Origin of the sequence: Micromonospora sp. DT68 (genome assembly GCF_049847245.1) — a bacterium.
GTDB lineage: Bacteria > Actinomycetota > Actinomycetes > Mycobacteriales > Micromonosporaceae > Micromonospora > Micromonospora profundi.
Genome location: NZ_JBNCNZ010000010.1, coordinates 170,893 through 226,828 on the forward strand (window position 1 = coordinate 170,893; position 55,936 = coordinate 226,828).

53 protein-coding genes (1 of these 53 cut by a window edge) are annotated in these 55,936 nt (G+C 72.0%); 29 read left to right on the plus strand and 24 right to left on the minus strand.

Annotated features, from left to right (window positions below; translation table 11 throughout):
* Positions 1-361: the beginning of a DUF7059 domain-containing protein gene (locus tag ACPXB1_RS19835; RefSeq protein ID WP_425735631.1), read on the minus strand. Its footprint begins 1,124 nt before the window's first position; 361 of the gene's 1,485 nt are visible here — the first part of the coding sequence; the start codon lies at positions 359-361; the stop codon falls past the left edge of the window.
* Between the two features lie 104 nt (positions 362-465).
* Between ACPXB1_RS19835 and ACPXB1_RS19840 the strand changes: the two genes are divergently transcribed.
* The gene (locus ACPXB1_RS19840; RefSeq protein ID WP_053657451.1) at positions 466-1,047 is read left to right on the plus strand and encodes an HhH-GPD-type base excision DNA repair protein; all 582 of its coding nucleotides are present in this window, start codon (positions 466-468) and stop codon (positions 1,045-1,047) included.
* Positions 1,048-1,056: 9 nt separating this feature from the next.
* Here ACPXB1_RS19840 and ACPXB1_RS19845 read toward each other — a convergent pair whose 3' ends face one another.
* Positions 1,057-1,368 carry a hypothetical protein gene (locus ACPXB1_RS19845; protein ID WP_053657524.1) on the minus strand — a complete coding sequence of 104 codons (312 nt, stop codon included), beginning with the start codon at positions 1,366-1,368 and terminating at the stop codon, positions 1,057-1,059.
* Between the two features lie 14 nt (positions 1,369-1,382).
* A complete protein-coding gene (locus ACPXB1_RS19850; protein ID WP_197281581.1) occupies positions 1,383-1,670 on the minus strand; it encodes a hypothetical protein in 288 nt (95 codons plus the stop codon).
* Between the two features lie 106 nt (positions 1,671-1,776).
* Between ACPXB1_RS19850 and ACPXB1_RS19855 the strand changes: the two genes are divergently transcribed.
* Positions 1,777-2,133, plus strand: coding sequence for a DUF3099 domain-containing protein (locus ACPXB1_RS19855; protein ID WP_053657449.1), 357 nt, complete (start codon positions 1,777-1,779; stop codon positions 2,131-2,133).
* A gap of 30 nt (positions 2,134-2,163) precedes the next feature.
* Here the strand turns inward: ACPXB1_RS19855 and ACPXB1_RS19860 are convergent, their stop codons facing one another.
* Both ACPXB1_RS19860 and ACPXB1_RS19865 read right to left on the minus strand, forming a co-directional pair.
* The gene (locus ACPXB1_RS19860; RefSeq protein ID WP_053657447.1) at positions 2,164-3,063 is read right to left on the minus strand and encodes a carbohydrate kinase family protein; all 900 of its coding nucleotides are present in this window, start codon (positions 3,061-3,063) and stop codon (positions 2,164-2,166) included.
* A complete protein-coding gene (locus ACPXB1_RS19865; RefSeq protein WP_167945358.1) occupies positions 3,060-3,992 on the minus strand; it encodes a pseudouridine-5'-phosphate glycosidase in 933 nt (310 codons plus the stop codon). Before ACPXB1_RS19865 ends, ACPXB1_RS19860 begins: the two co-directional genes overlap by 4 nt.
* A gap of 88 nt (positions 3,993-4,080) precedes the next feature.
* On the opposite strand from ACPXB1_RS19865, the gene ACPXB1_RS19870 reads away from it, so the two are divergent.
* From ACPXB1_RS19870 to ACPXB1_RS19880, 3 genes are all read left to right on the plus strand, one after another.
* The gene (locus ACPXB1_RS19870; protein ID WP_007456912.1) at positions 4,081-4,299 is read left to right on the plus strand and encodes a DUF3039 domain-containing protein; all 219 of its coding nucleotides are present in this window, start codon (positions 4,081-4,083) and stop codon (positions 4,297-4,299) included.
* A 40-nt stretch (positions 4,300-4,339) separates the two neighbouring features.
* Entirely contained in the window at positions 4,340-5,002 is a 663-nt protein-coding gene (locus ACPXB1_RS19875; RefSeq protein WP_053657445.1) for a trimeric intracellular cation channel family protein, read from the plus strand.
* Positions 5,003-5,179: 177 nt separating this feature from the next.
* The gene (locus ACPXB1_RS19880) at positions 5,180-6,913 is read left to right on the plus strand and encodes a DEAD/DEAH box helicase (protein ID WP_355628442.1); all 1,734 of its coding nucleotides are present in this window, start codon (positions 5,180-5,182) and stop codon (positions 6,911-6,913) included.
* 292 nt (positions 6,914-7,205) lie between these two features.
* Here the strand turns inward: ACPXB1_RS19880 and ACPXB1_RS19885 are convergent, their stop codons facing one another.
* On the minus strand, positions 7,206-7,439 hold the full coding sequence (locus ACPXB1_RS19885) for a DUF7455 domain-containing protein (protein WP_053657441.1): 234 nt from the start codon (positions 7,437-7,439) through the stop codon (positions 7,206-7,208).
* 245 nt (positions 7,440-7,684) lie between these two features.
* Positions 7,685-9,307 carry an RNA polymerase sigma factor gene (locus ACPXB1_RS19890; RefSeq protein WP_355597913.1) on the minus strand — a complete coding sequence of 541 codons (1,623 nt, stop codon included), beginning with the start codon at positions 9,305-9,307 and terminating at the stop codon, positions 7,685-7,687.
* Positions 9,308-9,596: 289 nt separating this feature from the next.
* Between ACPXB1_RS19890 and ACPXB1_RS19895 the strand changes: the two genes are divergently transcribed.
* Complete coding sequence (locus ACPXB1_RS19895; RefSeq protein ID WP_355632337.1) at positions 9,597-10,418, plus strand: inositol monophosphatase family protein; 822 nt, start codon at positions 9,597-9,599, stop codon at positions 10,416-10,418.
* A gap of 14 nt (positions 10,419-10,432) precedes the next feature.
* Here ACPXB1_RS19895 and ACPXB1_RS19900 read toward each other — a convergent pair whose 3' ends face one another.
* Entirely contained in the window at positions 10,433-10,951 is a 519-nt protein-coding gene (locus ACPXB1_RS19900; protein ID WP_355597995.1) for a LytR C-terminal domain-containing protein, read from the minus strand.
* Between the two features lie 433 nt (positions 10,952-11,384).
* Between ACPXB1_RS19900 and ACPXB1_RS19905 the strand changes: the two genes are divergently transcribed.
* Together ACPXB1_RS19905 and ACPXB1_RS19910 are read left to right on the plus strand one after the other, a co-directional pair.
* Positions 11,385-11,681, plus strand: a complete 297-nt coding sequence (locus tag ACPXB1_RS19905) for a DUF4193 domain-containing protein (RefSeq protein WP_007075406.1) — start codon at positions 11,385-11,387, stop codon at positions 11,679-11,681.
* A gap of 120 nt (positions 11,682-11,801) precedes the next feature.
* Complete coding sequence (locus ACPXB1_RS19910; RefSeq protein WP_355597917.1) at positions 11,802-12,596, plus strand: hypothetical protein; 795 nt, start codon at positions 11,802-11,804, stop codon at positions 12,594-12,596.
* Between the two features lie 45 nt (positions 12,597-12,641).
* Here ACPXB1_RS19910 and ACPXB1_RS19915 read toward each other — a convergent pair whose 3' ends face one another.
* Positions 12,642-13,169 carry a DUF3093 domain-containing protein gene (locus tag ACPXB1_RS19915; protein ID WP_355597919.1) on the minus strand — a complete coding sequence of 176 codons (528 nt, stop codon included), beginning with the start codon at positions 13,167-13,169 and terminating at the stop codon, positions 12,642-12,644.
* Positions 13,170-13,258: 89 nt separating this feature from the next.
* Between ACPXB1_RS19915 and dut the strand changes: the two genes are divergently transcribed.
* The 4 genes from dut to ACPXB1_RS19935 all read left to right on the plus strand — a co-directional run bounded on the left by dut (position 13,259) and on the right by ACPXB1_RS19935 (position 15,690).
* Complete coding sequence (gene dut / locus ACPXB1_RS19920) at positions 13,259-13,792, plus strand: dUTP diphosphatase (protein WP_355597921.1); 534 nt, start codon at positions 13,259-13,261, stop codon at positions 13,790-13,792.
* A 25-nt stretch (positions 13,793-13,817) separates the two neighbouring features.
* On the plus strand, positions 13,818-14,480 hold the full coding sequence (locus ACPXB1_RS19925; RefSeq protein WP_355597923.1) for a DUF3710 domain-containing protein: 663 nt from the start codon (positions 13,818-13,820) through the stop codon (positions 14,478-14,480).
* 120 nt (positions 14,481-14,600) lie between these two features.
* Positions 14,601-14,981, plus strand: coding sequence for an OB-fold nucleic acid binding domain-containing protein (locus ACPXB1_RS19930; RefSeq protein WP_355597925.1), 381 nt, complete (start codon positions 14,601-14,603; stop codon positions 14,979-14,981).
* 25 nt (positions 14,982-15,006) lie between these two features.
* Entirely contained in the window at positions 15,007-15,690 is a 684-nt protein-coding gene (locus tag ACPXB1_RS19935) for a DUF3159 domain-containing protein (RefSeq protein ID WP_355597927.1), read from the plus strand.
* Between the two features lie 28 nt (positions 15,691-15,718).
* Here ACPXB1_RS19935 and ACPXB1_RS19940 read toward each other — a convergent pair whose 3' ends face one another.
* Complete coding sequence (locus ACPXB1_RS19940) at positions 15,719-16,408, minus strand: potassium channel family protein (protein WP_355597929.1); 690 nt, start codon at positions 16,406-16,408, stop codon at positions 15,719-15,721.
* 3 nt (positions 16,409-16,411) lie between these two features.
* Positions 16,412-17,077, minus strand: coding sequence for a potassium channel family protein (locus ACPXB1_RS19945; protein ID WP_355597931.1), 666 nt, complete (start codon positions 17,075-17,077; stop codon positions 16,412-16,414).
* 181 nt (positions 17,078-17,258) lie between these two features.
* Here ACPXB1_RS19945 and ACPXB1_RS19950 point away from each other — a divergent pair, with 181 nt between their 5' ends.
* Both ACPXB1_RS19950 and ACPXB1_RS19955 read left to right on the plus strand, forming a co-directional pair.
* Positions 17,259-19,328, plus strand: coding sequence for an APC family permease (locus tag ACPXB1_RS19950; RefSeq protein ID WP_355597933.1), 2,070 nt, complete (start codon positions 17,259-17,261; stop codon positions 19,326-19,328).
* Positions 19,321-20,577 (plus strand): class I SAM-dependent RNA methyltransferase, encoded by a 1,257-nt coding sequence (locus ACPXB1_RS19955; protein WP_425735632.1) that lies wholly within the window; start codon positions 19,321-19,323, stop codon positions 20,575-20,577. Before ACPXB1_RS19950 ends, ACPXB1_RS19955 begins: the two co-directional genes overlap by 8 nt.
* A 40-nt stretch (positions 20,578-20,617) precedes the next feature.
* Here the strand turns inward: ACPXB1_RS19955 and ACPXB1_RS19960 are convergent, their stop codons facing one another.
* Complete coding sequence (locus ACPXB1_RS19960; RefSeq protein ID WP_425735633.1) at positions 20,618-21,367, minus strand: SDR family NAD(P)-dependent oxidoreductase; 750 nt, start codon at positions 21,365-21,367, stop codon at positions 20,618-20,620.
* A gap of 248 nt (positions 21,368-21,615) precedes the next feature.
* Positions 21,616-22,086 carry a MarR family winged helix-turn-helix transcriptional regulator gene (locus ACPXB1_RS19965; RefSeq protein ID WP_355597939.1) on the minus strand — a complete coding sequence of 157 codons (471 nt, stop codon included), beginning with the start codon at positions 22,084-22,086 and terminating at the stop codon, positions 21,616-21,618.
* A gap of 90 nt (positions 22,087-22,176) precedes the next feature.
* Here ACPXB1_RS19965 and ACPXB1_RS19970 point away from each other — a divergent pair, with 90 nt between their 5' ends.
* Positions 22,177-23,337, plus strand: a complete 1,161-nt coding sequence (locus ACPXB1_RS19970; RefSeq protein WP_425735634.1) for an anhydro-N-acetylmuramic acid kinase — start codon at positions 22,177-22,179, stop codon at positions 23,335-23,337.
* An 82-nt stretch (positions 23,338-23,419) separates the two neighbouring features.
* Complete coding sequence (dxs, locus tag ACPXB1_RS19975; RefSeq protein WP_355597943.1) at positions 23,420-25,366, plus strand: 1-deoxy-D-xylulose-5-phosphate synthase; 1,947 nt, start codon at positions 23,420-23,422, stop codon at positions 25,364-25,366.
* 353 nt (positions 25,367-25,719) lie between these two features.
* Here the strand turns inward: dxs and ACPXB1_RS19980 are convergent, their stop codons facing one another.
* On the minus strand, positions 25,720-26,922 hold the full coding sequence (locus ACPXB1_RS19980; RefSeq protein WP_425735635.1) for a hypothetical protein: 1,203 nt from the start codon (positions 26,920-26,922) through the stop codon (positions 25,720-25,722).
* A gap of 160 nt (positions 26,923-27,082) precedes the next feature.
* Here ACPXB1_RS19980 and ACPXB1_RS19985 point away from each other — a divergent pair, with 160 nt between their 5' ends.
* The gene (locus ACPXB1_RS19985) at positions 27,083-29,155 is read left to right on the plus strand and encodes a hypothetical protein (protein ID WP_425735636.1); all 2,073 of its coding nucleotides are present in this window, start codon (positions 27,083-27,085) and stop codon (positions 29,153-29,155) included.
* A complete protein-coding gene (locus ACPXB1_RS19990) occupies positions 29,155-30,960 on the plus strand; it encodes a hypothetical protein (RefSeq protein WP_355631344.1) in 1,806 nt (601 codons plus the stop codon). Before ACPXB1_RS19985 ends, ACPXB1_RS19990 begins: the two co-directional genes overlap by 1 nt.
* Before the next feature lie 15 nt (positions 30,961-30,975).
* Here ACPXB1_RS19990 and ACPXB1_RS19995 read toward each other — a convergent pair whose 3' ends face one another.
* Complete coding sequence (locus tag ACPXB1_RS19995; RefSeq protein ID WP_355631347.1) at positions 30,976-32,865, minus strand: hypothetical protein; 1,890 nt, start codon at positions 32,863-32,865, stop codon at positions 30,976-30,978.
* A 116-nt stretch (positions 32,866-32,981) separates the two neighbouring features.
* Between ACPXB1_RS19995 and ACPXB1_RS20000 the strand changes: the two genes are divergently transcribed.
* The 6 genes from ACPXB1_RS20000 (at position 32,982) to ACPXB1_RS20025 (ending at position 39,597) form a co-directional block, all read left to right on the plus strand.
* On the plus strand, positions 32,982-34,256 hold the full coding sequence (locus ACPXB1_RS20000; RefSeq protein ID WP_355597947.1) for a PQQ-binding-like beta-propeller repeat protein: 1,275 nt from the start codon (positions 32,982-32,984) through the stop codon (positions 34,254-34,256).
* Complete coding sequence (locus ACPXB1_RS20005; protein ID WP_425735637.1) at positions 34,253-35,542, plus strand: PQQ-binding-like beta-propeller repeat protein; 1,290 nt, start codon at positions 34,253-34,255, stop codon at positions 35,540-35,542. Before ACPXB1_RS20000 ends, ACPXB1_RS20005 begins: the two co-directional genes overlap by 4 nt.
* Before the next feature lie 145 nt (positions 35,543-35,687).
* On the plus strand, positions 35,688-36,968 hold the full coding sequence (locus ACPXB1_RS20010) for a PQQ-binding-like beta-propeller repeat protein (RefSeq protein WP_425735638.1): 1,281 nt from the start codon (positions 35,688-35,690) through the stop codon (positions 36,966-36,968).
* Positions 36,969-37,102: 134 nt separating this feature from the next.
* Positions 37,103-37,771 carry a response regulator transcription factor gene (locus ACPXB1_RS20015; RefSeq protein ID WP_355597953.1) on the plus strand — a complete coding sequence of 223 codons (669 nt, stop codon included), beginning with the start codon at positions 37,103-37,105 and terminating at the stop codon, positions 37,769-37,771.
* The gene (locus ACPXB1_RS20020; protein ID WP_355597955.1) at positions 37,768-38,943 is read left to right on the plus strand and encodes a sensor histidine kinase; all 1,176 of its coding nucleotides are present in this window, start codon (positions 37,768-37,770) and stop codon (positions 38,941-38,943) included. The genes ACPXB1_RS20015 and ACPXB1_RS20020 overlap by 4 nt, the downstream gene beginning before the upstream one ends.
* Positions 38,944-39,186: 243 nt before the next feature.
* Positions 39,187-39,597: a VOC family protein gene (locus ACPXB1_RS20025; RefSeq protein ID WP_355597957.1), complete on the plus strand. Its 411-nt coding sequence runs from the start codon at positions 39,187-39,189 to the stop codon at positions 39,595-39,597.
* 161 nt (positions 39,598-39,758) lie between these two features.
* Here the strand turns inward: ACPXB1_RS20025 and ACPXB1_RS20030 are convergent, their stop codons facing one another.
* The 5 genes from ACPXB1_RS20030 to ACPXB1_RS20050 all read right to left on the minus strand — a co-directional run bounded on the left by ACPXB1_RS20030 (position 39,759) and on the right by ACPXB1_RS20050 (position 46,619).
* Complete coding sequence (locus ACPXB1_RS20030; protein ID WP_425735639.1) at positions 39,759-40,532, minus strand: hypothetical protein; 774 nt, start codon at positions 40,530-40,532, stop codon at positions 39,759-39,761.
* 94 nt (positions 40,533-40,626) lie between these two features.
* Entirely contained in the window at positions 40,627-41,703 is a 1,077-nt protein-coding gene (locus ACPXB1_RS20035; RefSeq protein ID WP_425735640.1) for a hypothetical protein, read from the minus strand.
* Between the two features lie 164 nt (positions 41,704-41,867).
* Positions 41,868-43,928, minus strand: coding sequence for a 3-hydroxyacyl-CoA dehydrogenase NAD-binding domain-containing protein (locus tag ACPXB1_RS20040; protein ID WP_425735641.1), 2,061 nt, complete (start codon positions 43,926-43,928; stop codon positions 41,868-41,870).
* Entirely contained in the window at positions 43,925-45,121 is a 1,197-nt protein-coding gene (locus tag ACPXB1_RS20045; protein WP_053657386.1) for a thiolase family protein, read from the minus strand. Before ACPXB1_RS20045 ends, ACPXB1_RS20040 begins: the two co-directional genes overlap by 4 nt.
* Before the next feature lie 178 nt (positions 45,122-45,299).
* On the minus strand, positions 45,300-46,619 hold the full coding sequence (locus ACPXB1_RS20050) for a ribonuclease D (RefSeq protein WP_355597965.1): 1,320 nt from the start codon (positions 46,617-46,619) through the stop codon (positions 45,300-45,302).
* Between the two features lie 210 nt (positions 46,620-46,829).
* On the opposite strand from ACPXB1_RS20050, the gene ACPXB1_RS20055 reads away from it, so the two are divergent.
* The gene (locus ACPXB1_RS20055; RefSeq protein ID WP_425735642.1) at positions 46,830-47,972 is read left to right on the plus strand and encodes a trypsin-like peptidase domain-containing protein; all 1,143 of its coding nucleotides are present in this window, start codon (positions 46,830-46,832) and stop codon (positions 47,970-47,972) included.
* Between the two features lie 142 nt (positions 47,973-48,114).
* On the plus strand, positions 48,115-48,987 hold the full coding sequence (locus tag ACPXB1_RS20060; protein ID WP_355597969.1) for a hypothetical protein: 873 nt from the start codon (positions 48,115-48,117) through the stop codon (positions 48,985-48,987).
* A 47-nt stretch (positions 48,988-49,034) separates the two neighbouring features.
* On the opposite strand, the gene ACPXB1_RS20065 is transcribed toward ACPXB1_RS20060, so the two are convergent.
* A complete protein-coding gene (locus ACPXB1_RS20065) occupies positions 49,035-49,607 on the minus strand; it encodes a DUF3000 domain-containing protein (protein WP_053657378.1) in 573 nt (190 codons plus the stop codon).
* A gap of 218 nt (positions 49,608-49,825) precedes the next feature.
* Here ACPXB1_RS20065 and hemE point away from each other — a divergent pair, with 218 nt between their 5' ends.
* Genes hemE through hemQ form a run of 3 tightly spaced genes read left to right on the plus strand, consistent with a single transcriptional unit; the run spans position 49,826 to position 53,037 of the window.
* Positions 49,826-50,923: a uroporphyrinogen decarboxylase gene (gene hemE / locus ACPXB1_RS20070; protein ID WP_355597971.1), complete on the plus strand. Its 1,098-nt coding sequence runs from the start codon at positions 49,826-49,828 to the stop codon at positions 50,921-50,923.
* A 6-nt stretch (positions 50,924-50,929) separates the two neighbouring features.
* A complete protein-coding gene (gene hemG / locus ACPXB1_RS20075; protein WP_425735643.1) occupies positions 50,930-52,339 on the plus strand; it encodes a protoporphyrinogen oxidase in 1,410 nt (469 codons plus the stop codon).
* Entirely contained in the window at positions 52,336-53,037 is a 702-nt protein-coding gene (hemQ, locus tag ACPXB1_RS20080; RefSeq protein WP_355597975.1) for a hydrogen peroxide-dependent heme synthase, read from the plus strand. Before hemG ends, hemQ begins: the two co-directional genes overlap by 4 nt.
* Positions 53,038-53,088: 51 nt before the next feature.
* On the opposite strand, the gene ACPXB1_RS20085 is transcribed toward hemQ, so the two are convergent.
* The 3 genes from ACPXB1_RS20085 to ACPXB1_RS20095 form a co-directional block, all read right to left on the minus strand.
* The gene (locus tag ACPXB1_RS20085; protein WP_355597977.1) at positions 53,089-54,204 is read right to left on the minus strand and encodes a lytic polysaccharide monooxygenase auxiliary activity family 9 protein; all 1,116 of its coding nucleotides are present in this window, start codon (positions 54,202-54,204) and stop codon (positions 53,089-53,091) included.
* Between the two features lie 122 nt (positions 54,205-54,326).
* Positions 54,327-54,782: a GNAT family N-acetyltransferase gene (locus ACPXB1_RS20090; protein WP_425735644.1), complete on the minus strand. Its 456-nt coding sequence runs from the start codon at positions 54,780-54,782 to the stop codon at positions 54,327-54,329.
* 34 nt (positions 54,783-54,816) lie between these two features.
* Complete coding sequence (locus ACPXB1_RS20095) at positions 54,817-55,776, minus strand: DMT family transporter (protein ID WP_425735645.1); 960 nt, start codon at positions 55,774-55,776, stop codon at positions 54,817-54,819.
* Positions 55,777-55,936 lie beyond the last annotated feature (160 nt).

Below are 55,936 nucleotides of genomic sequence, written 5' to 3' on the forward strand. Positions count from 1 at the left end.
CGGCGAGCACCCACCAGTCCTCGCCGTACGGTTCCAGGTCGACACCGGCGCGCAGGCCGTCACCGTGCCGCTCGACAAGCCCACCGGCGAGCGCCTCGGCCACTGTCAACGGCGCCAGCGCGGCGGCCACCGTCGGCTCCGACTCGGTCTGGTCGCAGATGAACACCCGGATCAGGGTGGCGAGCGGATCGCGGTCCTCGGTGGCGCGCAGGGCGGCCCGGTAGTCGTTGCGCGCGACCGAGCCGGTGGCCTGCGCGCCGAGCCGGCCGGCGATGCCGTCGCTGGTGAACCCGGCGCGGGTCAGCGCGGTGCGCAGCGCGTCGACACCGGCAGGGGAGAGCAGCATGTCGTGTTGGTCCACACCCGCCATCCTGCCTCTCGCCGCGTCCCCGGTCGGCACCACCCGCCGCAACCGATCCGGTGCGTCGGTGTCCGGCGGGTCAGCGGGCGAGGCAGGATGTCCGCATGACGCTCGTGCTTCCCATCGACCCCGAAGCCAACCGGCTGCTGGAGCGCAGCCCGCTGGCCCTGCTCATCGGCATGACCCTGGACCAGCAGGTGCCGATGGAGAAGGCGTTCTCCTCGCCGTACGTGCTGAGCCAGCGGCTCGGTCACGATCTGGACGCGGCGGAGCTGGCCGGGTACGACGGGGACGCGCTGGTGGCGCTCTTCGCCCAGCCGCCCGCGCTGCACCGGTTCCCGAAGGCGATGGCGGCCCGGGTGCAGGAGGTCTGCCGGGTCCTGGTGGAGCGCTACGACGGGGACGCGGCGCTGCTCTGGTCGGACGTCACCGACGGGCCGGAGCTGCTGCGCCGGGTCGGCGAGCTGCCCGGCTTCGGCAAGCAGAAGGCGCAGATCTTCGTGGCCCTGCTCGGCAAGCGGTTCGGGGTGACGCCGCAGGACTGGCGGAAGGCGGCCGGTGGCTACGGCGACCCTGGCGCGTACCGGTCGGTGGCCGACGTCACCGACGCCGACTCGCTGCGCCGGGTGCGGGAGTACAAGCAGCAGATGAAGGCGGCCGCGAAGGCGAAGGCCGCCGACGGCTGAGCGGTGCGCTCAGGCGGCGGTCGGGTGGGCCAGCGAGGCCAGCGCGCGCCGGACGTCGGCGAGCGAGACGGTGGCCGAGTCGTCCAGGTCGGCCAGGCCGGCCTCGATCCACTGCCGCATCAGCGTGGTGACGCCGATGCCCCGGGCGTCGGCGGCGGCGCGGACCCGCTCGTAGGTGTCCAGCGGCAGCCGGACCGATCGGCTCACCATCGGCACGTCGGTGTCGGGGGTGGGCAGGTCCACCGCCGGACTATGGTCGATCAACTCGGCGATCCGGTCGTCGCCGCTGTGGAACTGCTTGGTCGCGTCGTTACGGTGCATCGTCACGGCCCCCCTCATCGGCGATCTCTCCGCACGGCCTCGTCGTAGCGCTTGGACTCGACGTCGCTCAGCTCGCGGGCGGAGAGGATGTCCCAGTCGTTGTCGCTGCCATCGGCTTCGGCGAGCAGCACCGCCAGTCGGCGACCCCGTCGGGCGGCGGCGTAGACCACCATCACGTCGTCGCCCAGGTGGCGGATGACCCGTCGGGCGCTGTGCAGCGCCTCCCAGACTTCCCCGGGTGTGACGTCGTAGACCCTCAGGTTGGCCAACGCCTCGTCGGTGAAGCTGAACCTGCTGCCCACGGGGCGCAGCGTACCACGCGCGTAACACGACGCGGTATGCGGCAAATTTCGCTGATCACGGCTTCGCGGTGACAGGATGAGGCGTAACCCCTCGAGGAGGTCCAAGGTGAAGCGTCAGGCGTACCAGCCGATTCTGATCACCGACGCCTCGCGCAGCCAGAACGATCAGCTCACGAGCCGTCAGCGCCGCTATGTCCTGATGATGGGCATCCGGGTGGCCTGCATCGTCGCTGGCGCGATCCTGGTCGGCGTGAAGGCCCCGCTGCTGTGGCTCTGGCTGCCCCTGTGCGCCCTTGGCATGGTGGTCATCCCGTGGCTGGCGGTGCTGCTGGCCAACGACAGGCCGCCCAAGGAGGAGCACCGGCTGGCCAACCGCTTCCGCCCCCGCCGGACGGACGACTCCCCGCCGATGAGCCTCACCACCGAGGAGCACCCGCACAAGATCATCGACGCCGAACCCTGACCCGCGCCGCGCGGGCCAGGGCCCGACAGATCACGGCCGTGGTCGCGCCCCCACTGTCGAGACGGCGAGCGCGCCCAGTTCGGTGGCGCGATCCAGGGCAGCGGTCGGCGTGGCACCTGCCAGCCACGCGGTGAGCAGCCCGGCCGCGAAGGCGTCCCCGGCCCCCGTGACGTCCACCACCGTCACCCGCCGGGCCGTCGCCACGCTGACGGTGGCCCACCGGTCGACCCAGACCGCCCCCGCCGCGCCGCCCTTGACCACCACCCGCCGGGCCGTCGCCGACAACGCCCGCCCCTGCGCCGCCGGGTCCAACCCGCCGGCCAGCACCGTGGCCTCGTCCGCGTTGACAAGCAGCAGGTCGACCTCGCGTACCCAACTCAGGAAGGCCGCCGCGCCCACCCGCCGCAGCGGCGCCGCGGAGGCCGCGTCGACGCTCGTGGTGAGCCCACGCTCGCGGGCGGCGGCCAACGCCCGCAGCCCCGCGCCGCGCGACGCGTCGTCCAACAGGGTGTACGCGGACAGGTGCAGATGCCCGGCGTCGGGCGTCTGGGCGAGGGCGCGGTCGACGTGCTCGGCGCTGAGCCGCAGGTTCGCGCCCCGCTGGCTGACCATGGTCCGCTCGCCGTCGGTGGCCAGCACGATCACAGTGCCGGTCGGGGCGTCCTCGACCCGCTCGAGCGCGCAGTCGACGCCGGCCCGCTCCAACTCGGCCAGCCGGTCACGCCCCGCGTCGTCGTCACCGACCGCCGCGACGAGCGTGACCGGCACCTTCTGCGCGGCGACCCAGGCGGCGGTGTTGGCCGCCTGCCCGCCACCACCGAGGCTGATCTCGGCCCTGGTGTCCGAACCGGCCGCCAGTGGACCGGACAGCACCGCGAGCACGTCGGTGATCACGTCCCCGACGACGACCATCCGGGCCGGTCGGGTCATGCCGGCGTAGCGGTGCGGGCGGCCGAGGCCACCGCGATCCGGGCGGCAAGATCGGCGTTGCGCAGGATGATCCGGACGTTCACCGTCAGGCTCGCCCCCTCGGTGGCCGAGTGGAAGTGCGCCAGCAGGTACGGCGTGACGGCCTTGCCGGTCACCCCGTCGCGCTCCAGCAGGGCCAGGCCGTCGGCGAGGGTCCGGTCGTGCAGTTCCGGGTCCAACTGCTCGTCGACCGGCAGCGGATTGGCGACGATCAGGCCGCCGGTGTGGACGGCCTGCGCGTCACGGGCGGCCAGAGCCGCGGCGATCTGCTCCGGCGAGTCCAGCGACCAGTCCAGGTCGAAGCCGCCGTCGGTGAGGTAGAACCCGGGGAACCGGTGGGTGCGGTAACCGACGACCGCGACGCCGAGGGTCTCCAACCGCTCCAGCGTGGCGCCCACGTCGAGGATCGACTTGACGCCGGCGCAGACCACGGTGATCGGGGTCCGGGCCAGCGTGATGAGGTCGGCGGACTCGTCGAAGGTGTGCGCCGCCTCCCGGTGCACGCCGCCCAGCCCACCGGTGGCGAACACCTCGATGCCGGCCGCCGCAGCGACCGCGCTGGTCGCGGCCACCGTGGTCGCTCCGTCCGCGCCCGTCGCCGCACCCACCGCCAGGTCACGGACCGAGAGCTTGGCCACACCATCGACGGTCGCGAGCCTTGTGAGCTGCGCGTCATCGAGGCCGACCACAAGCTCGCCACGGATCATGCCGATCGTCGCCGGCACCGCCCCGGCGTCCCGGACCGCAAGCTCGATCTCCCGCGCCACCCGGAGGTTTTCCGGGCGGGGCAGGCCGTGCGAGACGATTGTGCTCTCCAGGGCGACAACGGGCCGCCCGTCGTGCAGGGCTTCGGCCACTTCGGTGCCGTAGCTGATGCGAAAGTCAGTCACATCGGGCACGGTACGGGTCGGTTCCGGACAGACCTCAAGTGGACCCATCCGTTTTGACCTGCCAAACTTGACGGCCGGAGGTGCCAACGTGAGCACAGAGGTTCTCGAGCGTCCGGAACTGAAGGACGCCGACACCGGTCCCGAGATGTTCCACTACGTCCGCAAGGAGAAGATCGCCGAGAGTGCCGTCATGGGCACCTTCGTCGTCGCTCTCTGCGGGGAGACCTTCCCGGTCACCAAGGCGGCAAAGCCGGGCTCGCCGGTCTGCCCCAAGTGCAAGGAGATCTACGACTCGTACCGGGAGTGAACTGAGGCAGGTCTTCGGGCCGGCGACGTAGCCTGCGGCGGTGACCACCTCCACCGGCCTGCTCCTTGCCGACCTGACCGGAGTGGCCGTCTTCGCCGCCTCCGGGGCCTCTGCGGCGGTGGCCAAGCGACTCGACCTGTTCGGTGTCGCGTTCGTCGGGTTCGTGGCCGCCCTCGGCGGCGGAATCTTCCGCGACCTGGTCATCGACGAGGTCCCGCCACTGGCCTTCGCCGACTGGCGGTACGCGGCCACCGCCGCGATCACCGCCCTCGCCGTCTTCTGGCTGCATCCCCAACTCGCCCGACTGCGCACCACAGTGCTGGTGCTGGACGCTGCGGGCCTCGGCCTTTTCACAGTCACCGGCACGCTCAAGGCGCTCGACGCCGGCGTGCCGGCGGTCGGCGCCTGCCTGATCGGCATGCTCACCGCAATCGGCGGTGGGCTCTGCCGGGACCTGCTCACCGCCGAGATCCCTGTGGTGCTGCGCCGGGAGATCTACGCGCTGGCCGCCCTCGCCGGATCGGTGACAGTGGTGCTGCTGTACGTCACCGGGCAGACTGGCCCCGCGCCGCTCACCGCCGCCGTCGTGCTGGTCTTCGGGCTGCGCCTCATCGCGCTGCGCCGACGCTGGTCCGCCCCTGTGGCGACACTGCGACCGCCACGCACCGGCGGGGCTGATCCGCGTACCGACCGGGAGTGGTGACACCGCAGGCCGGAGTGACGGATGTGACCAGCGTGGCGTCGCCTGGGCTGTGCGGCCCGCGCTGGTTATGCTGAGTCGGCCTTCGCGGCAGCTTCTGCGCGGAGGCGTTTTCATGGGCGGCGGTACTCGTGGCCCTCGCCCCGGATCCGCCACCGTGCGGTCGGAGAGGAGCTTCGCGTGGCAGCCCGGACGCCGGTACTCGAGACGTTCCCGGCACTGCGCGCATGGCAGCGCAAAGCCCTCGTGGAGTACCTGCGCCGCCGTACCGAGGACTTCACAGCGGTCGCCACGCCCGGCGCCGGAAAGACCACATTCGCCCTGCGGATCGCCGCCGAACTCCTCGCCGACGGCACCGTCGAGGCCGTCACCGTTGTCGCGCCCACCGAGCACCTGAAGAACCAGTGGGCCGAGGCCGCCGCCCGGGTGGGCATCCAGCTCGACGCCGCGTTCCGCAACGCCGACCTGCACTCCGCGGCCGACTTCCACGGCGCGGTGGTCACCTACGCCCAGGTGGGAATGGCCCCGCAGGTGCACCGGCGGCGCACAATGACCCGGCGCACCCTCGTCATCCTCGACGAGATCCACCACGCCGGCGACTCCCGGTCCTGGGGCGACGGTGTGAAGAACGCCTTCGAACCCGCCGTGCGCCGGCTGATGCTCACCGGGACCCCGTTCCGCTCCGACGACAACCCGATCCCGTTCGTCAGCTACGAGCGGGGCGGAGACGGGCTGCTGCGCTCCCGCGCCGACTCGGTGTACGGCTACTCCGACGCCCTGCGCGACGGCGTCGTCCGGCCGGTGCTCTTCCTGGCGTACTCCGGGGAGACCCGTTGGCGCACCAACGCGGGGGAGGAACTGGCGGCCCGGCTCGGCGAGCCCATGACGCAGGACCTGGTGGCGCAGGCGTGGCGCACCGCGCTGGACCCGGCCGGGGACTGGATGCCGCAGGTGCTGCGCGCCGCCGACGCCCGGCTCACAGTGCTCCGCAACGCGGGAATGCCCGACGCCGGTGGCCTGATCATCGCCACCGACCAGCAGACCGCCCGCTCGTACGCGAAGCTCATCGAGCAGGTGACCGGCGAGAAGGCCGCAGTGGTGCTCTCCGACGACCAGGGCGCGTCCGCGCGGATCACGACGTTCGCGGCGTCCGAGCAGCGGTGGCTGGTCGCGGTGCGGATGGTGTCCGAGGGCGTCGACATCCCCCGGCTCGCTGTCGGCGTGTACGCCACGAGCGCCAGCACCCCGCTCTACTTCGCCCAGGCCATCGGCCGGTTCGTCCGGGCCCGCCGGCCGGGGGAGACCGCGTCGGTCTTCCTGCCCAGCGTGCCGCACCTGCTCGGGCTGGCCAGCGAGATGGAGACCGAGCGGGACCACGTGCTCGGCAAGCCCAAGGACTCCGACGGCCTCGACGACGACCTGCTGGAGCGGGCGCAGCGCGACGAGCAGGCCAGCGGTGAGTTGGAGAAGCGGTTCGCCGCCCTCTCGGCCACCGCCGAACTGGACCAGGTGATCTTCGACGGCGCGTCCTTCGGCACCGCGGCGCAAGCGGGAACCCCCGAGGAGGAGGAATACCTCGGCCTGCCCGGTCTGCTCACCGCCGACCAGGTCTCGCTGCTGCTCACCAAGCGGCAGACCGAGCAACTGGCCGCCCAGCGCCGTCGTACCGCCGAGCGGGCCGCTCAGCCGGCCGCTGCGCCCACGGCAGCGCCTCCGGCACCCATGAGCGCCGCCCAGCGCCGCGTGGCCCTCCGGCGCCAACTGAACGCTCTGGTGGCCGCTCGGCACCACCGCACCGGCCAGCCCCACGGCAAGATCCATGCGGAGTTGCGGCGGCTCTGCGGCGGGCCGCCGAGCGCACAGGCCACGATCGAGCAGCTAGAGGAACGCATAGCCACAGTCCAGACCCTCTGACGCCGGCTCTCACCGACACCACCCGTAACAACCGACCCACCTGGGGGCGCCGGCGTGCCCCGAGGCCCAAGATCGTGCTCGATCCTGGTTGTAGTGGTGTCGGCGCGGCGTGAGGCCACGACTTCCTGGTTCGAGCACGATCTTCGGCGCGGGGCGCGGGGCGCGGGGCGCGGGGCGCGGGGCGCGGGGCGCGGGGCGCGGGGCGCGGGGCGCGTGTGTGGGGGGCTTGGGCAGCGAAAAGCCGGCCGGAGGCACCCCTGGGCGCCTCCGGCCGGCTATGTCGGTTTTACGGTTAGTTCGCCATCAAATCGGCGCCACGCCAGGTGAAATCGGGCTCCGTTGCGAACCGCTCGGTGATCTTCACGAGATCCTCCGCGTACTTGTTCGCGTGGTGCCCGCAGAACACCAGTTCGCTCCCACCCGCCAGGGTGATCCGGAGTTTCCCGGCAGCGTTGCAGCGGTCGCACCGTTCATCGGCGGCTGGGGGAGCCACCGTCTCGGGCGGCGGCGTGAGGGTCGAGTTCATCGCCTTCCTCCTCTGGTCGTCACCGATGAACAATCTCTTCGGTCGTTGCTCACCTATCGTGCAACACCCATGCCGGGCCTTGCCTTCCCTGTGTGCCCGCGGGGGACCGAGGTCACACCTGGCAGGGACAGTGTGCCGTGCACCCAGGGTGCCACGTCAACGATCACATTCGTGCATCCGGACGATCACCATCTGGTGTTGCACACCAGGTGACCAAAACGACACGTTCAGTTGACGAAACTGGCTCAGTCCAGGTAATCCCGGAGGACCTGCGACCGGGACGGGTGCCGCAGCTTCGACATCGTCTTGGACTCGATCTGCCGGATCCGCTCCCGGGTCACCCCGTAGACCTGGCCGATCTCGTCAAGCGTCCGTGGCTGACCGTCGGTCAGGCCGAACCGCAGCCGCACCACGCCCGCCTCACGCTCGGAGAGCGTCTGGAGCACCTGCTGGAGTTGATCCTGCAGGAGCGAGAACGACACCGCGTCGACCGCGACGACGGCCTCGGAATCCTCGATGAAGTCACCGAGCTGGCTGTCGCCCTCGTCGCCGATGGTCTGGTCCAGCGAGATGGGCTCCCGGGCGTACTGCTGGATCTCCAGCACCTTCTCGGGTGTGATGTCCATCTCCTTGGCCAGCTCCTCCGGAGTGGGCTCACGGCCCAGGTCCTGGAGCAGCTCGCGCTGTATGCGGCCGAGCTTGTTGATGACCTCGACCATGTGCACCGGGATGCGGATGGTGCGTGCCTGGTCGGCCATGGCGCGGGTGATCGCCTGGCGGATCCACCAGGTGGCGTACGTGGAGAACTTGTAGCCCTTTGTGTAGTCGAACTTCTCCACCGCGCGGATCAGGCCGAGGTTGCCCTCCTGGATCAGATCCAGGAAAGCCATTCCACGTCCCGTGTACCGCTTCGCCAGCGACACCACGAGACGGAGGTTGGCCTCGAGCAGGTGGTTCTTGGCCCGCTCGCCGTCGCGGGAGATCCAGCCCAGGTCGCGGACCATCTCCCGGGGGAGCTTGTTGTCCTCGCTCTCGTCGGCCGCGCGCAGCTGCTCGGCGGCGTAGAGCCCCGCCTCGATGCGCTTGGCGAGCTCGACCTCCTGCTCGGCGTTGAGCAGCGGGACCTTGCCGATCTGCTTCAGGTACGCACGGACCGAGTCGGCGGAGGCGGTCAGCTCGGCGTCACGCCGGGCCTGCTTGAGGGCCTCGGACTCCTCGTCGTCCCACTCGAAGTCGTTGTCGGTGGCCGACGCCGCGGCGTCGGTCTCGGCGGCCTGGGCAAGCTCGGCCGGCTCCTCCACCACGACGTCCTCGATGGCGGCGGCGAGTTCCTCGGGGTCGATCTCACCCTCGCCGCCCTCGCCCTTGGCCTTAGCGCCGGCCTTGACCGGCTTGGCGCCGGCGGCCGTGGCCACCGTCGCCTTGGTGGCCCGGGTCGACTTGGTGGCCTTCGCCGGCGTGGCCGCGGCGGCGGCCACCTCGGCGGTGCTGCCGGTGGCCTTGCGGGCGGCCACCTTCCGCGGGGCGGGCGCCGACGGCGCCGCCTCGTCGGAGGCGGGCGCCTGCTTCGGTGCCGGCGCGGCAGCCTTCTTGGTGGTCTTGGCGGTGGTGGCGCGGGACGCCGGCGTGGTCGAGCGGGCCGCGGCGACCCGGCGACGGGTGCTCGCCGAGCCGTCCACCACCACAGTCACTCCCGCCTCGGAGAGCGCCCGAAGGATCTTCTTGGCCTGGGCCGGAGTCACCTCGGCGGACTCGACGGTGCGCGCGAGCTGAGCCGACGTGAGCTGACCACCGGCGCTCTGCGCGTGCGCGATCAGCGTGTCGGTGAGCGAGCGTACGTCGGCGCCGGGCTGGCGGGGTTCTGTCACGAATGACCTTCCGGAGGCGAAGAGCGGGCACGGCCGGGTCGTCCGACACAGTGTGGGTCAACCGGGCCGGACGATGTGGTTGAGGGACCCCCGTGTCCCGGGCCGGCCGGTGGTCGGTGGTCCGTGGCGCGTGGGCAGGGGTGAATTGTAACGCCGTCTGCGGCGATCATCCTGCGCCGCACTGTGTAACGGCGGCGGGACCGCCGATTCGACGCAGATGTGGACTTTGTAAGGATGATACTCGCGCACGGCCCGGAACACCCCGGTCGTACGGGAAGGGGACCTTGGGATGCACCAATCGGCGCCGCCAGCGCGGGAACTGCTGGCCATCGCGCTCGATGTGGCACGGGACGCCGCGGCCACCGCGCACCGGATGAGGGCCGAGGGCGTTTCGGTCACGGCGACGAAGAGCACCGTCACCGACGTGGTCACCGCGGCGGACCGGGCGGTCGAGCGTCAGGTGCTCGACGCGCTGCGGCGGTTGCGGCCGGGCGACGCCGTCCTGGGTGAGGAGTACGGCACGCAGGACACCGGGCCGGCCGAGCCGGGCGGTGTGCGGTGGATCATCGATCCGATCGACGGGACGGTCAACTACCTCTACGGGTTGCCGTACAGCGCGGTGTCGCTGGCCGCCGAGGTCGACGGGGTGGTGGTCGCCGGCGTGGTGCGCAACGTGAGCACCGGCGAGGAGTGGACCGCCACGGCCGGGGGCGGCGCCTGGCGCGACGGTGTCCGGCTCAGCTGTTCCGGCGAGACGGACCTGGGGCAGGCGCTGCTCGGCACCGGCTTCGGCTACGACGCCGGTCGGCGGGCGCACCAGGCGTCGGTGGTGGCCGGGCTGATCCGGCACGTGCGGGACATCCGTCGCATGGGCGCCGCCGCGCTGGACCTCTGCCTGGTGGCGGAGGGGCGGCTTGACGCGTACTTCGAGAAGGGGCTGTCGCCCTGGGACCTGGCCGCCGGCGGGCTGGTGGCCGCGGAGGCCGGCGTGCGGGTCACCGGGCTGGCGGGTAGCCCGCCCGGCCCCGACCTGGTGATCGCGGCCCCGCCCGCGCTCTTCACGCCGCTGCACGACCGGCTGGCCGACCTGGACGCCGCAGGCGGCCCCTGACCGGCGCGCCCGGGTCATTTGTCGGCGGCGGGGGCCGGGCAGGATCCCGGGGGTGCCACCGGAGCGCCCAGGTCACCGAGGGACTGGTTCACCTCGGTGGTGGTGGCGAGCTGCTGGAAGCCGTTGCCGAGCACGACGTCGACGACGTCGTCGGTGCGCTTCTCGTCGTACTTGGACTCGGCGTTGTCGAGGAAGTACGCGCGCAGCAGGTGTGCCGAGCCGACGCCCTTGGGGCCGTACTGGAGCACTGCCACGTCGTCGATGCCCTTCGGCGCGTTGCCGACCTTCTGGACCTGGAACTTGCGATTGCGGAAGTCGTCGGCCACGGTGCCGGCCCGGCCCGGCTCGTCGGTCGCGTTGAACACATTGATCTTGACGTCCTTGGTCTCGTGGAGCGTGACGTCGGCCAGCGGCCAGCCGTCCGGGCAGCCCTTGGCCGCGCCCACACCACTCTGGCTGTCGCGGACGACCGCGACGACCACGAAGGTCAGGGCCAGGACCGCCAGCAGACCGACGACGACGAGTGCCCGCACTCGCGCAAAGCTCATCTGGGGGCTCCCCGGACCTCAGGTGGGTGACGGCGGCCGTCATCGATCGCACTGACCGCCGGCCGTCGAATACGCCGCTGAGGTTAACGGTTGTCCGGCCGTCGCGTGGAAACAGCCCGACATACCGGCGCGGCGACCGCGAACCGGGTACTACTACCCCTATCTTCGTGTCGCCTGAATCACATTGGGAACAACTTGGCGTGCGGGGGCGTACATCTCAGCCACAAGGGCGGTATACATGCCTCGCCTAAGGGGGGGTAAGGTTCCGCGCTCGCAGGGGTGTTGCCCCCGGCAACTCGATCCGTGCGGTCTGCGGGTCGGGAGCCCGACACAAGTGGTGGCTGGCCAGCGGAACCGAAACAGCGTCGTCCGGCGTTACAACCGGAAGCGACAACATCGATATGGGAGAGTGAAACCGATGGCCACCGACTACGACGCCCCGCGTCGCGACGAGGTCGACCTCGGCGAGGACAGCCTGGAAGAGCTCAAGGCCCGGCGCGTCGACTCACAGTCGGGCGCAGTGGACGTCGACGAGGCCGAGGTCGCCGAGAGTTTTGAGCTGCCCGGTGCCGATCTGGCCGACGAGGAGCTCACTGTCAAGGTGCTACCGATGCAGCAGGACGAGTTCAGGTGCGCCCGCTGCTTCCTGGTTCACCACCGCAGCCAACTGGCGGTCGAGCGGAACGGCGAGCTGATCTGCCGCGAGTGCGTCTGACACGCAGGACACCGGCGGCGGCCTCCTGAACGGGGCCGCCGCTACCGGTGTAGGCATGCGACTCCCGTGGGTACCTGCTTGACTCGTAGCGGGATGCCACAGCAGCGGGAGGTCCGAGCCATGAGCGATCAAGCCGACACCACCGGCGGCGCGGACGAGCTCGGCGCCACCGTTGCGGCACTGACCGCCGACGACATCGAGCCGGCCCGGCGACGTCAACTTCTCACCCGGATGGTCGGGCAGGCCCGCAGCCGGGGCATCGCCGACCTGTTCAAGCCCCGTGCGGCAATCCGTTGGATGGTCGACACGGTTACCGAGATCGCCCCGCACATCCCCGTGCGGGACCTGGCCACCCTGCGCCGGCACTTCCCCGGACTGGACGACGCCGCGCTGGCCGACCGCCTGATCCGCAATGCGGCCCGGACGACCGCCGGTGTCGGCGCGGCCGGCGGGGGAGTCGCCGCCGTCGAGTGGACTGTCGCGCCGACCCTGCTCTCCGCGCCGGTGCTGCTCGCCGCCGAGACGGTCGCCGTGGTGGCGGTGGAGCTGAAACTGGTCGGCGAGTTGCACGAGGTCTACGGCGTGCCGCTGGCCGAGAGCGGCGGCCAACGGACTGTCGCCCTGGTGCACTCGTGGTCCACCCAGCGCGGGGTCAACCCGATGGTGCCCGGTGTCGGGGTGGGCGCGGTGCTCGGCACCGCCGCCCGCAAGGAGCTGCGGGACACGCTGCTGCGACGCTTCGGGCGTAACCTCACCACGCTCGGGCCGTTCCTCACCGGTGCGGCGGTGGCCAGTTTCCTCAACCGGCGGGCCACCCGACAGATGGCCGAGCAGCTCCAGGCTGACCTGCGCCGACGCGGCATCGCCCGGCCAGCGCCACCATCGGCCCTGCCCGGCCCGCCGACGGGCACCTGAAACCGGCTGTACGCGTCGGGACGTCCCGCGCGTCGGCCGGCTGGATCAGGCCTGCTCGCCGGCCCGGCGGTCGGCGGGCGTCCGGGCGTCCCGGGCCGCCAACAGGGCCTCGGCCAGCTCCACCGGATGCCTGCTGCTGACCACCCAGAACGGCGTCGGGTCGGCCGGATCGTTGAGGACCACCTGCACAGCGCCGCTGATCCAGGGTCGCTGGACCACGAAGGCGAGCGGGTCCGCGCCCACCCCGAGCACCTCTCGGCGGCCGTCGGCGTCCAGCGCAATGACGTCGGCGACGAAGCCCACCGGCAGCCGGGCGTCGTCCACCTGCAGCTCGGAGTCGGTGACCGCGACGCGGATCCGGCCCAACCACCACAGCCCGGCCGCCGTGACCGGCAGCAGCACCGCGAACGGCATCCAGGCGCGTACGCCGGAGCCACCCATCCAGATCTCGACGGCGAGCAGGGCCGCGGCAAGCAACCCGGCCAGCCACAGCCACCAGGGCAGATCCAGCCGCTCGGCGTACGCCGGACGGGCCGCGGCCGATGGCCGACCGGCACTCGGGGAGGGCGACATGCTCACTCCTGCGAGGGTACGGCGCACGATGGCCCGGGTAACCGGCAGGATGGCAGGGTCACCCCGACAATCGGACGGAAGAGGGTCTCGTGACCGACGTCGTACCCGTGCCCGTGCGGCTGCTCGATGCGGAGCTGCCGCTGCCCGCGTACGCCCATCCCGGCGACGCCGGGGCCGACCTGGTGGCCGCCGCGGACGTGGAGTTGCCGCCCGGCGGCCGCGCGCTGGTGCCCACCGGCGTGGCCATCGCCCTGCCGCCGGGATACGTGGGCCTGGTCCACCCCCGGTCCGGTCTGGCGGCCAGGCTCGGCGTGACGGTGCTCAACGCGCCCGGTACGGTCGACGCCGGCTACCGGGGTGAGATCATGGTCAACCTGATCAACCATGATCGGGAGACGCCGGCGAAAATCTCCCGCGGTGACCGGATCGCGCAGCTCGTGGTCCAGCAGGTCGCCCGGGCTCGGTTCGAGCCGGTGGCCGAGCTGCCCGGATCCCAGCGGGGGACCGGTGGGCACGGCTCGACCGGCGGACACGCCGGGCTCGTACCGGCGCCGACCGGGCAGGATCGGGTCGCGCAGCGGGACGAGCTGGGCCGCGGGCGGACGGAAGAGGTGGCAGGGTGAGTGCGAACAGCGGAGGGTGGGCGCAGTGATCTTCTCCCGAAAGCGGGCCGGTGCCGGGCGGCACACCCGTGACGAGCGGGCCACCGAGGTCCTCGACGAGGGCACCGGTGGGTCGACGCCGGCGCTGGTGCGCGGGCCGTACGACATCTCCGAGGTCGACGACGAGGTGCAGCGGCTCGACCTGGGCAGCCTGCACATCCCGGCGGTCGCCGAGGTCGAGGTGCGGGTGCAGGCCGACCCGCAGGGCGTGATCCAGCAGGTGGTGCTGGTCCACGGCGACAACGCGCTGCAACTCGGCGTCTTCGCCGCCCCCCGCTCGGAGGGGATCTGGGACGAGGTACGCGAGGAGATCCGGCAGTCGCTGCTGCGCGACGGCGCCACCGCCGCGGAGGTCGACGGCGAGTACGGCCCGGAGCTGCACGCCCAGGTGACCACCCCGGACGGCCCCACCCACCTGCGGTTCGTCGGCGTCGACGGGCCGCGCTGGATGGTCCGGGGCGTCTTCCAGGGGCCGGTGGCCGTCGACCCGGCCAGCGCCGGGCCGCTCGCCGAGTGCCTGGACGGCCTGGTGGTCGACAGGGGGCAGGAGGCGAAGCCGGTCCGTGAGCCGCTGCCGCTGCGGCTGCCCCGGGAGGTCGCCGACCAGGCCGAGGAGGCGTCCGCCGCGTCCGAGTCGCGCCAGGCCTGACCGCCGCGCACCGATCCGCCGGAACCGGCCCCGTCGGCGTACGCTGGCGGAACGGTTCCGGCGTCGCCGGGGCGGTGCCCACTGCGGGCCGGTGAGCGTGGAGAGGGTGACGCGGAGGTCATGATGACCGACGAGAGCCGGGTGTCGCTGCGGCGCATCCTGCAACGGCTCACCGCGAGCGAGGCCGAGATCGACGCGCAGGAGCTACGTCAGGAGAGCGCCGAGTGCGGCGGTGTCCTGGCCCAGCAGTGCTCCCGTGGCCAGGTGGTCTCGGTGGCCGGGCGGCTGCGCACGGTGGTCTACACGCCGCGCACCAACCTGCCCACCCTCGAGGCCGACCTGTACGACGGCAGCGACGTCGTCACGCTGGTCTGGCTGGGTCGGCGGCACATCGCCGGGATCGAGCCGGGGCGACACCTGACGGCGCGCGGCCGGGTGGCGATGCGCGACGACCGCAAGGTCATCTACAACCCCTACTACGAGCTGGACTCGCCGAAGTGACGGCGCTGCGGACGGAAGGCCGGCAATGACGACGGGACAGCACCGGGCGGCACAGCCGGAGACGGGGCCTGAGGACGACGCGCCGCTGCCAACGGTGGCGGAGCAGATGGCCGACCAGCTCGGCGGCTGGCGGGGGCTCGTCGAGTCCAGCATCCCGGTGGTGGTCTTCGTCGTCGCCAACATCATCGGTGAGCTGCGGCCCGCCGTGATCGCGTCGGTGGCCGTCGCGGTGCTGATCGCCGGGCTGCGACTGGCCCAGCGCAGGCCGATCCGACACGCCGTCAACGGCCTGTTCGGCGTCGGCATCGGTGCCGCCATCGCCTGGCGGACCGGCAACGAGCGGGATTTCTACCTCCCCGGCATCCTCTACGGCATCGGCTACGGCGTCGCCCTGCTGATCTCGGCGGCCATCCGGCAGCCGCTGGTCGGCTGGATCTGGTCGGTGCTCGTGGCCAAGGGCCGCTCCGAGTGGCGAGACGACCCGAAACTGGTGCGCACCTTCACCCAGCTGACAGTGCTCTGGGGCGTGGTCTGGCTGGCCAAGGTGGGTGTGCAGGCAGGGCTCTACCTGGCCCACCAGGACACGGCGCTGGGCGTGGCCCGGTTGGCGCTGGGCTACCCGCCGTACGTGCTGCTGCTGCTCATCACGGTCTGGACGGTGCGCCGGGTCACCCGGGTGCCGGAGCCGTCCCCGCTGCCCGGCGCCTGAGCGCGCCCGGCCGTCCGTCCGGGGCGGCTCAGCGCGAGCCGCGGGTCCGTTCGACGCTGTCCGGGCCGAGGATCACCGCGCGGACGTCGTCCTCCACCTCGGCGGTGCAGACGAAGATCAGCTCGTCGCCGGCCTCGATGGGGTCGTCCGGGCTGGGCACCAGGACCCGCTTGCCCCGCAGGATCGCCACCAGCGCGGTGTCGCGAGGCAGCGGCACGGCGTGGATGGGCCGGCCGACGTACGGAGCGGTGGGCGGCAGGGTGATCTCGACGAGGTTCGCCTCGCCCTGACGGAACGTCATCAGCCGCACAAGGTCGCCGACGGTGACGGCTTCCTCGACAAGCGCGGCCATGACCCGGGGCTTGCTCACCGCGACGTCCACGCCCCACTGCTCGGTGAAGAGCCACTCGTTCTCGGCCCGGTTGACCCGGGCGACCACGCGGGGCACCGCGAACTCGGTCTTGGCCAGCAGCGACACCACAAGGTTTGCCTTGTCGTCGCCGGTGGCGGCGACCACCACGTCACAGCCGGCGAGGTTGGCCTCCTCCAGGCTGGCAAGCTCGCAGGCGTCGGCCAGCACCCACTCGGCGTCCGCCACCCGGTCCGGGCGCAGCATCCGGGGCTGCCGCTCGATCAGCATCACCTGGTGGCCGTTGTCGATCAGTTCCTGGGCGATCGAGCGGCCCACGTTGCCGGCGCCCGCGATGGCGATCCGCATGGCTCAGTGCCCCCCTTCCGGCGGCGCCGCCGCCACCGACGTGACCGACCCCACAATGTCGTCGCTGACCAGCATGAACGCCTGGTCGCCCTCCTGTATGACGGTGGAGGCGGTGGGCAGCGTGCCGATGCCGAAGCGGATCAGGTAGGCCACCCGCGCTCCGGACGCCTCCTCCAGCTTGCGCACCGGACGGCCGATCCAGTCCTTGTGCACAGGCACCTCGACGATCGACACGGTGCTCGTGGGGTCGCGGAAGATCTCCACGTTGCCCTCCGGCACCAGGTGCCGCAGCATCCGGTCGGCGGTCCAGCGCACTGTCGCCACTGTGGGAATGCCCAGCCGCTCGTAGACCTGCGCCCGACGCTGGTCGTAGATCCGTGCCGCGACCCGGGACACCCCGAACGTCTCCCGGGCCAGCCGCGCCGAGATGATGTTGGAGTTGTCGCCGCTGGAGACCGCCGCGAAGGCGTCCGCCCGCTCGATGCCGGCCTGCCGCAGCACGTCGCCGTCGAAGCCCGCGCCGGTCACGGTGATGCCGCCGAAGTCGGGGCCGAGCCGACGGAAGGCGTCGGCGTCCTGGTCGATCACCGCCACCGAGTGCCCTCGGGACTCCAGGCTGTGGGCGAGGGTCGAACCGACCCGGCCACATCCCATGATCACGACGTGCACGCTGTCCCTCCCAAGGTGCGTACCGCTGCCGCTGGCCCTTCCGTACGCATGGACGGCGGCCTTCGACTGCGAGCCTGCCACGTACCGGTCGGCAGCGGGGACCGACCGTACCCCGTCTCGCCGGACCGCCGTGATCGCCCACCCCCGCGTGATCGCCATGGTGGTCGTACCCTTGGCGTTCGTGGCCAGTCCCACCTCGCTGCTGAAGCGGCTGCTCCTCGGTCGACCGTTCCGGTCCGACCGCCTGCAGCACACCCTCCTGCCGAAGCGCATCGCGCTACCCGTGTTCGCCTCCGACGCGCTGTCCAGCGTCGCGTACGCACCCGACGAGATCCTGCTGACCCTCTCCATCGCGGGAGCCTCCGCGTACGTCTTCTCGCCGTGGATCGCGCTCGCGGTGGTAGTGGTCATGCTGACAGTGGTGGCCAGCTACCGGCAGAACGTGTACGCCTACCCGTCCGGTGGCGGCGACTACGAGGTGGCCACCGTCAACCTGGGCCCGAAGTTCGGCGTCGGCGTGGCAAGCGCCCTGCTCGTCGACTACGTGCTCACCGTGGCGGTGTCGGTCTCGTCCGGGGTGGCGAACCTCGGCTCGGTGGTGCCGTTCGTGGCCACCCACAAGGTGATGATCGCGGTGTTGGCGGTGGTGCTGCTGAGCGCGGTGAACCTGCGCGGTCTGCGCGAGTCGGGCACCGCGTTCGCCATTCCCACCTACGGCTTCGTGATCGTGATGCTCGGGATGCTGCTCACCGGGCTGGTCCGTGTGTTCGTGCTGGGTGACGACCTGCGCGCGCCGAGCGCCGACCTGGTGATCCAGGCCGAGCACAGCGTGACCGGTTTCGCGCTCGTCTTCCTGCTGCTGCGGACGTTCAGCTCGGGCGCGGCAGCGCTCACCGGCGTCGAGGCGATCTCCAACGGGGTGCCGGCGTTCAAGGCGCCGAAGAGCCGTAACGCCGCCACCACCCTGCTGCTGCTCGGCACCATCTCGGTGAGCATGCTGGTCGGGATCATCTGGCTGGCCCGGCTGACCCACCTCCAGTTCGTCGAGGATCCGGCGCTCCAGATCGTCTCCGGCCCCGAGGGCTACGTGCAGAAGACCGTCACCACCCAGCTCGGCGAGACGGTGTTCGGCTCCGGGTCGATCCTGCTCTACGTGGTGGCCGGGGTGACCGCCCTGATCCTGTTCCTGGCCGCGAACACCGCGTTCAACGGCTTCCCGGTGCTCGGCTCGATCCTCGCCCAGGACCGCTACCTGCCCCGGCAGTTCCACACGCGGGGCGACCGGCTGGCGTTCTCCAACGGCATCGTCTTCCTCGCACTCTTCGCGATCGTGCTGATCGTCGGCTTCCAGGCCGAGGTGACCCGACTCATCCAGCTCTACATCGTCGGCGTCTTCGTCTCGTTCACCGTCTCCCAGGCCGGCATGATCCGGCACTGGAACCGGCACCTGCGCACCGAGCGGGACCCGGAGGCGCGTCGCCGGATCCACCGCTCGCGGGCGATCAACACGTTCGGCATGGGCCTGACCGGCGCGGTGCTGGTGATCGTGCTGGTGACCAAGTTCCTGCTCGGCGCCTGGATCGCGATCGCCGCGATGGCGGTGATCTACCTGTTGATGCTGGCCATCCGCAGGCACTACGACCGGGTCGCCGTCGAGCTGACCCCGCCCGACGAGGGCCGGGCCGTGCTGCCCGCCCGAAACCACGCGATCGTGCTGGTCAGCAAGTTGCATCAGCCGACACTGCGGGCCATCGCCTACGCGCGCGCCACCCGGCCGGACACACTGACCGCCGTGACCGTGAACGTGGACGAGAAGGACACCCGCGATCTTCAGGCCGACTGGGAACGGCGGGAGATGGCCATCCCGCTCACAGTTGTCGACTCGCCGTACCGGGAGATCACCCGTCCGATCCTCGACTTCGTCGCCTCCACCCGCCGCAAGTCACCCCGCGACGTGGTCACCGTCTTCATCCCCGAGTACGTCGTGGGGCGCTGGTGGGAGAACCTTCTGCACAACCAGAGCGCGTTGCGCCTCAAGGGCCGGCTGCTCTTCGAACCGGGGGTGATGGTGGTGAGCGTGCCGTGGCAGCTCGCGTCGACGGCGAGCAAGAACCTGGACCGGCTGGACGCCACGCTGTCCCGTACCCCGGCGCGTGGGCCGCGGGGCACCGTGCCGCCGGACGTCATGTCCGCGTCGTCCGCCGAGGGCGGTCCGGTGGACAGCGGAACGGTCGGTAACAGCCGTGACTGAGTCGACAGCGGCAACTGCGGAGTCCGAGAGCGGCATTGCCGAGGCGGATCGGGTCGAGCTGACCGTCGACGCGGTCGCTCCCGGCGGGCACTGCGTGGCCCGGGTGGACGGGCAGGTGGTATTCGTCCGGCACGCGCTGCCCGGTGAGCGGGTGATCGCCGAGGTCACCGAGGTGCACAAGGGGTTCGTCCGGGCCGACGCGGTGACAGTGCTGGACGCCTCGCCGGACCGGGTCGAGCCGCCCTGCCCGTACGCGAAGCCGGGCGCCTGCGGTGGCTGCGACCTGCAACACGTCGCCCCGGAGGCGCAGCTTGCCTGGAAGACAGCTGTGGTGCGCGAGCAGTTGACACGCCTCGGCGGGCTCACCGACGCCGAACTCGACGAGCTCGGCGTACGGGTCGAGGCGCTGCCCGGCGGGCTGCTGGGCTGGCGCTCGCGGGTCCGCTACGCGGTGGACGCCGCCGACCGGGCCGGCCTGCTCAAGCACCGCTCGCACGAGGTGGTGCCGATCGACAGATGCCTGATCGCGCACCCGGCGATCCAGGAGCTGCCGGTGCTCACCCCGACCGGCGCGTCCTGGCCTGCCGCCGACGCGGTGGAGACCGTGGCCAGCACCGGCGGGGACGTGACAGTCGTGGAGGTCCGCGACGGGATCTCCATGCAGGTGAGCGGGCCGGCAGTGGTCCGTGAGGTGGCGGCCGACCGCTCGTGGACGCTGCCCGCGTCCGCCTTCTGGCAGGTGCACCCGGCGGCGGCCGACACGCTGTCCACGGCCGTGCTGGAGCTGCTCGACCCGCGTCCGGGCGAGGTGGCCTGGGACCTGTACGGCGGGGCCGGACTGTTCGCCGCCGGACTGGCCGCAAAGGTCGGTGCCGGCGGCCGGGTGACAGTGGTGGAGGCGGCGCCGCAGGGCGTCTCCGCCGCCCGACGTAACCTGGCCGACCTGCCCCGCGTCGAGGTCGTGTCGGCCCGGGTGGAGACCGCGCTGGCCCGCCGGCGGATCACCGGCCCGGTCGACGTGGTGGTGCTCGACCCGCCGCGCGCCGGGGCCGGCGCCCCGGTGGTCCGCGCCCTGGCCGCCGCCGGCCCGCGCGCGATCGCGTACGTGGCCTGCGACCCGGCGGCGTTCGCCAGGGACGTGCGTACCTTCGCCGGGTTGGGCTGGCGGTTGGCGGAGCTGCGCGGATTCGACCTGTTCCCGATGACCCAGCACGTCGAGCTGGTCGGGCTGCTGGTCCCCGGGCCGTAGATCATCACTCCCGACGTTCGGGGTGGGTCGACTCCGCTGCCTACCGGGGTACGCCCGGGTAGTCGGCCTGGCCGGCGATCTGCCCGCCGTCGGCGACCAGGTCGCTGCCGGTGACAAACTGCGCGTCGTCGCTGGCGAGAAAGAGCACCGTACGGGCGACGTCGTCGGGTTCCCCGACACGCCCCAGCGCGACACTGCTGGTCTCGAAGGTGACTCCCTTCGTCATCGGGGTGTTGATCTGACCCGGGTGAACCGCGTTCACCCGGATCCCGTACGCGCCCAACTCCAGGGCGGCGTTCTTCGTGAGACCGCGTACAGCCCACTTGGACGCGACGTACCCGGCCATCTGGATGATTCCGATTAAGGCGGCCACGGAGCCCATGTTGACGATCGAGCCGCCGCCGGCCCGCTTCATCGCCGGGGTCACGGCCTGGATGCCGTTGAAGACGCCGATGAGATTCACGTCCAGCACGCGCTGTAGCTGCGCCACGTCCCACTGCTCCAGGGGGGCGGGATCGACGATGCCTGCGTTGTTGACGAGGATGTCGACGCTGCCGAACCGCTCCTCCGTCCGTTGAACGAGGTCGGTCCACTGCTGCGGGGAGCGGACATCGAGCTTCTCGACCACTGCCGTCGGCCCGAGTTCGGCGGCAAGGGCCTCGGCCTCCGCGACGTTCACGTCGGCGATGACCACGTTGGCGCCCTCGCCGACGAGCCGCCGTACGGTGGCCGCGCCCATTCCCATCGCTCCGCCGGTTACCACTGCCGTCTTTCCTGCTACTCGTCCCATGATGAGTTCCTTTCGCTGGGAACCGGACCGCTCGACGCGGCCAGCGGCCGTGGGGCCAACGATAGCCAGCAGGGGGTGACTCGTCACCCTCTAGTGGCGGGTGACACATCACCCAGGTTGGATGGCTGTTCCTATCAGAAACCCGATTCCCCGCACTGGCTTGGGGTCAATAGGGCGGTGAGGTGGTGATACCTCAATAATCGAGGAAGACGGTTCGGGTGATGAGTCACCTCAGTGAGGGTCGACCCTCACTCCTCGAAGGGGTCGTCCTTGAGGTTGTCCAACACCGCCTCGGACATCACGGCCAGGGTGTCGAGCTGCCGAGGGCTCAGCACGTCGAGGAAAACCTCCCGCACGTACCGCAGGTGCAGGGGAGTCGCCCGGTCGATCACCGTGCGCCCTTCCCCGGTGAGCGCGATGTAGGTCCCCCGAGCATCATCGTCGGAGCTGCGGCGCTCCAGCAGGCCCCGGCGGATCATGCGGGACACCTGGTGGGTGAGGCGCGTCTTCTCCCACCGCAGGACCTCCCGCAGCTCGAAGACCCGCATCGGTCCGTCCCCGTGAAGCCGCAGACCGCTCAGAACGGCGAAATCCGCGAGGGAGATCCCCGCGTCGCGGAGCAACTGGCGGTTCATGTGCCGCCGGACGTCCTCCTGCATGACCAGGAAGCCGAACCAGGCGCGCTGCTCACGATCGTTCAGCCGTTCAGGCTCAGTCACCCCTCAACGCTACGGCAGGACGGTAGGCCGCCCTCGCTCCGGCGCGGACGAGGCGTCGCGAGGGCACGGCACCGCCGCTAGCCTGACGCCGTGAAGATCGTCGGGTTGATGTCGGGGACGTCGTACGACGGCGTGGACGTGGTGGCGGCGGAGTTCACCACCGAGGGGGACACCCTCTGGCTGCGGCCGTTGGGGCATCGCGAGCTGGAGTACGACGAAGCCCTGCGTGCCCAGATCGCCGCGCTGCTGCCGCCCGGGGCCACCACCATCGAGGCCGTGTGCCAGCTCGACAACCGCCTCGGCGAGGTGTTCGCCGATGCGGCGGCGGTCGGCCTCGAACTTGCCGGTGGCACGGCCGACGCGGTGGTCTCGCCCGGCCAGACGGTGTTCCACTGGATCGCCGACGGGGTGGCCCGGGGCACGCTGCAACTCGGCGCGGTGGCGCGGGTGGCGGCCCGGGTCGGCGTACCGGTGCTCAGTGACCTGCGCTCGGCGGACATCGCCGCCGGCGGCCAGGGCGCGCCGCTGGTGCCGGCGTTCGACTCGCTGCTGCTCGACGGCGCCGCCGGACCGCGTGCGGCCCTGAACCTGGGCGGCATCGCCAACCTCACAGTGGTCGCGCCGGAAGCCCCGATCCTGGGGTACGACGTCGGCCCTGCCAACGCTCTGCTGGACGCGGCGGCCCGGCGCTTCCTGGACCAGCCGTGCGACATCGACGGCGCGCGGGCGGCGGCCGGCCGGGCGCACGAGCGGCTGCTTGCCGACCTGCTGGCCGAGCCGTACTACGCGGCACCACCGCCCAAGTCCACGGGCAAGGAGCTGTTCCACGCCGGCTACCTGGACCGCCACCTGGCCGCGCTCGGCGAACCCGTGCCCGTGGACGACCTGCTGGCCACGCTCACCGAGCTGACCGCGCGGGTGGTGGCCGCCGAGTGCGACAGGCACCGTGTGGTCGAGGTCATCGCCGCAGGAGGCGGTGTGCGCAACCCCACCCTGCTGGGCCGGCTCGCCGCCCTGGGCGCCGGCCGGTGGACGCTGCGCGGCATCGACGAGTGGGGCGTACCCGCGCAGGCCAAGGAGGCGTACGCGTTCGCGCTGCTCGGCTGGCTGTCCTGGCACGGCCTGCCCGGATCGATCCCGTCCGTGACCGGCGCCACCCGGGGCACGGTCCTGGGCTCCTGGACACCTGCCGGCCCGGCGCACGGCGGTGCACCGACCGACAGGCCGCGCCGGCTGCGGATCCGGCTCTGAGCAGGGGTTCGGCCGGAGGGTGCGGGTGTGCCGGGCTCCGGCCGGGCTGCGAAGTACCGCCCGGCCGATAGACTCTGCGGTCATGAGTGTTGAAGAGGACACGGCCAACCACGGCCGGCTGCTGGGGACGGTTCGCGGTCCGCAGGACGTCAAGCGGATGTCGGGCGAGGAACTGGACGTGCTCGCCGCCGAGATCCGGGACTTTCTGATCGCCAAGGTCTCCCGCACCGGCGGCCACGTCGGGCCCAACCTCGGTGTGGTCGAGCTGACGCTGGCCATGCACCGCGTCTTCGACTCCCCCCGTGATCGGCTGCTGTTCGACACCGGCCACCAGGCGTACGTACACAAGATCCTCACCGGGCGGCAGTCCGGCTTCGACAAGCTCCGCCAGCGCGGTGGCCTCTCCGGCTACCCCAGCCAGGCCGAGAGCGAGCACGACCTGATCGAGAACTCGCACGCCTCCACAGCGCTCTCCTACGCCGACGGTCTGGCCAAGGCGTACGCCCTGCGGGGCGAGGCGCGCAGCGTCGTGGCAGTGGTCGGCGACGGCGCGCTCACCGGCGGCATGTGCTGGGAGGCGCTGAACAACATCGCCACCGCCGGCAACTCCCTTGTCATCGTCGTCAACGACAACGGTCGGTCCTACTCGCCGACGATCGGCGGCCTGGCCGACCACCTCTCCTCGCTGCGGCTCAACCCGGGCTACGAGAAGGTCCTCGACACGGTCAAGGACGCCCTCGGCTCCACCCCGCTCGTCGGCAAGCCGATGTACGAGGTGCTGCACGCGGTCAAGAAGGGCATCAAGGACGCCGTCGCCCCGCAGGCCATGTTCGAGGACCTCGGCATCAAGTACGTCGGCCCGGTGGACGGGCACGACGTGGCGGCGGTCGAGTCGGCGCTGCGCGCGGCGAAGAACTTCGGCGGCCCGGTGATCGTGCACGCGGTCACCCGTAAGGGCTACGGCTACCGCCCCGCCGAGGAGGACGAGGCCGACTGTCTGCACGGCCCCGGCGGCGCCTTCGACGTGGAGACCGGCGCGCTGCTGGCCGCCCCGGCGGTGAAGTGGACGCATGTCTTCGCCGACGAGCTGCTTGCCGTCGCCGACGAGCGGCCGGACGTCGTGGGCATCACCGCCGCTATGGCCGAGCCCACAGGCATCGCCAAGCTGGCCCGCAAATACCCCGAGCGGGTGTACGACGTGGGCATCGCCGAGCAGCACGCCGCCACCTCGGCGGCCGGGCTGGCGCTGGGCGGCCTGCACCCGGTGGTCGCCGTCTACGCCACCTTCCTCAACCGTGCCTTCGACCAGGTCCTGCTGGACGTGGCGATGCACAAGCTGCCTGTGACATTCGTGCTTGACCGCGCCGGCATCACCGGCCCGGACGGCCCCAGCCACTACGGCATCTGGGACATGTCGGTCTTCGGTGTGGTGCCTGGGCTGCGGATCGCCGCTCCCCGCGACGCCACCACGCTGCGTGAGGAGCTGCGCGAGGCGCTGGCCGTCGACGACGGCCCGACAGTCGTGCGCTTCCCCACCGGCACGGTGGCCGCGGACCTGCCGGCCGTACGCCGGGTCGGCCCTGTCGACGTGCTGGCCGAGTCGGCGCGTACCGACGTGCTGCTGGTGGCTGTGGGCTCCTTCGGTCAGCTGGGCATGGAGGTCGCCGCCCGGGTCGCCGAGCACGGCTACGGGGTCACCGTCGTCGACCCCCGCTGGGTTCGTCCGGTGCCGGCCGAGCTGGTCGAGTTGGCCGCCGGCCACCGGCTCGTCGTCAGCGTCGAGGACGGCGTCCGGGTCGGTGGCGTCGGCGACGCCCTCGGCCAGGCGATGCGGGACGCCGACGTCCGGGTGCCGCTCAAGGACCTGGGCGTACCGGCCGACTGGCACCCGCACGGCACCCGCGCGCAGATCCTCGCCGACCTCGGCCTGACCGCGCAGGACGTCGCCCGGAACGTCACCGGCTGGATCTCCGGCCTGGACGCCACCCCGGACCGCCTGACCCCCACCAGCACCTCAGCCCAAAACTAAATCCGCGACAACGACGACGGCGGGCTCCCCTGCAGGGGAGCCCGCCGTCGTCGTTCGCGCCTCTGACCCCGCGCCTCTGACCCCGCGCCTCTGACCCCGCGCCTCTGACCTCGCGCCTCTGACCCCGCGCCTCTGACCCCGCGCCTCTGACCCCGCGCCACCCGCACGCGTCGATCATGGAGTTGTGGTGCCCCGCAAAAGGGGTGAATCGCCAGTCATTGCCCACCACAAGTCCATGATCGACGAGGAGGTGGGTGGGACGGGGTGGCGCGGGCGCGCGCGGGCAGGGCAGGGCAGGGCAGGGCGCGCGCGGGGGAGGGTGGGGCGGCGGGGGTTAGCGGGGGCGGCGGGGGTTAGCGGGGGCGGCGGGGGCTTACTGAGCGGTAGTGGGTTTTGTCGGTGTTTGCCAGGCTGTAGGTCTGGGTGCGGGTCGGCTCGGGGATGACCACCAGGCCGGGGCGCTCCACGAGTTGGGGAGTTCCCGGCGGTACCGAGAGGGAGCTGTCCCGGGTGGCCCGCCAACTGAGCACCACAAGCGGCTGGCCGGGCATCGGCAGGTGGTACGTCTGCAACGGGGTGGCCCGGTCGGCAGGCGAGACCACCGGCGCGCTCCCGTCCGCCGGCCGGTAGACGACAGAGGTCATCGTGCCGGCGTCGGTGTCCCAGCTGAGCTGCTGCAACTCGGCGGGCTCGCCGCCGCCGAGGGCCACCTCGCCGAGCGAACGGACCGTGAGCTTCGCCATCGGCCAGGACGTCGGCACCGCACGAGGGGCGTCCCGGTCGCCGATCCGACGCGGAATGCTGCCGAAAGGACCCCGCTCACCGGCCAGCACACAGGTGTCCAGGCCGGTCAGCGCCCGCCGGCCGGCGCCGGACTCGTCGCGTACCAGGGGATAGCGCGGGTCGGTCGTGCCGGTGCCCAGGTCGAGCAGCCGGTCGGCGGCCCGCCCTCGCGGCAGCGATTCGGTGGCCCGCAGCGTCGCGGTCACCCCCACGGCCGTGCAGGCCGGTACGTCGGCAGGGGCGCTGAGCCCGTCGGTGAGGGGCAGCGCCCGGTCCTGCGGCCCGAGGAGTTGCTGCACCCGGGCGGAGACCAGGTAGCGCCGGCCGTCGGCTGTGTGCACCGGCAGCACGTCGGAGTAGACCAGGTAGCCCGGGTCGGTGTACTCGGTGGCCCGGGTCACCGCGTACCGGCCGCCGTCGCCGGTGAGTTGCAGCAGCCAGGACGCGCTCTCGCCGGGCACGTCGGCCGCCACCAGCGCGATGGGCGTGTCGTCGACCCGGCCGGAGAACAGGATGCCCGACGAGGGCAGGTGCGCCCGGTCGTCGATCGGTGAGCGCCAGGCGCGGACCGCGTCGGTGATCGCCGTCGTCGCCGCGGCGTCAGCGGCCAGATCGCCCCGTGGCGGCCACACCTTCAGCGTGCCGTCGAGGCTGTCGTAGCCCACCCGCAGGTCGCGCGGTGCCCGGTCGGCCACCGGACCGCAGGCGGTGGCGGCCAACAGTGCTGTCAGCAGGACGGCGAGCGTCGTGCCGTGCTGGCGGCCTGGAGTCACCTGAGACCCGCCCCCGATCGCCTCGCCGTCGTTTACGGAAAGCGCCATAGTACGAGATGTCCGGTGCAGCGCTTTCGCTGGCCGGCGACTGACGAACCATAGTGGACGGAGCCCTGGGGCTTTTAGTGCCGTTTCGTCGCTCGGGTAGACTCCGCCGACTGTGACGCCTGCCGAGTCCCGCGCCCTGTCCGCGCCGCACCCGGAGGCGGCAGTGGGTCCCGACGAGTCTGTGAGCCAGCACACCCGCCGCGCCTCCCCGACAACCACAGCAAGCAAGACCACCACAGCACGCGAGACCACCACGGCCAGCAAGACTCCCGTGGCCAGCACGACCCCTGTGGCCAGTGCTCCCGCTCCGGCCGCCGCCCCGTCCCGCACCGACACCGTCGAGCCCTCGCCGGCCGAAGCGCCGCCGGCCGACGTACCCGACGATGCCGCTGCTGCGGATGACGCCGTGGCGGCGCCGGCCGGACCGCGCCGACGGTGGTGGACCCGCTGGACGCGCCGCCGCCAGCACCTGGCGGTGGGCGGGCTGTTCCTGCTCGCCGCGCTCTGGGTGACAAGCCGGATCTGGCTGGACCCGGCCGGTCGGGTGGCGTCGCTCTACACCGGCGACCCGGCCCAGGTGCAGTTCTTCCTCGCCCACTCGGTACGCGTGGTGCTGCACGGCGAGTACCCGTTCTTCACCGAGCAGTTCAACTACCCCGACGGCGTCAACCTGATGGCCAACACGGCAGTGCTGGCGCTGGGCATCCCGATGGTGCCGGTGACCCTGCTGTTCGGGCCCGCGGTGTCCTTCGTGGTGCTCGTGACGCTCGGCCTCGCCGGCACGGCCACGGCCTGGTATCTCGTGCTGTCCCGCCACGTCGTAAGGACCCCGCTCGCGGCGGCGGCCGGCGGCTGGTTCTGTGGCTTCTCTCCGGCGATGCTCTCGCACGCCAGCTGGCATCCGAACATCATCAGCCAGTTCCTGCTGCCGTTCATCGTGTGGCGGGTGCTGGTGCTCACCCGGTCCCGCCGGCCGGTACGCGACGGGTTGCTGCTCGCGGTGCTCGTCACCGCGCAGGCGTTCATCAACGAGGAGATCCTGCTCTTCACGGCGATGGCCTGCGGGGTCTTCCTGCTCGCGGTGCTCGCCCAGGAGCCGGCCCGCTGGTGGGCGGCGTGGCGGCCCCTGGGCATCGGTGTCGCGGCGTGCACGCTGCTGGCCGGTTCGCTGCTGGCGTACCCCCTGTACGTGCAGTTCGCCGGGCCGATGGCGTACCACGGTCTCAGCGATGCGGTCCAGGACTACGGCAACGACATCGCCGCGTTCTTCGCGCCCGGTTCCCCCACGCTCGGAGGCAACCAGCGGGCAAACGCCAACCTGGCGCCGAACTACTCCGAGGAGAACGCCTTCTTCGGCTGGAGCCTCTCGCTGCTCGCCATCGCCATCGTGGTGTGGCTGCGCCGGGAGATGATCGTCCGGGCGCTCGCGGTGACCGGCGGCCTGTTCGCTGTGCTGTCCCTCGGTGAGCGGATCTCCTGGTGGGACCGGGAGCTGATCACCGGGCCGTGGCAGCTGCTGGTGCACCTGCCACTGCTGGACGCTGTGGTGCCGACCCGGTTCGGCCTGATCACCACGGTGGTGGTCGGGCTGCTGCTCGCGCTGGCCGTCGAGCGGGCCTGGGCGCTGCGCTCGGTCGAGCGGCGTACGGTGCGCACGCTCACCGCCGCCGGCCTGGCGTTCGCGCTGCTGCCGATCGCACCGATGCCGCTGCGGATGGTCTCCCGACCGCCGGTGCCGGACTTCATCACCGCCGACCGCTGGCGGACGTACGTCGGCCCGGACCAGACGCTGGTGCCGATCCCGGTGCCCAGTATGGGCAACACGCACGGCATGCGCTGGGCGGCGGCCACAAACCTCGACTTCAAGATCCCGGGCGGCTACTTCCTGGCCCCCCGCAACGGCAATACCGGTGACCCGGGCCGGTTCGGCGGCCGGCCCAGCGGGGTGGGTCAACTGTTGGAGGAGGTGGCGACCACCGGCCGGGCACCGAAGCTCGACGACAGGCAGCGTCGACGCTTCCAGGACGAGCTGCGGCACTGGCAGGCGGCGATCCTGGTGCTCCCGTTGCGTCAGCAGAACGTCGAGCCGCTGCGGCGTACCGTCGAGGAGCTTGTCGGTCCGGGCCGGCAGGAGCTGGACGTCTGGGTGTGGGATGTCCGGGCGCTGACGGACCGCTCGGTCTGATGGCCGCCGGAGCGTCGTCGTCGTCGGTGACGACGGCGACGGCCGGATCGGCGTCCACGCGCCGGCCCCGACCGGCGTGGCTGCCGGACGCGTTCGTGGTCGCCGGCTACGTCGGCCTGGCGCTGCTGCTGACCAGCGGCCAGTGGGGCCACCCCGGGCGGCTGTTCCACCAGGCCGGCGACCAGGTCCTCTTCGAGTGGATGCTGGCCCACGCGGCGCGTGCGGTCAGCGAGGGCGGGAACCCGCTCTACAGCACGGCGTTGAACGCACCGGACGGCGTCAACCTGATGGCGAACACGTCGGTGCTCGGCCTGGGTGTCCCGCTGGCCCCGGTCACGCTGCTGTTCGGCTCGCAGGTGGCGTTCTGCGTTGCTGTCGTCTGCTGCCTCGCCGGCACGGCAACGGCCTGGTACGCGCTGCTGCGCCGCCGCCTGGTCACCGCCCGGTCGGCGGCGGCGGTCGGTGGGCTGATCTGCGGCTTCGCCCCCGGCATGATCGCCCAGGCGGGGGCACACCTGCACATGGCCGCCCAGTTCCTCGTGCCGGCGATCCTCGCCCTGGTGTTCCGCCCCGCACCAGGACCCGGCGAGGCGTGGCAGCGCGCCGTGTGGCGATCCGGCGTCGGCCTGGGGCTGCTTGTCGTCTGGCAGGTGTTCATCGGGGAGGAGACGCTTGTCTTCCTGGCCCTCGCCTCCGGGGTGTTCGCGGTGGGCTACGCGCTCGCCGACCGGGCGGCGGCCCGGCGACACGCCCCGACCCTGTTCGGCAGGCTCGCTGTGGCGGCCGTCGTAGCGGTGGTGCCGCTGGCGTACCCGTTGTGGTTCCAGTTCCACGGCCCGCAGCACTACGACGGGATGGCCTTCGCCGCGCACGGTTTCCAGCTCGACGCGGCGTCGTTCACCGCCTCGGCCCGGCAGACAGTGTTCGGTGACAACTGGCTGCCGGGACTGCTGTCGCCCAACCCGACCGAGGAGAACTCGTTCTTCGGCCCCGGGCTGCTGGTGCTCGCCGTGGTCATCGTGATCTGGCTGTGGCGACGCCCGCTGGTCCGCGCGCTGGCCGGCTGCGGCATCGTCTTCGCCCTGCTCTCGCTCGGCACCGAGCTGCGGATCGACAGCACCGCCACCGGCATCCCCGGGCCGTACCGCCTGGTCGCCGGGCTGCCGCTGCTCGACCTCGCGGTGCCGGCCCGGTTCGCGCTGGTGTGCGTACCGGTGCTCGGCGTGCTCGTGGCGCTGTCGCTGGACCGGGTCCGGGCGGCGGCCGTGCAAGGACTGCCGGTACGCCTGCTGTGGGGTGGCGCGGTGGTAGCCGCGTTGCTTCCGCTGGTGCCGACGCCGATCCGGGCGATCCCGGTGGCGCCTGTGCCGGCGTTCGTCGCCGACGGCCGGTGGCGGCCGTTGGTGCCAGCGGGCCGGACAGTGGTGGCGGTGCCCCCGGTCACCGGCGCCGCGCTGAGCCCGGTGATGCTCTGGTCCGCCCGCACCGGGCTGGCATTCGAAGCGCCGGGCGGCTATTTCATCGGCCCGAGCGGCCCGGACGACCCGGCGGCGCGCTGGGGTGCGCCGGACCGACCCACCTCCGTGCTGCTCCGGCGGGTCGCGCAGACCGGCGCGGTGCCGGCGCTCACCGACGACGACCGCCGTCAGGCCGTCGAGGACCTGCGGCACTGGCGGGCCGCGATCGTCGTGCTCGGCCGGCTCGCGCAGGACGAGCCGGTGCGCCGGACCGTCGAGGCGCTGCTCGGCCCCGGACGCCAGGTCGACGGCGCGTGGGTCTGGGACGTCCGGGACCGGGTCGGCTGACCGTCGGGCAGCGCGTCAGTCCACGAGCGCGCGGACGTCCCACACCCAGACGTCGTCGACCCGCTGCGGCGGCCCGATCAGGGCGGTGACCAGCTCACGCAGCACCGCCTCGCGCGGATGCGCCCCGAGCACCACCACCGACGCCCGCCAGAACCGCAGGTCCTCGACGGCCTGACGGCGGTTCTCGTCGGTGATCGCCGGAACCGCACCAGCGTCCATCGTGGAGTAGATGAGGGTGCTGGTGGGCCGGTTCGGAGCGCCGAAGACGCCCTCGCCCAGCTCGTTCGGGCCGATGAAGTAGCCACCCGGGATGGGGAACTCGTGCCCGGTCAGCGCGCTCCACCGCAGCGTCGACAGGCCGTGCACGTTGCTCGGGATCGGCACCGGCACGAGGGTCCGGCCCTCCGGCACGTAGGGGCGCCAGCCGCCGGCGGTGATGAAGTTCGGCGGCGGGTCCACCTGCTGCGCCGGCAGCGGCCGGGGGAACAGCGGCAGCACCGCCAGCGCGACCGCCGCGTACCCCACCGGGCGCAGCCAGCGTCGACGCGACACGACCGGCGCGGGCATGGACGGCACGTCGGACTCCGCCGGCTCGCCGGTGCGCTGGGCCGGCACCTCGGGCCGGTCGGCCACCGGACGCCCCTGCCGGGCCGCCGCGTCCCAGGTCAGCGCCAGCAGTACGCCCAACGCGGCGGCCACCACAAGCGCCAACCGGGTCGGCATCATCATCTCGACAAGCGGCAGGTCGTCCGACACGTACGACCACGGGCCGGGCACCGTGGTCTCGACGCCGTTGAAGCGCACCCACGGCCCGATCGAGGCCACCGTGAAGACCACGACCAGCACCGCGATGATCCGGGCGGCCAACGAGCGGCGCACCAGCAGCACGAGCGCCACCACCGACAGCAGCACCAGTGGCCACCCGAACCAGGTGTTCTGCTCGGTCAACCCGATCGTCTTCTCCACCTCCGGGTTACCGGCCCAGGTGTCCCGGGCGAAGGTGACGAAGGCGACCAGGTCCTCGCCCCAGTTGTGGAAGACACCGCCCTGCAGGCCGCGGTAGGACTGCGGGCCGTTGAACTGGAACCAGATCGGGTACGCCGTCAGCAGTAGCGCCAGGCCACCGGCGACGCCGAGCCCGGCCAGGAACGAGCCGGCCGCGCGCCGCGCCGCCGCCGGGCGCTGCACGACGTACGCGAGCACGACGACCAGGCAGGCAAGCGCGGTGAGGAGCAGCATCTCCTCGTTGATGAAGATCTGGTACGCCACAAGCGCGCCGAGCACCAGCCCGTTGCGCCGCCACCGACCCGACTCGCCAAGCCGCAGCACCCGCACGACGATCAGCGGCAACAGGAAGTTGGACACGAAGTTGGGCTGACCGTTCGCGTGGTGGACGACGCCCGGCGCGAAACCGAGGAACGCGCCACCGACGAATGCGGCAGCTCGGGACTTCACCAGGTGCCGCGAGAGCATCCAGTACGCCGTGCCCGCAGTGGCCGCCAGGGCGCCGCCCAGGTAGAGCGCGTACGTGACCTGCGGGCCGAACAGCATTGTCAGCGGCGACAGCGGCAGGGTCACCCCGAGCAGCGAGGTGTTGGCCATCATGTTCACCCCGTCCGGGGCGTTCTGCCGGGCCGTGAACAGCGGGTTCTCCAGGTGCCGTACCGAGTAGGCGCCGTGGGCGAACAGCCACTCGAACCAACTGTGGTCGGTCGGCAGGTGCGAGGAGACCCGACCGGTCACGTCACCCCAGTAGTTGAGGCAGACGAAGACACCCAGCAGCACATAGGCTCCGAGGGCCAACAGGTCGGTTCGGGCCGGGCGGCGTCGAGGCCGCCGTGTCGGCTCGACCTCGGCCGGGTCGGCGTCGGTCACGGGATTCAGCGAGGGGTCTACCACCGGCACAGCCACGACGCGCCATCGTACAGGCGAGGTTGCGTCGCATTTGCCGGGCCGGTACGGCAGCGGCCGGTTTGCCGGGGCAGCCCGGTAGGTCGCACCCCGCCACGGAGGGACTGTCGTTGTCGATTATCGAGCTGGGCGAGGTCCGGGACGAGCCGGTATCGGCACCGCCGCCCCGCCGGCCGCGCGCCGCCGGCCGACCGCTGCGCAGCACCGGCGTACTGCTGCTGACCCTGCTCGTGCTCGCCGGCGGGGCACCGGCGCCCCGCCGGGCGGTGACGCCGGTGCCGACCGTGCCGGACGCCTCGGCGTACCTCACCGCCGCCGGCGTCGTCGTTGTCGACCCGACCACACCTGACGGCGAGCGGTACCTCACGGCGTACACCCTGCCCTCGGCGACCGGAGAGCAGGACCTGCGCCGCCGGTGGCGGGTGCCGCTGGCGCGAAGCGGTGACTATCTGGCCGTGTGGGCCGAGCGCGGGTTGCTGCTGGCCGTCGCGGCCACCACCGCTGAGGTGCTGGAGACCACCGCCTTCGACGCCGCCACGGGGCAGCGGCGCTGGCACCATCCGGGGCTCGTCCAGTGGACTGTCGACGGCGGCCTGCTTCTCGTGGACGACGCGGACGACGCGCCGGGCACGGTGAGCAGGGTGGCGCCCGACACCGGTCGGGTGCTCTGGTCGGTGCCCGTCCCACCCGGCAGCCCTGACTACCACGAGCGCGCCGGCCAGGTCGACCAGGTCGTTGTCGTCCAGCCGACCGGCGAACTACAGGTGTACGACGCCGGCACCGGCAAGCTGCTGCGGAGCGTGGACACGCTGCCCGGCGACCGGTCGGCGTTCCAGCGGGTGCAGGTCGTCGGCGACCTGGTGCTGCTCGTCCCGCCGGGCAGCACCCGGCTGGTCGCCTACAGCCTGCCCGACATCGCACCGATGTGGACGTCCCCGGTGCCGCTGGTGGCCTGGTCGGTGGCTTGTGCGGATCTGCTCTGCGCAGGCCTGCAGACCGGCGGCCTGCAGGCCATCGACGCCACCACCGGTGCCGTCCGATGGGCCAATCCCGGTCCGGACATGCTCGCCGACGTCCGGCAGGACCGGCTGTTGATGATGGGGCACGACCAGCGGTACGCGGTACGCGACGCGAAGACCGGGCAGGAGAGGGCGGATCTGGGTCGGTGGGGGCTTGTGAGCCGGATGCGCAGGGGCGACGACCTGATTGGCGTACGGTCGACGGTCGACGGTCGGCTCGTGGTCGCCGAACTGGACCTGGCCGCCGGCCGGGCGCGGACCCTGGACATCCTGCCGGGTGTGGCAGGCGGGTGCCAGGCGGCGCTGCCGGTGCTGCTCTGCCGGCGCCTCGACGGCTCGACGGCGCTGTGGCGGTTACACCAGTGACCGGCCCGCTGATCGACCTCGGCGAGCTGCGGCATGGGCCGGAAGCCGACCGGCTGCCTCGCCCGCCACTGGCCAAGGGGCGGCCCCTGCGCTGCGCATTGGTCCTGCTGCTCGTGCTTGTCAGCCTGGCCGGCGCGGGGCCGCACCCCCGGCGTGAGGTGTTGGCGCTGCCGGGCCGCCTCGGCGCCGACGCCCTGGTCACCAGTGACCTCTTCGTGCTCGTCGAGCCGCTCAGCGGGCCGGCGGCGCAGCGGCGGTTGACAGCCATCCGGCTGCCCGGCGGCGAGCCGGCCTGGCAGGCTTCGCTGCCGGCGGAGGGCCGATACTGGGGCATCGCCCAGCAGGGCGACATGCTGCTGGCCACCGGGCACGAGACCGGCCCGGACCGGCAGGGCACGCTCACCGTGGCGCTGGACCGCCGGACCGGGGCGTACCGCTGGCAGCAGCCCGGCAGCCCCAGCCTGCTCGCCGACGGCAACCTGCTGCTGCACTCCGTCGGCGACCAGGGGGGCACCCTACGGGCTGTCGACCCGTGCTGCGGCACAGTGCGCTGGCAGGTGCCCATCGTCGCGGGCGGCGATTTCAGCTTCCGCGACGGCGAGCACGGCGTGGACCGGGTGGTGCTCAGCCACGCGAACGGGCCCATCGAGGTCCTCGACGGGACCACGGGTGCCGTGCTGGCGCGCACCGGGCTGGCGGCACCCGTCAGTGGGGCGCGCACGGGTGTGCAGATAGTGGACGACCTGCTGCTCACCTTCGGCGGGTCCCCGACGATGATCACCGCGTACGGGCTCGACGGGCTGGACCAGCGCTGGCGTACACCCGCCGACGAGGCGCTGTACGCGTCGGACTGCGGCACGACCGTCTGCCTCCAGAACCGCTCCGGTGGGCTGCGGGTCGTCGACGCCGCGACCGGTCGGCCGCTCTGGGGCAGCGACCGCTGGGCGTGGGTCTGGCCGTCGGCAGGCCGGCTGCTGGCCACCAGTGTGAGCAGCGCCGGGCCGGGTGCGGAGCAGCTCTCCGTGCTCGACCCGCAGACCGGCCGGGTGCTCGCCGATCTGGGTCGCTGGGAGCTGGCCCAGTTCCCGTGGGGCGGCCCGACGATCGGCGTACGCAGTCATCCCGACGGCGGTCTGCTCGTCGCTGAGCTGGACGTCCGGGCGGGCACGGTCCGGTTGCTGGACGTGCTGCCGGACACGGCCGGCGAGTGCCAGGCGGTGCTCACCGGACAGATGCTCTGCCGTCGGCAGGATGCCTCCTTCGCGCTGTGGCGGTTGCCCGGCTGACAAGCGGCGAGCCGATCGACGGCGGACGATGGTTGTCGGCTGGCAAGGGATTGCCGGCGGTCGGCGGCGAGGAGGGCGGGAGGCGGTTACTGGTGGTGAAGGACCAGCGACCTGACGGCTCGACCGCGTTCTGGCGGTCTCGGCCGTGACCGGTCCGGTGATCGACCTCGGCGAGTTACGGCACGGTCCGGACCCGGACCTGTTGCCCCGCCCACCCCGTGCCAACGACCGGCGGCTGCGCTGCGCGCTGCTCCTGTTGCTCGTCTTGGTCACCGTCACCGCCGGTGCCGCGCTACCGCCTCGACGGACCGTGGTGACGCTGCCTGCTCGGCTCGGCGCCGATGCGCTTGTCGACGATGACCTCTTCCTGATCGTCGAGCCGGCAAACACATCGGCGCGGCAGGGGCGGTTGGCCGCGTACCGGCTGCCCGGCGGCGCGCCGGCCTGGCAGGCGCCGTTGTCGGCCGAGGCCCGGTCCTGGCGCATCACCCCGCTGGCCGGGATGCTGCTGGTCACCGGCTACGAGATCGGGCCGGTGGGCCGGGAAACGCTCACTGTGGCGCTGGACCGGGCAACCGGGGCGCTGCGGTGGCAGCAGCCGGGCAGGGCCATCGCGTTGGCTGACGGCAACCTGCTGCTGCACTCCGGCGGCCAGACCGAAGTGAGCAGCCTGCGTGCTGTCGATCCCTGCTGCGGCACCGTGCGCTGGCAGTTGCCGCCCACAAGTGCCCAGATCAGCTTCCGCGACACCGGGCACGGGGTGGACCGGGTGGTGCTCAACCCGGTGAACGCGCCGGTCGAGGTACGCGAGGCGAGCACCGGCGCGGTGCTGGCCAGTGCCAGCCTGCTCCCACCCGACGACGGGCCGCTCGGGCTCGAGGCGATGGAAGACCTGCTGCTTGCCGTCGACAGAGGCTCGGCCACTGTCACCGCGTACGGGCTGGATCGGCTGGACCGGCGCTGGACACGTACGACCGGCCCGGTCGAGTTCGCGGCGAACTGTGGCCCCGTTCTGTGTATACGCACCGGTGGGGGCGAACTACTGGCGATCGACCCCGAGACCGGCGGGCTGCGCTGGCGTACCGACCGCTGGTCGTGGGGCTGGCCGTACGACGGCAGGCTGATGGTGAGCGTCAGCGGTCCCGGTCCGATGGTGCGGTACCTCGTTGTCGATGCACTTACCGGCGAGGAGCTGGCCGACCTGGGCAGATGGGAGCTGTACCAGGTCGGCGACGCCCGCCGGATGGTCGGCTTACGTGGGTATCCCGGCGGCGGGCTGCTCGTCGGAGAGTTGGATGCCCGTGCCGGCAAGGTACGCGTCCTGGACGTCCTGCCGGACGCCACAGGGGATTGTCAGGCCATCACGGGTCACGTGCTGTGCGCCACAGCTAACAGTTCGTACCAGCTGTGGAACCTGCCCGACTGATCACCGGTCGGCCGGATGGACGAGCAGCCCGTACCGCCGCAGTGGCCCGCGACGGCGACCGACGCGGGCGTCGAGGGACGATTGTTTGCCGGCCGGCACTAGGTTGTCGGTGGTCAGCAGCGAGGAGGCCGGGGATGCGGGTACTGGTGGTGGAGGACGAGCGCAACCTCGCCGACGCGATCGCGCGCGGGTTGCGCAAGCGGGGCATGGCGGTCGACGTGGCGTACGACGGCGACGCCGGCCACGAGGCGGCGTTCGTGACCCGGTACGACGTGGTGGTGCTCGACCGCGACCTGCCCGGCGTGCACGGCGACCAGATCTGCGCCGAGCTCGCCGCGTCCGGCGCGCTGACCCGGGTGCTGATGCTGACGGCGAGCGGCACGGTGGCCGACCGGGTGGAGGGGTTGCAGCTCGGCGCGGACGATTACCTGCCGAAGCCCTTCGCCTTCGACGAGCTGGTCGCCCGGGTGCAGGCGCTCGGCCGGCGGGCCACCCCGGCCGCGCCGCCGGTGCTCGAACTCGCCGACCTCGTGCTCGACCCGGCCCGCCGCGTCGCCACCCGGGCCGGTGTGCCGATCGACCTGACGAACAAGGAGTTCGGGGTGCTCAGCGAGCTGCTCAAGGCGCGCGGAGCGGTGGTCTCCAGCGAGGAGCTGCTGGAGCGGGTCTGGGACGCCAACACCGACCCGTTCACCACAATCGTGCGGGTCACGGTGATGACGCTGCGCAAGAAGCTCGGCGATCCGCCGCTCATCGAGACCGTGGTGGGCGCGGGTTACCGCACCTCGGAGGTGGGCGCGTGAGCCGCCGGTTGCGGCCCACACTGCGCTTGCGGCTGACACTGCTCAACGGCGTGCTGCTGGTCGGCGCGGGCGCGATCCTGGTGCTGCTGGCCTGGCTGCTGGTCCGGGACGCGCTGCGACCCACCGACGAGCTGCTGCCCGGCACGACGGTGCTTCTCTCCGACGGCCGGTCGATGGACGCCGCCCAGTGGCAGCGTCAACTTGTCGACGCCGCCTCGGGGGAGCTGCTGGCCAAGGGCCTCGTCGCGCTGCTGGCGATCAGCGTCGTCGGGGTGGCCGGCGCGTACGCCGTGGCCGGCCGGGCGCTGCGCCCGCTGCACCAGGTCACCGCTACCGCGCAGCGGCTCGGCGAGGCCACCCTGGACCAGCGGATCGGCTACTCGGGCGCCGACGACGAGGTGGCGGAGCTGGCCAAGACCTTCGACGCGATGCTGGACCGGATCGCGTCGGCGTTCGAGGCGCAGAAGCGCTTCGTGGCGAACGCCTCGCACGAGCTGCGCACCCCGCTTGCCGTCATGCGGACCGAGATCGACGTGACGCTCAGCGACGACGACGCCGACACCGCCGAATACCGCCGGATGGCGACAGTGGTGCGCGACGCCTCCGAGCGGGCCAATGGCCTTGTGGACGCGCTGCTGGTGCTGGCGCGCAGCGAGGCGCAGGCCGGGCGGCGGCTCGGTCGACGCACCGAGTGCGACCTCGCCGCGGGCACCGCCAACGCGTTGTCCGCGATGCGCCGTGAGGTGGAACGGATCGGCCTGCGCGTGCAGACGTCGCTGGAGTCCGCGCCAGTGGTCGGAGACCCCGGGCTGCTCGACCGGCTGGCCGGCAACCTCATCGAGAACGCCGTCCGCTACAACCATCTGCACGGCCGGCTCTGGGTGCGTACCGGCACCGACGGCCAGCGCTCCTGGCTCGTGGTGGGCAACACCGGGTTCGAGGTGGACCAGGCCGACGTGCCGGGGCTGTTCGAGCCGTTCCGGCGTGGTGGGCGGGAACGCACCGGCGCGCGCGGCTCGGGTCTGGGACTGTCGATCGTGCGGGCGGTCTGCCAGGCGCACGGAGGCACCGTCAAGGTGATCGCCCAGCCCGGCGGCGGCCTGGAGGTGACTGTCACCCTCCCGACGGCGGACGCGCCTTCGGTGCCCTGCCCGGCGCCCGGCGCTGCCTGAACGGGGTTGCGCGCGGCGCGCGGCCGGTGCAAAGATCGCGCTGTCAGCTCGGAAGCGAAGGGGGTGCGTCGATGTCAACGAATGTCTGCTCCGCGCCCCGGGTCCGCGTCGGCTGAGGTCCCGGAGGCGGAGCGCCCCCGCACGGGTCGGGCGCTGACCGCCCGTCCGCAGGGAAACCGGTTTCTGCGTGCTGCGCCGTGCCCGGAAACGGGTGCCGCGCCACGCGCCACATGGAGGACCACTGTGAGTTCGACTATCCACAACGTCAGCATCGACTGTCGCGACACGTACGCCCTTGCCGGCTTCTGGTCGCAGGTCTTCGACTGCCCCCGGCAGCCGGACGACTTCCCCGGTGACCCGGAGGCGATGCTCGTGCCGCCGGGAGGCCCGGTGGTGCTGTTCATCGCCGTACCCGAGGGCAAGACGGTGAAGAACCGGCTGCACCTCGACCTGCAACCAGCAGACCGGACCCGCGCCGAGGAGGTCGAGCGGCTGCTCGGCATCGGCGCGACACTCGTCGACGACCAGACCCGGCCCGACGGCGCCGGCTGGGTGGTGCTCGCTGACCCGGAGGGCAACGAGTTCTGCGTGCTGCGCAGCGCGCCCGAGCGGGCTGCGACGTCAGCCGCACCAGGTGACGCCGCCACGGCCTAGGTGCCGGCGGCCCGGCCGCCTCGAATAGTCAACATCCGCGCAACTACGCAGATGATGTCGCCTCCGGCTCGCTGGAGGCAGCAGCTTCGGCGAAGGTGCGCGGATCTTGCACTTTCACGGGGCTTCGGCCACCTTCGGACGGCCGGGGCCCCGGTCTCGGCTCACGAACGCTGTTCGATCTGACCACGGATGCCGACGAACTCGGCCATCATCTGTTCGGCGGACCTGTAGTGCATGACCACCACACCCACGCTGCCCCCGTCCGCCCAGAGGCACACACCCAGCGGTACGCCGTCGGCCCAGCCGTTGCCGCAGCGGGCGTCGCCGCCGAGCGGGCCGGGCTCGGTCGCCGCCATGTCGTTGAGTTTCAGCGTGGACAGCCCTCGCACCGCGTCGTCCAGTTTCTTCTGCGGGTCGACCACCAGCCCGGAGACAGCGGCGATCTGGATGAAGTCCCGCAGGATCGGTTCTCCGTAGTAGGCGCCGACCGCGCCTGTCTCGTTCTGCACCATCGGCCTGATCGCGTTGACCGTCGCCTCGGAAACGCCCTGTAAGTCCGTCCCGGTGTACTTCGGTCGGCCGGCGAGGGTGTCGGGCGCGACCACCTCGATCCTGCTGGTCTCAACGACGTCGCCCGCGTCGTTCTTGTCGTCCGTGACCACGAACCAGGTGACCGCCGCTCCGCCGACGCAGAGCACCAGCACCGCCGCCAGCGCGATCACCACGATCGTGGCGAGGTTCGACTTCTTCGGCGGCGGGCCGACGGCGACGTTCGGGTAGCCGTACGGCTGACCCGACTGCGCGGGCCCGAAGCCCTGCGGCGGCGGTGCCCAGCCAGCGGGCTGCTGCGGCGGCCCTGGCTGGTACTGCGGTGCCGGCCGCTGCGGAGGGGGACCGTGCGGCGGGCCGAAGGGGTTGGCCGGCGGCTGGGACATCAGTCAACTCCACGATCGGACGGCGACGATTCGACCACGGCGTCGATGGTGCCGCGTTTCGGGCAGTCTCGTCGCCCACGCGTCGCCGTGGTGGTCAGGCCTGCTGCTCGATCTCCGCCCGGATGGTGACGAACTCCGCCGCCGAGGCGGCCGCGGACGAGAAGAACATCACGATGATCCCGACGCTGCCGTGGTCGGCCCAGGCGCAGACACCCAGCGCCACCTCCGCGGACTTGCCGTCGCCGCACTTGGCCACCCCACCCAGTGGGCCCGGGGCGATGGTGGTCATCCCCGTCACGGCCAGGCCCTTGGACATCGACCGCACCGCGTCGTCGAGCTCTTTTGTGGGGTTGAGCACGAACGTGGAGGCAGCGATCACCATGACCATGTCCCGCTCGCTGGGGCTGCCGTAGAAGGCGCCGACGACATCGTTCTCGCCGCGCACCGAGCCTCTCAGCTCCTGGACCATGTCCTCCGCCAACTTCTTCAGCGTCGCGTCCGTGCTCTTCGGACGCCCCGCGAGAGTCTCCGGTGTGACGACCCGGATCTGGGCAGCGGGACTGGGCCCCGGCGACGGAGTGGCCGACGCGGAGGCGGTGGCGCTCGGAGTGCTGGCTGGCGCTGTGGTGGTGGCGGCGGTAGGGGTGGGTGTCGGGTCGGCCCGCTGATCCCGCTCGTAGGCAACGTAGGCGACTCCGCCTCCGCCGAGGCAGAGCACCAGCAGCCCGACGATGCCCAGGATCAGGATCAGTTGGCGTGACTGCCCCTGTCCGCCACCGGGATGGGGCGGCGGGTAGCCGGCGTACTGACCGGCCGGATAGCCGGTCTGCGGCGTGCCGGGATATCCGCCGTGCGGTGTGTTGGAGTACGGCGGAGTCGAGTACGGCGGCGTCGAGTACGGCGGAGTCGAGTGCGGCGGGGTCGAGTGCGGCGGCGTCGAGTACGGCGGGGCGGGATATGGCTGTGTGGGATACGGCTGCTGGACCGCCGGTGGCGGAGCGGGCTGCGGCGCACCGTGCCAGTGGCCGTCGTACGGCTGCTGCCCGCCCGGCTGCGGCACCCAACCCTCGGCTGGCGGCTGCTGGTAGCCCTCCGGGCCCTGCGGGTGGAAGTCGTAGCGCGCGTCGGGCTCCGTCTGCCCGGACCAGGGGTCGACCGGCGGTGAGGACATTGATCAGCTCCAGGCGAGGGTGCGAACGGGTGATCGTAGCCAGCCACCAGAGGGTCCCACTGTCCCGGCCCGACCGGAATCAGGCACAACGACATTCGCGGTGGCTACCTCCATCCAAGCTGGACGGGGCAACCACCGCGAACGCAGGGTGCGACGTACGTGGATCAGGCGGGCAGGCTCGCCGCCCCACGCGGCAGGAACCGCTGGCCGGTGACCCGCTCGCTGGTGCCGGTCCGGTCCAGGTACGGCGTGACGCCGCCCAGGTGGAACGGCCAGCCGGCACCGAGGATCATGCACAGGTCGATGTCCTGCGCCTCGGCGACGACACCCTCGTCCAGCATCAGCCGGATCTCCTGCGCGAGCGCGTCGAGCGCGTTCTGGCGGACCTGCTCCTCGGTGAGCGGCTGGTCGCCGACCACGAGCAGCTTCGCCACCTCGTCGTTGATCTGGTCGTCGACAACGATCGGCTGGCCGGAATCGGCGATGCGCTTGAGGTTCTCGCTGACACCGAACCGGTCCGGGTACGCCTCGTGAAGCGTCCCGCCCACGTGGTACGCCACGGCCGGGCCGACCAGTTGGAGCAGGGCGAGCGGGCGCATCGGAAGGCCCAGCGGGTCCAGTGCGCTGTTCGCCACGTCCAGCGGGGTGCCCTGGTCGACGGCCGCGAACACGGTGCCCAGGAAGCGGGTGAGCAGCCGGTTGACCACGAACGCCGGTGCGTCCTTGACAAGCACCGAGGACTTCTTCAACTGCTTGCTGACAGCGAACGCGGTGGCCAGGGTGGCGTCGTCGGTGCGCTCGCCCCGGACGATCTCCAGCAGCGGCAGGACAGCCACCGGGTTGAAGAAGTGGAAGCCGACGACCCGCTCCGGGTGCTCCAGATCCGCTGCCATCTCGGTGATGGACAGCGAGCTGGTGTTGGTGGCGAGCACCGCCTCCGGGGAGACGATCTTCTCCAGCTCGGCCCAGACCTGCTTCTTGACGCCCAGGTCCTCGAAGACCGCCTCGATGACGAAGTCCGCGTCGGCGAACGCGCTCTTGTCGACAGTGCCGCTGACCAGGCCGTACAGCTTGGCGGCCGTACCCTTGTCCATCCGGCCCTTGCTGACGGCCTTCTCGATCTGGGTGTGCACGTACCCGACGCCCTTGTCCACACGGGACTGGTCGAGGTCGCTCATCACCACCGGCACCTGGAGGCGGCGGGCGAACAGCAGCGCCAACTGGCTTGCCATCAGGCCTGCGCCCACGATGCCGACCTTGGTGACGGTGCGGGCCAGGCCCTTGTCCGGTGCGCCAGCAGGCCGCTTGGCCCGCCGCTGCACCAGGTCGAAGGCGTAGAGACCGCTGCGCAGTTCCTCGGAGAGGACCAGGTCCGCGAGGGCCTCGTCCTCGGCGGCGGTGCCGGTTGCGAAGTCCGCGTCCTTCGCCGTCTCCAGCAGATCCAGCGCCTTGTACGCGGCCGGGACCGCGCCGTGCAGCCGCTGGTTCAGCGTCTCCCGGGCGAAGTAGAGCACGCCGCCCCACATGTCCCTGTCGACCTCGGGGCGGGTCACAGTGACCTGACCCCGGACGACGCCGGCGGCCCACTCAAGGGACCGCTCCAGGAAGTCGGCCGGCTCCAGCAGTACGTCCGCGATGCCCATCTCGGCAGCCTGCTTCGGCTTGAGCATCTTGTTCTGCATAAGCGGGTTCTGGATGATCACCTGGGTGGCGGCCGGGATGCCGATGAGGTTCGGCAGCAGCTGGGTGCCGCCCCAGCCCGGGACCAGGCCGAGGGAGACCTCGGGCAGGGCCAGCGCAGCCGCGCCACCGGACAGCGTCCGGTAGTGGCAGTGCAGCGCCAGCTCCAGCCCGCCGCCCATCGCCGCGCCGTTGACGAACGCGAACGTGGGCACGGGGCTGTCCTTGAGCCGGGCGAAGACCCGGTGGCCGAGCCGGCCGATCTCCAGCGCCTGCTCGCGGTCGGCGAGCTGCGGCAGGCCGACGATGTCCGCGCCCACACAGAAGATGTACGGCTTGCCGGTGACCGCGATGAACGCCGGGTCGGCGGCCAGCGCGGCGGTGATCGCCTCGTCGAGGCTGGTCAGACCGGCCGGGCCGAAGGTGTTCGGCTTGGTGTGGTCGAAGCCGTTGTCGAGCGTGATCAGGGCGGCGGGTCGGTCCAGCCCCGGTACCGTCACCTGACGCAGCAGCGCCTTGGTGACTACCTCGTTCGGTGCCTTCACTTGTTGCCCTCCGTCCAGTGCGGGTTCTCCCAGATGACCGTGCCGCCCATGCCGATGCCGATGCACATGGCGGTCACGCCGTAGCGGACCTCGGGGTGCTCGGCGAACTGGCGGGCCAGTTGGGTCATCAGCCGTACGCCGGACGAGGCGAGGGGGTGGCCGATGGCGATCGCGCCGCCCCACGGGTTGACCCGGGGGTCGTCGTCGGCGATGCCGAAGTGGTCGAGGAAGGCGAGCACCTGCACGGCGAACGCCTCGTTCAGCTCGAACAGGCCGATGTCGTCGATGCTCAGGCCGGCGATGCGCAGGGCCTTCTCGGTCGAGGGGATCGGGCCGACGCCCATCACCTCCGGCTCCACGCCGACGAAGCCGAACGACACGAGCCGCATGGCGACGGGCAGGCCCAGCTCGCGGGCGGTGGCCTCGTCGGCGATCAGGCTGGCGGTGGCGCCGTCGTTCAGGCCGGCCGCGTTACCCGCGGTGACCTTGCCGTGCGGGCGGAACGGCGTCTTCAGCGTGGCCAGCTTCTCCAGGGAGGTGTCCCGGGGAGCCTCGTCGGCGGTGGCCAGACCCCAGCCACCCTCGGCGTCGCGGATGGCCACCGGCACCAGGTCGTCCTGGAGCTTGCCGTTGGCGTACGCCTTGGCGGTCTTCTGCTGGGAGGCCAGCGCGAACGCGTCGGTGCGGGCCTTGGTGATGTGCGGGACCCGGTCGTGCAGGTTCTCCGCTGTGGCGCCCATGACAAGTGCGGACGGGTCGACGAGCTTCTCCGCGACGATCCGCGGGTTGGGGTCGACGCCCTCACCCATCGGGTGGCGGCCCATGTGCTCGACGCCGCCCGCGATGGCGATGTCGTACGCGCCCATGGCGATGCCACCGGCGACGGTGGTCACCGCGGTCATGGCGCCGGCGCACATCCGGTCGATGGCGAAGCCGGGAACGGTCTTGGGCAGCCCGGACAGCAGCGCGGCGGTGCGGCCGATGGTGAGGCCCTGGTCGCCGATCTGGGTGGTGGCCGCGATGGCGACCTCCTCGACCCGCTCCGGCGGCAGCTGCGGGTTACGGCGCAGCAGTTCGCGGATGCAGCGGATCACCAGGTCGTCGGCACGGGTGTTGGCGTACATGCCACCCGCCTTGCCGAACGGGGTACGGACGCCATCGACAAAGACGACATCTCGGACTTCACGGGGCACTTGAGCCTCCTATTCGACCATGTTCCGGCCTTGGCGCCGGCAGGCAGCACTCGGAACGAAGCAGGGTCGCCGACACGGGCACGTTTCCCCCGAATGCTACTCGCCAGTAACCAACTCGTCCGCACGCCCCGCTGTGGCCCACCCCACACCACCCGGCGGCGGAGCGGCACGCCAGGGATCAGGCCGAGGGGGACAGGGCTGCTGTCAGGTCAGGGGTCAGCAGGCCGATCTGCCACTCACGGGCGTTGAAGCCGCGCAGGGTGTCCGCCACCGTCTCCTCGGTGAGCTCCTCCGGCGGGCTCCACGCCAGCCGGCGTACCGAATCGGGGGTGATCAGGTTCTCCGGGGGCAGGTTGTGTTCGCCCGCGATGCGGACCACCACCTCCCGGCAGCGGGCCAACCGGCCCGCCGCCACCGGGTCCCGTTCGGCCCACCGGTGCGGCGGGGGCGGACCCTCCACGGCGGGGGTGACCGGAAGCGCGTCGTCGGGCAGTTGGCGGGCGTCGTCGAGCGCGGCCAGCCAGGTGCGGGCCAGTCGGCGAACCGACCGGCCACCGAAGCCCGGCAGCGTCAACAGCGTCTTCTCGTCCTTCGGGTCCAGCTCGGCGGCGGCGACGATCGCCGAGTCCGGCAGCACCCGACCGGGAGCGGCATCCCGCCGGGACGCGATCTGATCCCGGGCGTACCACAAGGAGCGCACCCGGGCCTGGGCCCGCGCCCCCCGCACCCGGTGGATGCCGGACGTACGCCGCCAGGGCTCGGCGCGGACCCGGGGCGGTTTGGCGCCGGTACGCACCAGCGCGGCGAACTCCTCAGCGGCCCAGGCCGACTTTCCCTGCCGGGTCAACTCGGCGTCGAGCGCGTCCCGCAGATCGGTGAGCAGCTCCACGTCGAGGGCCGCATAGGTCAACCACGACTCGGGCAGCGGACGACTTGACCAATCGGCTGCCGAGTGATGCTTCTCAAGGGTGAATCCGAGTAGCTGCTCGGTCAGCGCGGCCAGGCCGACCCGCTCGAACCCGGCCAGCCGAGCGGCCAGTTCCGTGTCGAAGAGACGGCGCGGACGCAAACCGACCTCGGCCAGGCACGGCAAATCCTGACTCGCGGCGTGCAGCACCCACTCGGCCTCGCCGATCACCGCGTCCAGCGTGCTGAGATCAGGCAGCGGAAGTGGGTCGATGAGCGCCGTGCCGGCACCCGCGCGGCGCAGCTGCACCAGGTAGGCGCGCTGGCTGTAGCGGTAGCCGGAGGCGCGCTCGGCGTCCAGGGCAACCGGGCCGGTGCCCGCCGCGAAGCGGGCCACGACCTCGGCAAGCTCCGCCGGGGCGGCCACCGGGTCGGGGGTGCCGTCACGCGGGGCGATCAGCGGAACTGGCCCACCGTCGGTCGGGTCGGGCCCCTCGCCCGCCTGCTGCGGCTGGGCCGACGGCGGGTGGTGGGGTGCGTGTCCCGGGAGTTCTTCGGTGGGCCGACGGCGCAGGGGTGGTTCGTCGGTCACCTGCCAACCCTAGTGCGCGCGCCGATATTGCGGGTGCAGCCGGTCCGGCGTGTGTCGGTCAGCTGTCCACAAGATGTCGATTCGGATGCCGGACATCGGGGGAGACAAAGCCCGTTCGCGCAGGTACGGTCCATCGAGCCGCGAGCCCTCGATTGGGTGACAATCAGATCGACGGGCGGCACAGGAAGATCACGGGAGGGCAAGGCGATCATGACGGCTGGCTTCGGCGCGCAGGACGGCCGACCGGAGGGGGCCGCGCCTCACGACATGAGCGGAGCAGCAGGCGGCCGACCGGGGCCACTGCCACCGCGCATCGAGCCGCACCCACCCGCGGGCGCCAGTTGGTCGGCGTCGCCGGCCGCCGGTGGGGTCCACCAGCAGGCCGTGCCGGGACCTCGCGCCGGCTGGTCACCTCCGCCCAGCGCCGCCCAGTGGAGTGCGGCGCCCCAGGCCACGCCGCCCGGCCCCGCACCACTTCCGTACGGCACGGCAACGCCCCAGGGTGGCCCGCCACCTGCGCCGTACGGCTCTGCGCCGGCCGGCCCGTACGCCCCGCCACCACCGGCCCGGCCCGGCCGTCGTCGTTGGCCGATGGTCCTCGCCACGGCACTTGTCGTGCTGCTGGCGGCCGTGACCGGAGTGCAGGCGTACCAACTCGACAGGCTCGGCGACCGGCTCGCCGCCACCGACAAGCGGCTGGCGCAGGGCCAGGACGGCGACGCCGCCCGCCTCGACGGCCTGGAGAAGCGCGCGGACGAGTTGGAGAAGCAGGCCGGCGCGGCGTTCAACCCGGAGGCGGTGGCCAGCGCCGTGCTGCCCAGCGTGTTCCGGGTGCGGGCCGGTCAGTTCACCGGCTCCGCGTTCGCTGTGGGCAAGCCGACCTCCGACGGTGGGACCAACCTGTTCACCAACTTCCACGTTGTCGAAGCGGTCTGGGAGGGCGGCGGACGCCAGGTCTTCCTGGAACGCACCGACCAGCGCTTCCCGGCCACCATCGTCAAGGTCGACAAGACGAACGACGTGGCGCACCTGCGGACGACCGGCAAGTTCACCGGCCTGGTCACCGCGCCCACCGCCGTGAAGTCCGGCCAGCAGATCATCGTCGTCGGCGCTCCACTCGGCCTGGAGGACAGCGTCACCACAGGCGTGGTGAGCGCCCTGCGTTCCGCCCAGGGTTCCTCCGGACCGACAATCCAGTTCGATGCCCCGATCAACCCCGGAAACTCCGGCGGGCCGGTGATCAACGGCAGTAAGCAGGTGGTCGGTATCGCCACCGCCAAGGCCCGCGACGCCGAGGGCATCGGCCTTGCCGTACCGATCAAGGTCGCCTGCGACGGCTTCAAGATCTGCTGATCGGACGGCTCGCCCGACCGCGCCACCCCCGGCCACCGTTGGCCGTTCCCCGATCCCGGCCGGGTCCTCGGACCCGCACGACCTTGCCGCACCTGGTCCGTCACGCCTACCGGCGGACGACCCGCTCACCTGGAGGAACATCATGTCCCAGCCACCGACCGGGCCGGGGGGCTACCCGCCGGCCGCACCGACGCCGCCGGGCTCGCCGGCCGGACTGCCGACCCCACCGCAGCAGTACGCGCACGGTCAGGCCACGCCGCCGCAGCAGCCATACGCGCACGGTCAGGCCACCCCGCCGCAGCCCGGCCAGCCCACGCCGCAGCAGTACGGGTCGGGTCAGTCTGCCCCGCAGTACGGGGGCGGCCAGTCCTCCACGCCGTCGCAGTACGGCACCCCGCAGCCGACGCCGGGCTACCCGGCCAGCGCCCCGCCGTACGGCGGTCAGGTGTCTGCGCCGCCGGTCTCGGGTGGGGCGTACGGGCAGCCGTTGTCCGCCCCGCCGATGTCCGCGCCGCCGGTCTCCGGTCCGTCGTACGGGCAGCCGATGTCGGGCCCGCCCGGAGCGCCGCAGTACGGACCGGGCGCCGCCGCGCAGCCGCCCGGTAAGGGCCGCATGGTGTTGGTGCTGGCCCTGGTGGCCGGGCTGCTCTTCGTTGTCAGCGGGGTGATGACCGGGCTGTTCGTGACGAAGAACAACGAGCTGAACCGCACCGAGAAGCGCCTCACCAGCCAGGTCAGCGAGCGTGACGGCACCATCGCGGCCAACACCACCGAGATCTCCAAGCTCAAGACCGACCTGAAGACCATGCAGGACAAGCTCGACAACACCCAGCAGGACCTGACCGGCACCCGCAACGACCGCGACGAGCAGGCCCGGCAGAAGAAGGTGATCGCCAGCTGCCTGGACAAGCTGACCACCGCGCTCGGCGCGGCGGCGGCTGGTAACAGGAGCGCGTACGACGCGGCGATGAAGGGCCTCGACAAGGTCTGCGACGAGGCGGAGAACTACCTGTAAGCCCGACCGACGTCCGCCCCGACCCGTTTTGAACGGGCGGGGCGGCGTCAGGCGGTGCCGGCTGCCCGGCGGTCGGAGAGGGCGGTGACCCCGGGCGGCGGGAGGCCGGCCGTGGAGGCGAGCAGCGTGCACCAGCCGAGCAGGTGCGGGGCGAGGTCGTCGGTCACCGGTGTCCAGGATGCGCGGATCTCGATGTCCCCGGCGGTCGGCGGGCCAGCAAGGTCACCGAACCGGGTCGACATGGTCTGGGTGACAGTTCCACCGATCGCCCGGTGGGCCGCCTCCTGGGTTTCCAGGGCGTCGGTCAGCCAGGTCCAGCCGACGCCGGGCAGCAGCGGGTCGGCGGCGAGGTCGACCTCCAGCTCGGCGGTCACGTAGGTGACAAGCCGCAGGGTGCCCTGCCACGCCTCGTGCCCGGCCGGGTCGTGCAGCAGGATCAGCCGGCCGGTGGCCACCTCGTCGCCGTCGCGCAGCACCGCCGCGGAGAGCGCGAACGTGTAGGGCGCCAGCCGCTGGGGGGCGCCGACCTCCTCCAGCGTGATTTCCGGCCGGGGCGCCGGCGACCGCAGCCCGGCGACCGCGCGGACGAAGGTCTCCGGGAGCGCGATCGGGGGGGCCATGCAGGCAGCCTATGCCGCCGTCGGCCCACCCGCTTCGACGGCGCGCCGACACCCGATCCGGCAGCGGCGAGGCGCGCCTGTGCGTATCGCCACCAGAGCCCGCCCGCGCCGAGTTCTGGTGTTAACAAGGGGCCCCTGCTCTACCGGAGGCGTTAAGAAGGTGCCCTTCCTTTCACCCCAGGTGGGGTGGGGGTGCAGGGCGTGGAAGGATTGCGGCGATGACCACGGAAACCACGGGCACTGCCGCCCGAGACGGAGACCCGCGCCCCGGTGGCCCGGCCGACTCGCCCTTCATCCGGGCCTGCCGGCGTCGCCCCGGCCCGCACACACCGGTCTGGTTCATGCGCCAGGCTGGCCGCTCGCTTCCGGAGTACCGGGAGATCAGGGCGAGCGTGCCGATGCTGGAGTCCTGCCGCCGCGCCGATCTGGTTACCGAGATCACCCTCCAGCCGGTACGCCGGCACGGTGTCGACGCGGCAATCCTGTTCAGCGACATCGTGGTGCCGGTTGCCGCGGCCGGAATCGACCTGGACATCGTGCCGGGCACCGGCCCGGTGGTCGCCGAGCCGATCCGTACCGCCGCCGACGTGGAGCGCATCCGCCCGATCACCCGCGACGACGTTCCGTACGTCGACGAGGCCGTCCGGCAGTTGGTGGTCGAGCTGGGCGACACCCCGTTGATCGGTTTCGCGGGCGCCCCGTTCACATTGGCCAGCTACCTGGTCGAGGGCGGTCCGTCGCGGACCCACGCGAAGACCAAGGCGCTGATGTACGGCGATCCGGAGCTGTGGCACGCGCTCGCCGGCCGGCTGGCCGCTGTGACGCTCGCCTTCCTGCGGGTGCAGATCGAGGCCGGCGTGTCGGCAGTTCAACTGTTCGACTCGTGGGCGGGCACCCTCTCCGAGGCCGACTACCGCCGCTACGTGCTGCCGCACTCCACCGAGGTGTTGAGCGGGCTGGCCGACGCCGGGGTGCCCCGGATCCACTTCGGGGTGGGCACCGCCGAGTTGCTCGGCGCGATGGGCGAGGCCGGCGCGGACGTGGTCGGCGTGGACTGGCGTACCCCGCTTGACGTGGCCACCGGCCGCATCGGCCCGGACAAGGCGGTGCAGGGAAACCTGGACCCGTGCGTGCTGCTCGCGCCGTGGCCTGTGGTGGAGGCCGAGGTCCGCCGCATCCTGGACCAGGGCCGGGCCGCACCCGGGCACGTGTTCAACCTCGGTCACGGCGTGCTGCCGGAGACCGACCCGGAGGTGCTGACCCGGGTGGTCGCGCTTGTGCACGAGCTGTCCAGCCGCCGGGCTGACCAGGGCTGACGCGCGATGCGGCAGCCCTGGCGGGTGGCGGTGGTCGGCGGCGGGATCGCCGGGTTGGCCGCCGCGGTCCGGTTGCGCGACCGTGCCCCGACCGGCACCGAGATCACCGTGTACGAGCAGTCCGGCGTGCTGGGTGGCAAGCTGCGCACCGGGGAGCTTGCCGGTCAGCCGGTGGAGTTCGGGGCCGAGTCCTTCCTGCTGCGTGACCTGGCCGGGGCCGAGAGCGGGGCTGTGGCGTTGGTCCGCAGGCTCGGGCTTGCCGACCAGATCGTGCACCCCACCGTCGGGCAGGCGGCGCTTGTCGTCGACGGCATGCTGCGTCCCATCCCGGGCGGCACGCTTGTGGGCGTACCCGGGGATCTGGAACGGGTGACCTCTGTCGCGCGTCCGACCTCGGACGCCGACACCGACGACGGCCGGCCGCTTGTCGAGCCCGGCACGGACGTCTCGGTGGGCGCGCTGGTCCGGGCCCGCTTCGGCGACGAGGTGGTCGAGCGGCTTGTCGATCCGATGCTGGGCGGTGTGTACGCCGGCCGGGCCGACGACCTCTCCCTGGTCACCACGATGCCGGCGCTGGCGCGCACCGCCCAGGTCGAGCACACGCTTGTCGGGGCGGTCCGTGCGGCGCAGGCCGCCGCGCCGCGTGCCCCCGGCGCCCCGGTCTTCGGCACCCTGGCCGGCGGGCTGAGCACCCTCGTGGACGCGGCGGCGACGGCAAGCGGCGCCACGGTACGACGCGACGCCGCCGTCCGTGAGGTGACGCCCACCGCCACGGGTTGGCGACTCACAGTCGGCCCCACCCGTGAGCCTGAGCTGATCGACGTGGACGCCGTGGTGCTTGCGGTGCCGGCCCGACCGGCGGCCCGCCTGCTCAGCGGCCCGGCGCCGGCAGCCGCCGCAGCCGTCGGTGAGCTGGACTACGCCAGTGTCGCCCTTGTCACACTGGCGCTGCCGCAGCCCGAGCTGCCCGAGCTGTCCGGTTTTCTGGTGCCGAGCACCGAAGGGCTGCTGATCAAGGCGTCGACGTTCTTCACCACGAAGTGGGGGCACCTGCGCCGGCCGGACGGGCTGGCGCTGGTCCGCGCGTCGGTGGGCCGGTACGGCGAGGAGGCGCAGCTCCAACGCCCGGATGAGGACCTGGCCGCGACAGTGCACCGGGAGTTGTCGGCGGTGCTGGGCGTGCCGCTTCCCGCACCGGTCGACGGGCACGTGCAGCGGTGGGGTGGTTCGCTGCCGCAGTACACCCCGGGGCACGCCGACCGGGTGGCAGCCGCGCGTACGGCGTTGCGGATCGCCCATCCCACACTGACCCTGGCCGGCGCCGGTTACGACGGTGTCGGCATTCCGGTCTGCGTCCGCTCCGGCGAGGCGGCGGCCGACGAGATCATCACAGCACTGGGAGGACCGGCGAGATGACCGAGCAGACAAACGCGGCACGGCTGCGGGAGCTGAACGACAGCATCCGCTACACGATGTGGTCGGTGTTCCGGGCCAGCGCCCCGCTGCCGTCGTTGCGGGACAACGTCACCGGTGAGGTCGAGGCTCTCTTCGATGAGTTGTCCGGCAAGGACGTGGTGATCCGGGGCGTGTACGACGTCGCCGGCCTGCGCGCCGACGCCGACGTGATGGTCTGGTGGCACTCCGCGTCCAGCGACGCCCTCCAGGACGCGTACCTGCGGTTCCGCCGCACCACTCTGGGTCGGGCGCTGACCCCGGTCTGGTCGCAGATGGCGCTGCACCGGCCCGCGGAGTTCAACAAGAGCCACATCCCGGCGTTCCTCGCCGGCGAGGAGGCCCGCCCCTACCTGTGCGTCTACCCGTTCGTCAGGTCCTACGAGTGGTATCTGCTGCCCGACGCCGAGCGCCGTGAGCTGCTGGCCGAGCACGGCAAGATGGCCCGTGGCTACCCGGACGTGCGGGCCAACACAGTCGCCTCGTTCGCGCTGGGCGACTACGAGTGGATGCTGGCGTTCGAGGCCGACGAGCTGCACCGCATCGTCGACCTGATGCGTGACCTGCGTGCCTCCGGCGCCCGCCGGCACGTCCGCGAGGAGGTCCCCTTCTACACGGGCCGCCGGCGGTCGATCGCCGAGATCGTCAACTGCCTGGTCTGAGCCCCGCCGGCCGGCGCCGCACCCCCGCCCGGGTGCGGCGCCGGCCGGGGATCAACTGGTCGTCGTACAGGAGACCAGCGGAACTGGGTTGCTGCCGTTCCACGAACCGAGGAAACCGAACGTGGCGCTCGCTCCGGCGGCAAGTGTGCCGTTGTGGTTGGCGTTACGTGCCGTGACCTGCGTGCCGCTCGTGCTGACTGTGGCGTTCCACGACGACGTGACCTGCTGGCCGTTGCCGTAGTTCCAAGTCACCGACCAGCCGCGGGTCCCTGAACTGCCGGCGGTCACCTTCACCTCGCCCTGGAAGCCACCGGACCACTGGCCGGTGACCTGGTACGTCGCCGTGCAGGCTCCGGCCGGCGGAGGCGTGGTCGGCGGCGGGGTGGTCGGCGGGGGAGTGGTCGGCGGCGGGGTGGTCGGCGGCGGCGTCGTGGGGGGCGGGGTCGTGGGCGGCGGGGTGCCGTTGCCTCCGCCGAAGTCGACGTCACTGCACAGGTAGTACGACTGGTCCAGGTGGCTGGCCTGCCAGATGGTGTAGACGATGTGGCGACCCGTACGTCCCGGCGCGCTCACCGGAATCTGGATGGAGACGCCACCGGTGTCCGGGTTCCACTGCGAGGCAGGGGTGTTGCCGATCTGGCCGGCCAACTCGAGGTCGCTCCAGCCGAGCGGCTGCGTGGACGAGTTGAAGCCCTGCTTGGTCACGTACACCCGGATGTAGTCGGCGCCGTGACTGGCCTGGTCGAAGAAGCGGAGCCGGAAGTTGTTCGCCACCGAGGTGGCCTTCCACGCGCCGACGGTGTCCATGGCGTTGTAGCGACCGCTCTGGGTGCGCCCGCCGCTGCACAGTTGCCCGTTGGGGATGGCGCCCTGGTGGTTACCGGCCACACCCTCGCGGAACAGGCCGTTCCAGTTCCACATGGCGTTCGGGTCGGCCTGCCAGGCCTGCCAGCACATCGGGTCCTCGGTGGCCATCCGCGGGTTCTGGAAGTCGCCGCCCCAGCGCTGCCAGCAGCTGTAGCTGCGGGAGGGCGGGTCGACGACCGAGCCGTGCGCGGAGGCGGACCGGACCTGCATCGTGGTCAGGGCGGTGGTCAACAGGAGCGTGCAGGCCGTCGCGATTGCGAACAGCCAGAGCACACGTCGTGATCGGGTGAGAGTGGACATGGAGCCCCCGGGGGGATGAGGTCGGACGGACGACGACACCCGGACTGCCGGGAGTTGCCCACTCCCGTGCCTACTCGCTGGCTCCCGCGATGGCTCTACCCGGCACAATGCCAGGCAAATCGTCAGGCGTCAATGGCAGCGCGGCGCATCGGGGTGTGCGGGATGCCGTCCTCGAGGTACTCCGGGCCGTTGACCTCGAAGCCGTGGCGGGCGTAGAAACCCACAAGGTGTGACTGGGCTTCCAGCACGCACGGCTGGTTGCCCACCACCTCCAGCGCCGCGGTCATCAGCCGGCCGGCGTGCCCGCCGCCGCGCGCCGTCGGGGCCACCACCACCCGACCGATCCGCGCGAGGCCGCCCGGGTCGGCGAGGATCCGCAGGTACGCCAGGGGAGCGCCGCCGTCGGTAAGCCAGAGGTGCCGGGTGCCGGGTTCCACGTCCCGTCCGTCGATTTCCGGGTACGGGCAGTTCTGCTCCACCACGAACACGTCGATGCGGAGCTTGAGCAGGTCGTGGAGGGTGCGGGCGTCCAGGTCGGCGATAGAGGCATTCCGGAGTTCGGTGGTCTGCTGTGGCACGGCACCGATGGTAGGCCCTTCCGGGCCGGGGCGGTCAGGGCGTCTCCGGGGTCGGCCGGGGCGTCTCCGGGGGGCGGAGATAGGTGGCGGCCACGGCGGTGAGCAGCAGCGCGCCGCCGACGAGCACCGGCAGTGGTAGCGGCTCGTGCAGCAGCGCCACGGCCAGCGCCGCCGCGGTCAGCGGTTCGAGCAGGGTAAGCACGGCGGCGACGCTGCCCGGGGTGGTGCGCAGTCCGGCGTAGAACAGCGCGTACGCCACGGCGGTGGTGACGACGCCGAGGTGCAGCAGCAGCGCCACGGTGGAGACGCGGACCGGTACGCCGATGCCGGCGACCAGCGCGAACGGGGCGAGGGTGAGCGCGCCGACGACCGTGGAGACGGTGGTCAGCGTCATGGGTTCGGTGTGCTGCGACACCTGCCGGCTGATCAGCGTCGTCACCGCGTACCCGATGCCGGAGCCGGCGGCCGCGAGCAGGCCGAGCAGTGGGGCCGGCGCTGCCGTGGTGGGCTGCGCGCTGGCAGTGGTGATCAGGGCGAGGCCGGCCACGGCGGCGGCCAGCGTGCCGAGCCGCAGCGGGCCGGGGATCCGGCGGGCGCGCGCCGACTCCCAGGCCGCGGCGAGCACCGGGGCGAGGCCCAGGCTGACCACGGTGGCCACGCTGACCCCGGCCAGCGCCACGGCGGCAAAGTAGAGCGCCTGGTAGAGGCCGAGACCGACGCCGGTGATCAGCAGCGGCACGGGCACCGCGCGTAGGGCGCCCACAAGCGTGCCGAGTCGGCCGGCGGTGCACGCCAACAGGACGAGCGCGGCGATCGCCAAGCGGTGGAAGCCGATGCTCACCGGGCTGAGGCCGGTGCTCTCGCGCAGGAGTTGAACCGCCACGCCGGTGGTGCCCCACAGCACTCCGGTGACGGTGATCTGGATCAGGCCGGTGCGGGCCGCAAGGACGGCCGGGGCCGGGACAGCAGGCGACGCGGTACGGGACGTGGACATGGATGCGCTCCGAAAGGTGAGCCGTTGACGAGGACGACGTCGACGGAGCGCGTACGGCGAGATGGCCGAGCGGGTGGGTCACCCGGTCGGCGTGAGGCGCGGCGCTCCGTTCAGGAGCGCGGCGGGGAAAGAACGCCCAGCAAAGGCCGCATGACGACGA

Bases quoted from the DNA above. Each gene is read 5' to 3' on its own strand.
- ACPXB1_RS19840 (WP_053657451.1), top strand. From the start codon at position 466: ATGACGCTCGTGCTTCCCATCGACCCCGAAGCCAACCGGCTGCTGGAG.
- ACPXB1_RS19845 (WP_053657524.1), bottom strand. From the start codon at position 1,368: ATGCACCGTAACGACGCGACCAAGCAGTTCCACAGCGGCGACGACCGG.
- ACPXB1_RS19860 (WP_053657447.1), bottom strand. From the start codon at position 3,063: ATGACCCGACCGGCCCGGATGGTCGTCGTCGGGGACGTGATCACCGAC.
- ACPXB1_RS19885 (WP_053657441.1), bottom strand. From the start codon at position 7,439: ATGAACTCGACCCTCACGCCGCCGCCCGAGACGGTGGCTCCCCCAGCC.
- ACPXB1_RS19895 (WP_355632337.1), top strand. From the start codon at position 9,597: ATGCACCAATCGGCGCCGCCAGCGCGGGAACTGCTGGCCATCGCGCTC.
- ACPXB1_RS19905 (WP_007075406.1), top strand. From the start codon at position 11,385: ATGGCCACCGACTACGACGCCCCGCGTCGCGACGAGGTCGACCTCGGC.
- ACPXB1_RS19910 (WP_355597917.1), top strand. From the start codon at position 11,802: ATGAGCGATCAAGCCGACACCACCGGCGGCGCGGACGAGCTCGGCGCC.
- ACPXB1_RS19915 (WP_355597919.1), bottom strand. From the start codon at position 13,169: ATGTCGCCCTCCCCGAGTGCCGGTCGGCCATCGGCCGCGGCCCGTCCG.
- ACPXB1_RS19930 (WP_355597925.1), top strand. From the start codon at position 14,601: ATGATGACCGACGAGAGCCGGGTGTCGCTGCGGCGCATCCTGCAACGG.
- ACPXB1_RS19935 (WP_355597927.1), top strand. From the start codon at position 15,007: ATGACGACGGGACAGCACCGGGCGGCACAGCCGGAGACGGGGCCTGAG.
- ACPXB1_RS19940 (WP_355597929.1), bottom strand. From the start codon at position 16,408: ATGCGGATCGCCATCGCGGGCGCCGGCAACGTGGGCCGCTCGATCGCC.
- ACPXB1_RS19960 (WP_425735633.1), bottom strand. From the start codon at position 21,367: ATGGGACGAGTAGCAGGAAAGACGGCAGTGGTAACCGGCGGAGCGATG.
- dxs (WP_355597943.1), top strand. From the start codon at position 23,420: ATGAGTGTTGAAGAGGACACGGCCAACCACGGCCGGCTGCTGGGGACG.
- ACPXB1_RS19990 (WP_355631344.1), top strand. From the start codon at position 29,155: ATGGCCGCCGGAGCGTCGTCGTCGTCGGTGACGACGGCGACGGCCGGA.
- ACPXB1_RS20015 (WP_355597953.1), top strand. From the start codon at position 37,103: ATGCGGGTACTGGTGGTGGAGGACGAGCGCAACCTCGCCGACGCGATC.
- ACPXB1_RS20030 (WP_425735639.1), bottom strand. From the start codon at position 40,532: ATGTCCCAGCCGCCGGCCAACCCCTTCGGCCCGCCGCACGGTCCCCCT.
- ACPXB1_RS20035 (WP_425735640.1), bottom strand. From the start codon at position 41,703: ATGTCCTCACCGCCGGTCGACCCCTGGTCCGGGCAGACGGAGCCCGAC.
- ACPXB1_RS20055 (WP_425735642.1), top strand. From the start codon at position 46,830: ATGACGGCTGGCTTCGGCGCGCAGGACGGCCGACCGGAGGGGGCCGCG.
- ACPXB1_RS20060 (WP_355597969.1), top strand. From the start codon at position 48,115: ATGTCCCAGCCACCGACCGGGCCGGGGGGCTACCCGCCGGCCGCACCG.
- ACPXB1_RS20065 (WP_053657378.1), bottom strand. From the start codon at position 49,607: ATGGCCCCCCCGATCGCGCTCCCGGAGACCTTCGTCCGCGCGGTCGCC.
- hemE (WP_355597971.1), top strand. From the start codon at position 49,826: ATGACCACGGAAACCACGGGCACTGCCGCCCGAGACGGAGACCCGCGC.
- hemG (WP_425735643.1), top strand. From the start codon at position 50,930: ATGCGGCAGCCCTGGCGGGTGGCGGTGGTCGGCGGCGGGATCGCCGGG.
- hemQ (WP_355597975.1), top strand. From the start codon at position 52,336: ATGACCGAGCAGACAAACGCGGCACGGCTGCGGGAGCTGAACGACAGC.
- ACPXB1_RS20085 (WP_355597977.1), bottom strand. From the start codon at position 54,204: ATGTCCACTCTCACCCGATCACGACGTGTGCTCTGGCTGTTCGCAATC.
- ACPXB1_RS20095 (WP_425735645.1), bottom strand. From the start codon at position 55,776: ATGTCCACGTCCCGTACCGCGTCGCCTGCTGTCCCGGCCCCGGCCGTC.